Source organism: Amycolatopsis sp. NPDC023774, from assembly GCF_040639695.1.
Taxonomy (GTDB): domain Bacteria; phylum Actinomycetota; class Actinomycetes; order Mycobacteriales; family Pseudonocardiaceae; genus Amycolatopsis.
Map to the genome: position 1 here is coordinate 63,761 of NZ_JBFAAJ010000011.1, position 55,565 is coordinate 119,325.

Annotated in this window: 53 protein-coding genes and 4 pseudogenes (2 of these 57 running past the window's edge); 30 read left to right on the forward strand and 27 right to left on the reverse strand. The window is 70.4% G+C overall.

Translation table 11 applies throughout. The features are described from left to right. Positions 1–779, forward strand: partial view of an RNA polymerase subunit sigma-70 gene (locus tag AB0F91_RS23160; protein WP_360600330.1) — the 3' portion only. It extends 223 nt beyond the left edge of the window; 779 of the gene's 1,002 nt are visible here — the last part of the coding sequence; its start codon lies off the left edge, out of view; the stop codon is at positions 777–779. Here the strand turns inward: AB0F91_RS23160 and AB0F91_RS23165 are convergent. Continuing rightward, positions 728–1,507, reverse strand: a complete 780-nt coding sequence (locus tag AB0F91_RS23165) for an SDR family NAD(P)-dependent oxidoreductase (RefSeq protein ID WP_360600332.1) — start codon at positions 1,505–1,507, stop codon at positions 728–730. The two genes, AB0F91_RS23160 and AB0F91_RS23165, sit on opposite strands and share 52 nt — an antisense overlap. A 101-nt stretch (positions 1,508–1,608) precedes the next feature. On the opposite strand from AB0F91_RS23165, the gene AB0F91_RS23170 reads away from it, so the two are divergent. Then, a complete protein-coding gene (locus AB0F91_RS23170) occupies positions 1,609–2,457 on the forward strand; it encodes a helix-turn-helix transcriptional regulator (RefSeq protein WP_360600334.1) in 849 nt (282 codons plus the stop codon). A 915-nt stretch (positions 2,458–3,372) separates the two neighbouring features. On the opposite strand, the gene AB0F91_RS23175 is transcribed toward AB0F91_RS23170, so the two are convergent. Both AB0F91_RS23175 and AB0F91_RS23180 read right to left on the reverse strand, forming a co-directional pair. After that, positions 3,373–4,680 (reverse strand): LLM class flavin-dependent oxidoreductase, encoded by a 1,308-nt coding sequence (locus tag AB0F91_RS23175; protein WP_360600336.1) that lies wholly within the window; start codon positions 4,678–4,680, stop codon positions 3,373–3,375. Between the two features lie 940 nt (positions 4,681–5,620). Further along, complete coding sequence (locus AB0F91_RS23180; protein WP_360600338.1) at positions 5,621–6,541, reverse strand: ABC transporter substrate-binding protein; 921 nt, start codon at positions 6,539–6,541, stop codon at positions 5,621–5,623. Positions 6,542–7,202: 661 nt separating this feature from the next. On the opposite strand from AB0F91_RS23180, the gene AB0F91_RS23185 reads away from it, so the two are divergent. Together AB0F91_RS23185 and AB0F91_RS23190 are read left to right on the forward strand one after the other, a co-directional pair. Continuing rightward, positions 7,203–8,234: a hypothetical protein gene (locus tag AB0F91_RS23185; RefSeq protein ID WP_360600340.1), complete on the forward strand. Its 1,032-nt coding sequence runs from the start codon at positions 7,203–7,205 to the stop codon at positions 8,232–8,234. Between the two features lie 170 nt (positions 8,235–8,404). After that, positions 8,405–10,777 carry a GH92 family glycosyl hydrolase gene (locus AB0F91_RS23190; protein ID WP_360600342.1) on the forward strand — a complete coding sequence of 791 codons (2,373 nt, stop codon included), beginning with the start codon at positions 8,405–8,407 and terminating at the stop codon, positions 10,775–10,777. A 64-nt stretch (positions 10,778–10,841) separates the two neighbouring features. Here AB0F91_RS23190 and AB0F91_RS23195 read toward each other — a convergent pair whose 3' ends face one another. Continuing rightward, positions 10,842–11,018, reverse strand: coding sequence for a DUF397 domain-containing protein (locus AB0F91_RS23195; protein WP_360600344.1), 177 nt, complete (start codon positions 11,016–11,018; stop codon positions 10,842–10,844). Positions 11,019–11,031: 13 nt separating this feature from the next. Then, positions 11,032–11,862 (reverse strand): Scr1 family TA system antitoxin-like transcriptional regulator, encoded by an 831-nt coding sequence (locus AB0F91_RS23200; protein ID WP_360600346.1) that lies wholly within the window; start codon positions 11,860–11,862, stop codon positions 11,032–11,034. Between the two features lie 104 nt (positions 11,863–11,966). On the opposite strand from AB0F91_RS23200, the gene AB0F91_RS23205 reads away from it, so the two are divergent. From AB0F91_RS23205 to AB0F91_RS23215, 3 genes are read left to right on the forward strand one after another with little or no spacing between them, the layout of a single operon-like run. Then, complete coding sequence (locus tag AB0F91_RS23205; protein WP_285973809.1) at positions 11,967–12,161, forward strand: zinc finger protein; 195 nt, start codon at positions 11,967–11,969, stop codon at positions 12,159–12,161. Beyond that, entirely contained in the window at positions 12,143–12,568 is a 426-nt protein-coding gene (locus tag AB0F91_RS23210; protein ID WP_360600348.1) for a hypothetical protein, read from the forward strand. Before AB0F91_RS23205 ends, AB0F91_RS23210 begins: the two co-directional genes overlap by 19 nt. A 27-nt stretch (positions 12,569–12,595) precedes the next feature. Next, on the forward strand, positions 12,596–13,147 hold the full coding sequence (locus AB0F91_RS23215) for a DUF2127 domain-containing protein (RefSeq protein WP_360600350.1): 552 nt from the start codon (positions 12,596–12,598) through the stop codon (positions 13,145–13,147). Here AB0F91_RS23215 and AB0F91_RS23220 read toward each other — a convergent pair. Then, positions 13,121–13,843, reverse strand: coding sequence for a serine/threonine protein phosphatase (locus AB0F91_RS23220; RefSeq protein ID WP_360600352.1), 723 nt, complete (start codon positions 13,841–13,843; stop codon positions 13,121–13,123). The two genes, AB0F91_RS23215 and AB0F91_RS23220, sit on opposite strands and share 27 nt — an antisense overlap. Positions 13,844–14,018: 175 nt before the next feature. Continuing rightward, positions 14,019–14,159: a hypothetical protein gene (locus tag AB0F91_RS23225; protein ID WP_360600354.1), complete on the reverse strand. Its 141-nt coding sequence runs from the start codon at positions 14,157–14,159 to the stop codon at positions 14,019–14,021. A 54-nt stretch (positions 14,160–14,213) separates the two neighbouring features. Between AB0F91_RS23225 and AB0F91_RS23230 the strand changes: the two genes are divergently transcribed. Then, positions 14,214–14,435: a hypothetical protein gene (locus AB0F91_RS23230; protein WP_360600356.1), complete on the forward strand. Its 222-nt coding sequence runs from the start codon at positions 14,214–14,216 to the stop codon at positions 14,433–14,435. Between the two features lie 22 nt (positions 14,436–14,457). Here the strand turns inward: AB0F91_RS23230 and AB0F91_RS23235 are convergent, their stop codons facing one another. The 4 genes and pseudogenes from AB0F91_RS23235 to AB0F91_RS23250 form a co-directional block, all read right to left on the reverse strand. Continuing rightward, positions 14,458–15,126 (reverse strand): hypothetical protein, encoded by a 669-nt coding sequence (locus AB0F91_RS23235; RefSeq protein WP_360600670.1) that lies wholly within the window; start codon positions 15,124–15,126, stop codon positions 14,458–14,460. An 80-nt stretch (positions 15,127–15,206) separates the two neighbouring features. Then, positions 15,207–15,464: pseudogene (locus AB0F91_RS23240) on the reverse strand (glycosyl transferase); the annotation flags it as partial. After that, entirely contained in the window at positions 15,371–15,625 is a 255-nt protein-coding gene (locus tag AB0F91_RS23245; protein ID WP_360600672.1) for a hypothetical protein, read from the reverse strand. The gene AB0F91_RS23245 and the pseudogene AB0F91_RS23240, both read right to left, overlap by 94 nt. Before the next feature lie 166 nt (positions 15,626–15,791). Continuing rightward, a pseudogene (locus tag AB0F91_RS23250) lies at positions 15,792–17,080 on the reverse strand (bifunctional glycosyltransferase family 2/GtrA family protein); the annotation flags it as partial. Positions 17,081–17,189: 109 nt separating this feature from the next. Between AB0F91_RS23250 and AB0F91_RS23255 the strand changes: the two are divergent. Then, on the forward strand, positions 17,190–17,783 hold the full coding sequence (locus tag AB0F91_RS23255; protein WP_360600357.1) for a hypothetical protein: 594 nt from the start codon (positions 17,190–17,192) through the stop codon (positions 17,781–17,783). Here the strand turns inward: AB0F91_RS23255 and AB0F91_RS23260 are convergent. The 5 genes and pseudogenes from AB0F91_RS23260 to AB0F91_RS23280 form a co-directional block, all read right to left on the reverse strand. Continuing rightward, positions 17,758–18,121: pseudogene (locus tag AB0F91_RS23260) on the reverse strand (glycosyl transferase); the annotation flags it as partial. The gene AB0F91_RS23255 and the pseudogene AB0F91_RS23260 sit on opposite strands and share 26 nt — an antisense overlap. 9 nt (positions 18,122–18,130) lie before the next feature. Further along, positions 18,131–18,319, reverse strand: coding sequence for a hypothetical protein (locus AB0F91_RS23265; RefSeq protein ID WP_360600359.1), 189 nt, complete (start codon positions 18,317–18,319; stop codon positions 18,131–18,133). A 492-nt stretch (positions 18,320–18,811) separates the two neighbouring features. Then, the gene (locus AB0F91_RS23270; protein ID WP_360600361.1) at positions 18,812–20,302 is read right to left on the reverse strand and encodes a HAMP domain-containing sensor histidine kinase; all 1,491 of its coding nucleotides are present in this window, start codon (positions 20,300–20,302) and stop codon (positions 18,812–18,814) included. A gap of 521 nt (positions 20,303–20,823) precedes the next feature. Then, positions 20,824–21,654 carry a fructosamine kinase family protein gene (locus tag AB0F91_RS23275; RefSeq protein WP_360600363.1) on the reverse strand — a complete coding sequence of 277 codons (831 nt, stop codon included), beginning with the start codon at positions 21,652–21,654 and terminating at the stop codon, positions 20,824–20,826. Then, positions 21,651–23,717 carry a fatty acid desaturase gene (locus AB0F91_RS23280; RefSeq protein WP_360600365.1) on the reverse strand — a complete coding sequence of 689 codons (2,067 nt, stop codon included), beginning with the start codon at positions 23,715–23,717 and terminating at the stop codon, positions 21,651–21,653. Before AB0F91_RS23280 ends, AB0F91_RS23275 begins: the two co-directional genes overlap by 4 nt. A gap of 144 nt (positions 23,718–23,861) precedes the next feature. On the opposite strand from AB0F91_RS23280, the gene AB0F91_RS23285 reads away from it, so the two are divergent. The 7 genes from AB0F91_RS23285 (at position 23,862) to AB0F91_RS23315 (ending at position 29,788) form a co-directional block, all read left to right on the forward strand. Continuing rightward, entirely contained in the window at positions 23,862–24,440 is a 579-nt protein-coding gene (locus AB0F91_RS23285) for a TetR/AcrR family transcriptional regulator (protein WP_360600367.1), read from the forward strand. Positions 24,441–24,578: 138 nt separating this feature from the next. Next, positions 24,579–25,967, forward strand: a complete 1,389-nt coding sequence (tig, locus tag AB0F91_RS23290) for a trigger factor (RefSeq protein ID WP_360600369.1) — start codon at positions 24,579–24,581, stop codon at positions 25,965–25,967. Between the two features lie 94 nt (positions 25,968–26,061). Beyond that, positions 26,062–26,709: an ATP-dependent Clp protease proteolytic subunit gene (locus AB0F91_RS23295; RefSeq protein ID WP_360600371.1), complete on the forward strand. Its 648-nt coding sequence runs from the start codon at positions 26,062–26,064 to the stop codon at positions 26,707–26,709. A 25-nt stretch (positions 26,710–26,734) separates the two neighbouring features. Beyond that, a complete protein-coding gene (locus AB0F91_RS23300; RefSeq protein ID WP_285973822.1) occupies positions 26,735–27,388 on the forward strand; it encodes an ATP-dependent Clp protease proteolytic subunit in 654 nt (217 codons plus the stop codon). 234 nt (positions 27,389–27,622) lie between these two features. Next, entirely contained in the window at positions 27,623–28,918 is a 1,296-nt protein-coding gene (gene clpX, locus AB0F91_RS23305; RefSeq protein ID WP_360600373.1) for an ATP-dependent Clp protease ATP-binding subunit ClpX, read from the forward strand. A 77-nt stretch (positions 28,919–28,995) separates the two neighbouring features. Continuing rightward, positions 28,996–29,409 (forward strand): hypothetical protein, encoded by a 414-nt coding sequence (locus tag AB0F91_RS23310; RefSeq protein WP_360600375.1) that lies wholly within the window; start codon positions 28,996–28,998, stop codon positions 29,407–29,409. Positions 29,410–29,452: 43 nt separating this feature from the next. Then, positions 29,453–29,788 carry a hypothetical protein gene (locus AB0F91_RS23315; RefSeq protein ID WP_360600377.1) on the forward strand — a complete coding sequence of 112 codons (336 nt, stop codon included), beginning with the start codon at positions 29,453–29,455 and terminating at the stop codon, positions 29,786–29,788. A gap of 145 nt (positions 29,789–29,933) precedes the next feature. Here AB0F91_RS23315 and AB0F91_RS23320 read toward each other — a convergent pair whose 3' ends face one another. Then, a complete protein-coding gene (locus AB0F91_RS23320; protein ID WP_360600379.1) occupies positions 29,934–30,824 on the reverse strand; it encodes an alpha/beta hydrolase-fold protein in 891 nt (296 codons plus the stop codon). A 750-nt stretch (positions 30,825–31,574) separates the two neighbouring features. Between AB0F91_RS23320 and AB0F91_RS23325 the strand changes: the two are divergent. Next, positions 31,575–31,957: pseudogene (locus AB0F91_RS23325) on the forward strand (carotenoid oxygenase family protein). Here AB0F91_RS23325 and fdhD read toward each other — a convergent pair. Then, positions 31,939–32,763, reverse strand: a complete 825-nt coding sequence (gene fdhD, locus AB0F91_RS23330) for a formate dehydrogenase accessory sulfurtransferase FdhD (protein WP_360600381.1) — start codon at positions 32,761–32,763, stop codon at positions 31,939–31,941. The pseudogene AB0F91_RS23325 and the gene fdhD overlap by 19 nt on opposite strands. A gap of 122 nt (positions 32,764–32,885) precedes the next feature. On the opposite strand from fdhD, the gene AB0F91_RS23335 reads away from it, so the two are divergent. The 5 genes from AB0F91_RS23335 to AB0F91_RS23355 all read left to right on the forward strand — a co-directional run bounded on the left by AB0F91_RS23335 (position 32,886) and on the right by AB0F91_RS23355 (position 37,248). Then, a complete protein-coding gene (locus tag AB0F91_RS23335; protein WP_360600383.1) occupies positions 32,886–34,238 on the forward strand; it encodes an OFA family MFS transporter in 1,353 nt (450 codons plus the stop codon). Continuing rightward, positions 34,238–34,375 (forward strand): hypothetical protein, encoded by a 138-nt coding sequence (locus tag AB0F91_RS23340; RefSeq protein ID WP_360600385.1) that lies wholly within the window; start codon positions 34,238–34,240, stop codon positions 34,373–34,375. Before AB0F91_RS23335 ends, AB0F91_RS23340 begins: the two co-directional genes overlap by 1 nt. A 541-nt stretch (positions 34,376–34,916) precedes the next feature. After that, a complete protein-coding gene (locus tag AB0F91_RS23345; RefSeq protein WP_360600387.1) occupies positions 34,917–35,078 on the forward strand; it encodes a hypothetical protein in 162 nt (53 codons plus the stop codon). 195 nt (positions 35,079–35,273) lie between these two features. Continuing rightward, a complete protein-coding gene (locus AB0F91_RS23350; RefSeq protein WP_360600389.1) occupies positions 35,274–35,735 on the forward strand; it encodes a helix-turn-helix domain-containing protein in 462 nt (153 codons plus the stop codon). 256 nt (positions 35,736–35,991) lie between these two features. Continuing rightward, positions 35,992–37,248, forward strand: coding sequence for an MFS transporter (locus AB0F91_RS23355; protein WP_360600650.1), 1,257 nt, complete (start codon positions 35,992–35,994; stop codon positions 37,246–37,248). Here AB0F91_RS23355 and AB0F91_RS23360 read toward each other — a convergent pair. After that, positions 37,245–37,913 (reverse strand): GntR family transcriptional regulator, encoded by a 669-nt coding sequence (locus AB0F91_RS23360; RefSeq protein ID WP_360600391.1) that lies wholly within the window; start codon positions 37,911–37,913, stop codon positions 37,245–37,247. The two genes, AB0F91_RS23355 and AB0F91_RS23360, sit on opposite strands and share 4 nt — an antisense overlap. 69 nt (positions 37,914–37,982) lie before the next feature. Between AB0F91_RS23360 and AB0F91_RS23365 the strand changes: the two genes are divergently transcribed. Genes AB0F91_RS23365 through AB0F91_RS23380 form a run of 4 tightly spaced genes read left to right on the forward strand, consistent with a single transcriptional unit; the run spans position 37,983 to position 41,068 of the window. Continuing rightward, positions 37,983–38,399, forward strand: coding sequence for a VOC family protein (locus AB0F91_RS23365; protein WP_360600393.1), 417 nt, complete (start codon positions 37,983–37,985; stop codon positions 38,397–38,399). Beyond that, positions 38,396–39,139: an SDR family oxidoreductase gene (locus tag AB0F91_RS23370; RefSeq protein WP_360600395.1), complete on the forward strand. Its 744-nt coding sequence runs from the start codon at positions 38,396–38,398 to the stop codon at positions 39,137–39,139. Before AB0F91_RS23365 ends, AB0F91_RS23370 begins: the two co-directional genes overlap by 4 nt. Before the next feature lie 55 nt (positions 39,140–39,194). Next, a complete protein-coding gene (locus tag AB0F91_RS23375) occupies positions 39,195–40,628 on the forward strand; it encodes an LCP family protein (RefSeq protein ID WP_360600397.1) in 1,434 nt (477 codons plus the stop codon). Between the two features lie 38 nt (positions 40,629–40,666). Then, the gene (locus AB0F91_RS23380) at positions 40,667–41,068 is read left to right on the forward strand and encodes a VanZ family protein (RefSeq protein ID WP_360600399.1); all 402 of its coding nucleotides are present in this window, start codon (positions 40,667–40,669) and stop codon (positions 41,066–41,068) included. Positions 41,069–41,071: 3 nt separating this feature from the next. Here the strand turns inward: AB0F91_RS23380 and AB0F91_RS23385 are convergent, their stop codons facing one another. The 4 genes from AB0F91_RS23385 to AB0F91_RS23400 form a co-directional block, all read right to left on the reverse strand. Continuing rightward, entirely contained in the window at positions 41,072–43,384 is a 2,313-nt protein-coding gene (locus AB0F91_RS23385) for an FdhF/YdeP family oxidoreductase (protein ID WP_360600401.1), read from the reverse strand. A 164-nt stretch (positions 43,385–43,548) separates the two neighbouring features. Continuing rightward, positions 43,549–44,883, reverse strand: coding sequence for an MFS transporter (locus AB0F91_RS23390; protein ID WP_360600652.1), 1,335 nt, complete (start codon positions 44,881–44,883; stop codon positions 43,549–43,551). A gap of 116 nt (positions 44,884–44,999) precedes the next feature. Continuing rightward, positions 45,000–45,437 (reverse strand): MarR family transcriptional regulator, encoded by a 438-nt coding sequence (locus tag AB0F91_RS23395; protein ID WP_360600403.1) that lies wholly within the window; start codon positions 45,435–45,437, stop codon positions 45,000–45,002. Between the two features lie 962 nt (positions 45,438–46,399). Continuing rightward, complete coding sequence (locus AB0F91_RS23400; protein WP_360600405.1) at positions 46,400–46,732, reverse strand: hypothetical protein; 333 nt, start codon at positions 46,730–46,732, stop codon at positions 46,400–46,402. Positions 46,733–46,792: 60 nt separating this feature from the next. On the opposite strand from AB0F91_RS23400, the gene AB0F91_RS23405 reads away from it, so the two are divergent. Continuing rightward, entirely contained in the window at positions 46,793–49,426 is a 2,634-nt protein-coding gene (locus AB0F91_RS23405; protein WP_360600407.1) for a valine--tRNA ligase, read from the forward strand. Positions 49,427–49,704: 278 nt separating this feature from the next. Here the strand turns inward: AB0F91_RS23405 and AB0F91_RS23410 are convergent, their stop codons facing one another. Next, positions 49,705–50,187, reverse strand: a complete 483-nt coding sequence (locus tag AB0F91_RS23410) for a LysR family substrate-binding domain-containing protein (protein WP_360600654.1) — start codon at positions 50,185–50,187, stop codon at positions 49,705–49,707. After that, a complete protein-coding gene (locus AB0F91_RS23415) occupies positions 50,121–50,588 on the reverse strand; it encodes a LysR family transcriptional regulator (RefSeq protein WP_360600409.1) in 468 nt (155 codons plus the stop codon). The genes AB0F91_RS23410 and AB0F91_RS23415 overlap by 67 nt, the downstream gene beginning before the upstream one ends. A gap of 109 nt (positions 50,589–50,697) precedes the next feature. Here AB0F91_RS23415 and AB0F91_RS23420 point away from each other — a divergent pair, with 109 nt between their 5' ends. Continuing rightward, positions 50,698–51,483: an alpha/beta hydrolase gene (locus AB0F91_RS23420; RefSeq protein ID WP_360600410.1), complete on the forward strand. Its 786-nt coding sequence runs from the start codon at positions 50,698–50,700 to the stop codon at positions 51,481–51,483. A 109-nt stretch (positions 51,484–51,592) separates the two neighbouring features. Further along, positions 51,593–52,303 carry an alpha/beta hydrolase gene (locus tag AB0F91_RS23425; RefSeq protein WP_360600412.1) on the forward strand — a complete coding sequence of 237 codons (711 nt, stop codon included), beginning with the start codon at positions 51,593–51,595 and terminating at the stop codon, positions 52,301–52,303. 202 nt (positions 52,304–52,505) lie between these two features. On the opposite strand, the gene AB0F91_RS23430 is transcribed toward AB0F91_RS23425, so the two are convergent. Both AB0F91_RS23430 and AB0F91_RS23435 read right to left on the reverse strand, forming a co-directional pair. Further along, the gene (locus tag AB0F91_RS23430; RefSeq protein WP_360600414.1) at positions 52,506–53,390 is read right to left on the reverse strand and encodes an SGNH/GDSL hydrolase family protein; all 885 of its coding nucleotides are present in this window, start codon (positions 53,388–53,390) and stop codon (positions 52,506–52,508) included. A 132-nt stretch (positions 53,391–53,522) separates the two neighbouring features. After that, positions 53,523–53,798 (reverse strand): hypothetical protein, encoded by a 276-nt coding sequence (locus tag AB0F91_RS23435; protein WP_360600416.1) that lies wholly within the window; start codon positions 53,796–53,798, stop codon positions 53,523–53,525. Positions 53,799–54,357: 559 nt separating this feature from the next. Between AB0F91_RS23435 and AB0F91_RS23440 the strand changes: the two genes are divergently transcribed. Then, positions 54,358–55,565: the 5' portion of a folylpolyglutamate synthase/dihydrofolate synthase family protein gene (locus AB0F91_RS23440; RefSeq protein WP_360600656.1), read on the forward strand. 445 nt of this gene lie beyond the right edge of the window; only the first 1,208 of its 1,653 coding nucleotides appear in the window; the start codon lies at positions 54,358–54,360; its stop codon lies beyond the right edge, outside the window.

Genomic DNA, 55,565 nt, shown 5'->3' on the forward strand with positions numbered 1-55,565 from the left:
GGCGCAGGCCTCGCCGGGAGCACCCCGTCGACGTTACCGCGGCCGGCGACGCGAGTTCGCCGCTCGGCCTGCCAGAGCCGGCGAGGTGGGTCGGTCCCGCACCCGATCGCTGGCTCCTGCCGCCGGGTGCCGACCCGGCGGAAACCGTGGTGCGGCGAGAATCGGTGCGCCTCGCGTTCGTCACCGCCCTGCACACGCTCTCCGCACCGCAGCGCGCGACGCTGATCTTGCGTGACGTCCTGAAGTTCAGCGCGGACGAGACAGCCGGGTTCCTCGGCATCACCGTGGCCGCCGCGAACGGCCTGCTGCGCCGCGCGCGGCGGCGCCTCGCCGAGCGCCCGGCGCCGGCGGCCGGGCTCACCGACACCCAGCGCGCGCTGCTCGCCCGGTTCGTCGAGGCCTTCGAACGTTACGACGTGCCCGCCCTCACCGCTCTGCTCCACGACGACGCCACGCTCGCCATGCCGCCCTACGGCCTCTGGCTCACCGGCCGGGCCGAGATCTCGCGGTGGTTCCTGCGCGAGGACAGCCCCTGCCGTGCGTCGCGGCTCGTCCCGATCGAGGCGAACGGTTCGCCCGCCTTCGCGATCTACCACGACGAGGGCGGCTTGCGGGCCTTCGCGGTGCTGGTCGTCGAGGTCGCCGGCGACCGGGTCGCCGCGCTCGAGGCGCACCTCGAGCCGCGGCTGTTCGGCCTGTTCGGGCTCCCGGTCGAGCGCGCCGTGGCTCAGTCGCCGTGCGGGTCGGAGGCGTTGACCGCAGCGACGACCTGGTCGTAGTCGCCACGGGCTTCGCCGTAGCGGAGGAACTTGACGCGCTCGACCTGGATCTCGCGGGCGTCCGGCTGGGTCTCGATGAGGTTCATGACCTCGCTGACGAACTCGTCGAGCGGCTGGGCGTGGTCGTTGTCGGCCTGGCCGGGGAGCAGGTCCGTCCGCACGGACGGCGGTTCGAGCTCCAGGACCTGCACCGACGTGTCGGCCAGCTGCAGGCGCAGCGATTCGCTGAGCATGTGGATGGCCGCCTTCGACGCGTTGTAGCTCGGCGTCACCTTCAGCGGCGTGAAGGCGAGACCGGAGGAGACGGTCATGATCGTCGCGTCCGGACGGGTCTGCAGGTGCTCCACGAAGGCGGCGATGAGGCGGATCGGGCCGAGCACGTTGGTGGTCACGACGGATTCGGCCGAGGCGAGGAACGACTCGGGCCGGTGCCAGTCCTCCACCCGCATGATGCCGGACATGGTGACCAGCACGTTGAGGTCGGGGTGGTTCGCGAGCACCTCCTTGGCGGCGGCATCGATGCTCGCGGGGTCGGTGGTGTCGATCTGCACGGTGTCGATCTTCGCGGCGCCGTGGCCGGGGTGCCGGGCGGCGATCTCGCGCAGCAGCTCGGTGCGGCGGCCGCCGATGATCACGGTGTTGCCCCTGGCCTGCAGCTCCAGCGCGAGGGCCAGGCCGATGCCGCTGGTCGAGCCGGGGATGAAAATGGTGTTTCCGCTGATGTCCATGCCCCGACCTTCGCGCTTCGCCAGGCCGAGGTGCAGAGATCGCTCATCGGGGGATCGGCGATCCCTGGTTCGCGCCCGGCGCGGCCCGGATACTGAGTGTCATGGATCGTTCGACACTGGCGGAGTTCCTGCGCCGGCGCCGGGAGGCACTGCAACCTGAGGACGTCGGGCTGCCCGCGGGCGCGCGTCGCCGCGCTCCCGGGCTGCGGCGTGAGGAGGTCGCGTCGCTGGCCGCCATGTCCACCGACTACTACACGCGGCTCGAACAGCGGCGCGGCCCGCAGCCGAGCGAGCAAATGCTCGCGTCGCTGGCCCGAGCACTGCGCCTGGACGCCGGCGAGCGCGACTACCTGTTCCAGATCTCCGGCCGCAACGCGCCTTCGGCCGCGACCGTCGCCACCCACGTCGCGCCCGCGTTGCTGCGGGTCCTCGACCGGCTCGACGACACGCCCGCGCTGATCCTGTCGAACCTCGGCGAGGTCCTCGCGCAGAACCGCTTCGCCGACGCCCTCTACGGCGCTCACTCCCACCACACCGGCCTCGCCCGCAGCGGCATCTACCGCTGGTTCACCGACCCCGGCGAGCGCCTCATCTACCCGGCCGACGACCGCGCCCGCCAGAGCCGCGCCCAAGTCGCGGGCCTGCGCGCCGCGTATGGCTCGATGGGGCCGCGTTCCCGGGCCGGTGAGCTGGTGCGCGCGTTGCAGCAGGAGAGCGCGGAGTTCGCCGAGCTGTGGGAACGGCACGAGGTGGCACGGCGGTTCGAGGACCACAAGACGTTGATCCACCCTCAGCTGGGGGCCATCGAGGTGGACTGCCAGGCGTTGTTCACGGAGGACTGGTCGCAGTCGCTGCTGGTGCTCACGGCGGCGACGCGGACCGAGGCGGCGGAGAAGATCCAGCTGCTCGGCGTGCTGGGGCACGAGCAGTTCCCCGCTCCGGCTCGTTGATCGGTTCGCGGGTGTCCGTGGTTTTCGAGCCTGGGGGAGGAAACGAGGACGTCGCCCGCTGAGGTTTTCGCGCGGTTGAGTGATACCCGCACGCCGGTGGCGGGACCGGCGGTGAAGACCGCCGTGGTGCTGGGCGGGAGTGTCGCCGGGTTGCTCGCGGCGCGGGCGCCGGCGGACCACGCCGAGGGGGTCGTGGTGCTGGAGCGCGACGACCCCGGGCCCGGCGCGGCCGAGGGCGCCGCAGGGGTCGCAGACGCACGTGCCGCTGTCGGCCGGGCTGCGCCGGCTCGAACGGTGGTTCCCCGGCTTCACCGAGAAGGCCGTGGCGGCCGGGGGCGCGGCCCGCGCCGGCGCGGTTGCGCAGCACGTATTCCGACGGCGTGCGCAAGATCGTCGGCTCGGCCACCGACATGCTCAGCAGCAGCCGGCCGTTCCTCGAAGCTCAGATCCGGGAACGCACGCCGGCGTAGCCGAACGTCCGGTCGGTCGTCGCGCGCGTGACGGGGGCTGGAGTTCTCGCACACCGCGGTCGCGGCCGTCCAGTACGAGGGCGGGCGCGTGGCGGCCGATTTCGTCGTCGACGCCAGGGCCGCTCCAGCCGCCTCGGTGAGTGGCTGCGGACCGCCGGCTGGGAACGGCCGCCGATGACCCGCATGCGCATCGACCTGAACCACACCACCGCCGCAGGCAGAGAGCAGCACAGTGCGCAGATGCCCGGCGAAACGTGGGGTCACGAGCAGATTCTGCGGCCCGGGCCCGGCCACCCGAAGACCTCTCGACAGGAGTTCACCGGGTGGCCGCCCGGCGGGCAGCCTTCATGCTGTAGTTCGGCGCCTTCCGTTGTTCCAACGCGGTTTCTCACGATCACAGTCGCGGCGGCGGATGGGCCGGTGGCTTCCGCCGCCCATCTCCGCGTCAGCCCCGGGGCCGGGGCAGGTCGAGGTGTTCGCGCAGAGTCGAGCCGGTGTACTCCGTGCGGAAGCGGCCCTTCGCCTGAAGCAGCGGCACCACGTGGTCGACGAAGGTGGTCAGCTCGTAGGGGAGAGTGGAGCCCATGATCGTGAAGCCGTCGACCGCGCCCGCGTCCTGCCAGGTGAGGATGTGGTCGGCCAGCTGCTCCGGCGTGCCGACGAAGTGGTACTGACCGGCACCGCTTTTCATGGCCGAGGTCAGCTTTCGCAGCGTCGCGGTCGGCTCGGCGCGGGCCGCCTCGACGAGCTGCGCCGCCCGGCTCGACGCCGCCGGCGCGTCGAGCAGCTCCGCGGGCAACGGCGCGTCCGGGTCGAACGCGTCCGGATCGAGCCCGGCGGTGTAGAGCACGTTCTGCCACCGGAACTCCTCGCTGGACAGGTCTTCCAGCCGTCGGGCCTTTTCCTGTGCGGCAGCCTCGGTGGCGCCGAGCGTGATCATCAACGCCGGCAGGACCAGCACCTGCTCGGGTGCCCGTCCGACCGCCGCGGCCCGCGCGTGCAGATCGGTGCGGAACTTCACGGCCGCCGCCAACGACGGCGGCCCCGAGAACACCAGCTCCGCGAACCGCGCCGCCAACCCGATCCCCGCCGACGACTGCCCCGCCTGCACCAGCACCGGCCACCCCTGCGGCGACCGCGGGAACGGCAGGATGCCCTCGACGTCGTAGAACTCCCCGTGGAACCGCGGCGCGTGCAGCTTGGCGCGGTCCGCCCACACGCCGTCGGGCCGATCGCCCACCAGGGCGCCGTCCTCCCAGCTGTCCCACGCCCGTGTGACGACGTCGACGAACTCGTGCGCCCGCGCGTACCGGTCGGCGTGATCGGGATGCGCGGCCTCGCCGAAGTTGGCCGCTGCCAGCGACGTCACGGTGGTGACGATGTTCCACCCCGCCCGGCCCCCGCTGAGGTGATCCAGCGTCGCGAACCGCCGTGCCAGCTCCCACGGCTTGTTGTACGTGGTGGACCCCGTGCCGATCAGCCCGATGTGGCTGGTGACCGCCGCCAGCGCGGAGAGGACGGAGATCGGATCGAACTGCGTCTGCGGCAAGTGCGCCACGCGGTACTCGGGGATGGCGATGTTGTCGGCGAGGAAGATCGTGTCCAGCAGACCGCGCTCGGCCGTGCGGGCGATGTCCGCGTAGTAGGGCAGGCCGAGGACCCCGCGTACGTCGTCGTCGACCACCCGCCACGCTGATTCGTGGTAGCCGTTGGGCCAGATGAAGGCGTTGAAGTGCAGCGGTCGCGCGCTCATGAGCTGGGCTCCTCAAGCAGTGTTGTCACGGGTGTTGTGGTTCCGGCTCACCGCGGCGGGTCAAAGCTTCGGCGAGTGGCTTCCCGGTCGGCTGTGCTGCGCGGCAGCCGTGCGCAGCTCGGCCGGGAAGCCGGGGTGGGCTTGCGGGCGGGTGGGTTCGCTGCCGTCGGCTGGCCGCTTCGGTGGCCGGGCCGCGTCTCGCCGCGGCTGCGGGGGTGTCGGTCGGGTGGGATGTCGCGGTGGGGTTTGGGGTGGGCTTGCGGGTGGGTTCGCTGCCGTCGGCTGGCCGCTTCGGTGGCCGGGTCGCATCTCGCCGCGGCTGCGGGGTTGTCGGTCGGGTGGGGTTGTCGCGGTGGAATTTGGGGTGGGTGCTGGTGTGGTCGGTCGCAGCGAAGGCACCCACCCACAAGCCCAACCGCCGACCCCCACGGCGGCGAGGTGCGATCACGCCAGCACACCCCCGCCGTAGCTCGGGTGCGTGGGTTTTGTCGAGGTGGGGTTCGTGGTGCTGGCGTTGGTCGGTCGGGGGTGTGCTGCTCGTGATCGCACCTCGCCGCGGCCGTGGCGGGCGGGTGCCTTCGCTGTCGACGGTCGGCCGCGTTGGTGGCCGGGCCGTATCTCGCCGCAGCTCGGGCAGGTGGGGTTGTCGCGGTGAAGTTCGTGGTGGGTGCTGCCGTGGTCGGTCCGGGGGTGTGCTGACCTGATCGCACCTTGACGCGGCCGTGGGGGTCGTGTGGTCGGGCTCGCCGGCGCCACCGCAGTCGGCTGGGCGGCCGCGCCGGCCGTTCGGCGTGGCGCCCGGTCCTCGTGGCGGCCGTCGGGCCGTTCGGACGGGTTCGCCAGGGGCTCGCCCGGGGCGCAGCAGCGGCCGGGCCCTCCGACGCGTGGCGTCCGCGCCACAGAGAGGAGGCATCGACCGCAACCGCCCACGGACCGAACCTCAGGCCAGGCCCTGCTGCTTCAGCCAGTCCTTCGCCACGTCGGCGGCAGGCTCACCGTCGGAGTCGACGCGGCTGTTGAGGTCGCGCAGCTCGGCGGTGGTCAACTTCGCGCTGACGGCGTTGACCGCCGCCGCGAAGTCCGCGCCCCGCTCGTCGAGCACCTTCTGGCTCACCGCCGGCACGACGTTCTCCGTCGGCTCGATCGCGAGGTCGTCCTTCAGCACCACGTATTTCGAGTCGCCGGCGACCGGGCTCACCGAGTCGACCGGGATCACAGTCGCGCCGCCCGACTCGAGCTCCTGCACCCGCGGGCCGATTTCCTGCACGGTCTTGAACGTCGCGTTCGTGAGCTTGTACACGTCCTGGAAGCCCTTGAAGCACGGCAGCCGCGTCTCGCACTCCGGACCGCCCGCCATCACGACCTTGTCGAGCTTCTTCAGGTCGCCGATCGTGGCCAGCCCCTTGGACTTCGCCAGGTCGGCCTTCACGATGTAGACGTCTTTGTCCTCGGCCGGCGCGTAGTTCAGCAGGCCGATGCCCTCGGGCTTGAACAGCGCGGCCAGCTGGCTGTGCTCCCCGGCCGCGTCCTTCACCGCGTCCTTGCCGAAGCCGGTCGCGATGGCCGCGCCCTGGTACTCCGGCACGAACTGCAGCTCACCCTTCTTCAGCGACGGGTAGATCAGCTCGCGCGAACCCAGGTTCAGCTTCCGCGTGACCGGGTAGCCCTTCGCCTCCAGCGCGCCCGCGTAGATCTCCGCGAGAATCTGGCTGTCGGTGAAGTTGAACGACGCCACCACGATCGGCGCCCCGCCCTTGCTCTGCGCAGCCGGCTGGTCACTGCCGCCGCCACCGCAGGCTGTGAGGCCCAGCGCCGCCACGGCCAGCAGCGCGGCCGCTCGGATGGTCCGGGTCCAGCGCACGTGCCCACACTCCTCGGGTCGAGAACGGTCCTGGTGACCGATCACTGGGACCCTATAGACGGGCACCGACAGAAACCACATCGTGGGAATCACACACCGGTGCAGTCCACTGCGGACAGCGGGGTATTCCGGACTGATGGCCAGAAAAGTCTGTCCGAATGGTCACCGGAGGTCCCTCGGCGAACGCACCCCGGCAGGACGCGGTCGCTCGGCGGCCAGACTGCTCCTCGGAAGCCGTCCGGCCCGCACGGGACGCGGGGGACGGTGTTCCATCAGTGAGAGACCGGTCGAGGGGGTGGCCGATGTGCGCAGCCGGGTTCCTCGCCAGTGTGGTGCAGACTCGAACGGTGCTGGTGCCGGCCGCAGGGGTCGCGGCCTTGATCGTCACGCTGACCGGCGGGGAGTACGTCCGGTTCCGCTGGCCGTATTCGTGGTTTCCGGCGCCGGACTGCTGGCGAGGCTCGCCGCCGGAAGGCCACGCCAGCGGCGCTGACGAACGGCGGGTTCTCGCCGTGCCCACGCGATACCCGAGCGCCGGAGCCACGCGCGGCCCGAGCAGGCAGCCGCCCGACGACGGGCCCGGCACCACAGCCGGGCTGTCGGCCGCGAACAGGTCCGCTTCCCATGGTCGTCGCACCCGCGAGAGGGATACGTTGATCACGTGACGAGTTACGCGATCGTGGGGTCCGGCTGGCGTGCGGAGTACTTCTGGCGGCTCGCGGACGAGCTCGACTGCCTCGGCGTGGTGTCGCGCAGCCCGAAGGACCTGCCGGTGCCGGTGTTCACTTCACTCGACGACTGCCTCGCGCAGAAGCCCGACTTCGTGGTGACGTCGGTGCCGTGGCACGTGACGCCGGGCCTGATCCGGGAGCTGGTGGGCCGGGGGGTGCCGGTGCTCGCGGAGACGCCGCCCGCGCCGGACCTGGACGGCCTCCGGGCGCTGTGGCACGACGTCGGCAAGAGTGGTCTGGTCCAGGTCGCCGAGCAGTACAGCCGGATGCCCGCCCACGCGGCGCGCATCGCACTCGCCCGGTCGGGGGTCATCGGTGACATCACGCGCGTCGACGTGTCCTCCACGCACCAGTACCACGCCGTGTCGTCGATGCGGACCTTCCTCGGCGCCGGCCGCGGCCCGGTCGAGGTGCGGGCCACCCGAACCACTGCGTTGCTGGCGGACCCGCTCTCGCGCGCCGGCTGGGCGGACGTCGTCGAGACCAAGCCCGCGGTCACCACGTTCGCCACGGTGGTCTTCGCGGAGGGCCTCGGCGTCTACGACTTCACCGACAACCAGTGGCACAACCAGCTCCTGCACCGCCGCCTGCTGGTCCGCGGCACCCGCGGCGAGCTGGCCGACCAGGACGTCCTGCGGCTGACCGGCGACCGCACCATCGCCCACACCCCGATCGTCCGCCGCCAGACCGGCTACGACCTCGACCTCGACGGCTTCGACACCGACCACCTCACGTTCGGCTCCGAGGTCCTGTACCGGAACCCGTACCAGGGCCGCCGCTGGAACGACGAGGAGATCGCCATCGCCACCCTGCTGGCCGACACCGGCGCCTGGGTCCGCGGCGAAGGCCCGCCGCCGTATCCGCTGGCCGACGGGATCGAGGACCACCGGATCGCGCTGGCGATCGAGGAGGCGGCGGACCGGGACACGGTGGTGCGGACCGGGCCGGAAGCCTGGCACTGAGCTGCCGGAGGGAGCCTGACAATGGTGTCAGTGGTCTGCACCACCGGAACCGATTCAGCTACCTGGTGAATCGGTCACTGGTACAGGCGGTGGATTGACGGAAGTGCACCGAGCGGACAAAGATCGTAGACACCCCGATCTGACAACGTTGTCACGCCGAAAGGAACGCGATGAGAGCGCGGAAACGCGTGTTCGCCGCCTTGGTGCTCACCACCGCAGTGGCCACAGCGGCCACCACCACAGCGGCCACAGCCCAGGCCCAGCAAGGCCCGAAGTTCGCCGACGACCCGACGACGCTCGTCGACACCAGCATCGGCAACAACGGCGACGGGACGACGTTCCCGGGCGCCGCGGTGCCGTTCGGGATGGTGCAGCTGAGCCCCGACACCCAGCTGAACCAGTACGCCTCCTACGACTACAAGCAGGACACCATCCTCGGCTTCAGCCACACGCACCTCTCGGGCGTCGGCTGCCAGACGATGGGCAACTTCCGCTTCATGCCCACCACCGGGGCCGTCACGTCGTCGGACCCGGCTCAGTACGGCGCGAAGTTCAGTCACGCCAACGAAACCCGTGCGCCCGGCTACTACGGCGTGAAGTTCGACAACGGCATCCAGGCCGAGCTCACCGCGACGCAGCGCACCGGCCAGCACCGCTACACCTACCCCGCCGGCTCGGGACCCGAGAACGTGCTCGTCGAGGTCGGCGAGAGCAACGGCTCCACCTACGCCGGCGACGTCCACGTGGTCGGCGACGACACCGTCGAAGGCTGGCTGCAGGGCGGGAACTTCTGCGGCGAGACCGGCAAGGAGCGCTACCGGATCTTCTTCAGCGCCAAGTTCGACCGCAAGTTCCAGAGCTTCGGCACCTGGACCGACGGCACGCTCACCCCGAACCAGCGCGACGCCTCCCGTGGCACCAAGCGCGCCGGGGCCTACCTGACGTTCGACCCGAGCAAGGGTGACCAGGTCGGCGCATCGGTCGGCCTGTCCTACACCTCGATCGACGGCGCGCGGCTCAACCGCAAGACCGAGCAGCCGAAGTCTTTCGACAAGGCGCGTTCCCAGGCACACAGCACTTGGGAGGACGAGCTCAACCGCATGCGGGTGGCTGGTGGAACGACACCTGACCAGCGTACGTATTACACCGCGCTCTACCACTCGCTGCTGCACCCGTCGATCGGGTCCGATGTGGACAACCGCTACCGCGGCTTCGACGACCAGGTGCACAAGGCGGATTCGACGTACTACCAGATGTTCTCGCTCTGGGACACCTACCGCTCGCAGAACCAGCTGGTGGCCCTGCTGCACCCGGACAAGGCCGCCGACATGGCCAAATCCGTGTTGCACATCTACTCCGACGGTGGCTGGTTGCCACGCTGGGGCCTCGGCAACAGCGAGACCAACGTGATGTCCGGCGACCCCATCACCCCTTGGGTCGTGGACATCTACAACCGCGGCCTGCTCGACAACCGCACCGCCCACGGCCTGTTCGACGCGCTCTGGAAGAACGCCAACGAGGTCCCCGCCGACCAGTCGATCTTCCGTGGCCGCGACGGCAACCCCAGCTACGTCCAGAACGGCTGGGTCGCCTACCAGAACCTGCCCGGCTACAAGTTCGGCGACAGCCGCCAGGCCGGCTCCGCCACGCTGGAGTACGCGCTGGGCGACTGTTCGCTGTCCACCATGGCGGCGGGGCTCGGTTACCAGGACAAGGCGAAAACTCTCGCCGGCCGCTGTGACAACTTCACCAAACTCTGGGACCCGACGATCACCTCCCAGGGCTTCAACGGCTTCCCCGTTCCGAAGAACGCCGACGGTTCGACGGTCGGCAACCCCGACCCGACGCAGACCAACGCCTTCCACGAGGGCACGGCCTGGCAGTACCAGTGGATGGGCCAGCAGGACCCGCAGACCCTCTTCGGGCTGATGGGCGGCGCCGGGCAGGCCGAGCAGCGGCTCGACAAGTTCTTCGACATGCCCACCGTGCTCACGGACCCGGCGAAGGCCGCCGCGGACTCCTGGGTGACCGGCGCCTACGACTACCACAACAACTTCGCCTTCAACCCCAACAACGAGCCCGACTTCGCCGCCCCGTGGGTGTACACGTGGACCGGCGCGCCGTGGAAGACGTCGGCCGTGCTGCGCGCCATGCGCACGCTCTTCACCGACAACGTCTACGGCATGCCCGGCAACGACGACCTCGGCGCCACCTCGTCGCTGCTCGTCTTCGCCATGGCCGGCATCTTCGAGGCCCAGCCCGGCTCCGCGACCTATGTGATCACCGCGCCCATGTTCGACAAGGTCGAGATCCGGCCCGAGCACGGCCGCACGATCAGCATCGAGGCCCCGGGCGCCAGCGCTTCCCAGCTGCAGTACGTGTCCTCGGTCAAGACCGACGGCCCGGGCAATGGCGGCAAGCTGCGGCAGAGCTGGTTGTCGCACAAGGACCTGCTGCGCGCGGGAACGATCAAGATTCAGCTCTCGGACACCCCGACGAGCTGGGGCGTCAACGCCGGTCCGCCGGCGGTGGCGCGCGCCTGACAAGTCCGGGGTTGCGGTCCAACAGGGCCGCAACCCCGGACTTCAGTGCTGCTGCTTCACTGCTTCAGTGCTTCGCCTGCAACGCGGTGAGCACGCCCTGCCACGCTTCGCGCGAGACGGTGAGTTGTCCCGCTTCGCGATTTTTGGTGTCCCGGACACCGATCTCCTCCGAGACGGCCACCTCGACGCAGTCGGAATTCTGCTGGCTATACGACGACGTCCGCCACCGGGCAGTCTGCATGTCTGGCCTCCGTCTACCTTGCTGCCTCCGCGATCAACTCGCGGCTGGCTTCCTCGCTTAATGCCTCTTCGGCGAGGAGCTTAGCAAGCCGCTGATAAGGCCCCCAATCCTTATCGCTGCTGAGGAACGAAGTGGTGCTGTACTGCTCCAGCAAGACAATCGGATTACGGTGTCGGTATTGGTAAAGCACGAATGAGCCGCTCATTCCGGGGTGCCAGTGCTGCTGCCGCGGCAAGATCCGCAGGCTGACGTTGGCGCGGCCCGTCATGGCGAGCAGGTGATCCATCTGGTCGGACATTACCCAATCTGGAGCTATCGGCTCATCAATGGCGTGCGCGCTGACGATTGCCGAATATATCACCGGATCGGCATCGGTGAGAATTTTCTGTCGGTCAAGGCGAACTCGAATTCGTGCATCGGCTTGCTGTGGTGTGAGACCTACTTCGAAAATGGCGCGCGCGTAGTCGGGTGTTTGCAGCAACCCGGGGATGATGTTGAGCGACCAATTGGTAATGGTGCTCGCGCCCTGTTCGCATTGCAGCAGTGTGGTCAACTCTGGAGTCAGCTCGGCCTCTCCGGCAGCCATCCAGTTCGGATCGCGTAGATGCCTGGCCAGGTCCATGATCCGGCGCTTCGGCTCGCCGATCACTCGGAAGAAGCCCAGCATGGTGGAGACGTCCTCGATGGAGGGGATGCGGGTTCCGGCTTCCCAGTGCGCGACGAGGCTCGGGTTCAGATCGAGTGCCCGCGACAGTTCGCGAAGGCCGAACTTCTTCGCTTCGCGCACTTCGCGCAGCGCCGCACCCAGCGCCACGGCGCGCGGGGTGCCAGAAGGCTTGGTCATGGGCGGCATCATACGTAATCGGATGATCACCCGGGGTGCCGTTGGCGTTTACCGCTGTGCACAGAAGGCTGACTTCGGCACGTTGCTGAATAGGGGAGACCGCTGTGTTGAGATGGCAGCAGGCCGAGGGAAAACGGCACGCCCTCGAAGGGCCTTTCGCGCCGCGTCCGGAGGAATCGTTCGTCGCGTTGTGCGGGGTGGAGGTGACCGTCGCGCGGGAGGACGTTCCGCAGCTCGGCGGGAATTGGTTCGATCCGACCTGTGCGGTGTGTTCGTCGGCGTGGTTGAGCCGGACGTGAACGACACCTTGCTGGAGCGGATCCGGGATCTGCACGCTTCGCTGGGCACGGATATCGCGTTCCTGGCGCGCACGTTCGAGGAGGACCAGCCGCGCCCCGACGCGCTGCGCGACCTCGGCGAGCGCCTGCTCGACCTGGGCGGCGCCCTCGTGACCAGGTCGGACGAGCTGAACGCGGCCATCCTCGCGGTGCTGCCACCCGACGGGTGGCTGCCCGAGGCCGGCACGCGCCGGCACGTGATCGGGCTGGTGCACCAGGTGGGGCCGAGGCCGTTGCGGTGCGGGAACGTGTTCCTGGCATTGTGCGGTTCGGCCTGTTACCCGTTCTACGGCCGCGACGCCACGAACCGCGCGGCGCGCCACCAACGGTGCGAATCGTGCCGAGCCCGGGACTCGTCCCGAGCGTGACCGGGGGTTTTCGTGTTGGCTGGACCGATGGCAGAGGATGAGCAGGGGGAGAAACAGCACAAGACGAGCACCGAGCGGCTGTTCCGGATCGCGATCGCGCTCAAAGGGCTCGACGGCGCGCTGCAGCTGGTCGGGGCGCTGGTCCTGGCGTTCATCCCGTCGACGGTGGTCACCGGCTTCACCCATGCCGTGATCACGCGCGACCTGCTGGGCGACCCGTCGGGCACGCTCGCGCGGCACCTGCAGCTGGCTTCGGAGCACTTCGTGGACGGCGGGACGAAGACGTTCGCGGTCGCGTACCTGCTGGCCCACGGCGTGATCAAGCTGGCGCTGGTGTTCGCGCTCTCGCGCAAGTGGGTGCGCGCCTACCCGGTGGCGATGGTCGTGCTCGGCGCGTTCGTGGTCTACGAGGTGTACCGGGCGATCGACACGCATTCGATCGCGTTGCCGTTCTTCGCGGCGCTCGACGCGGTGATCATCGTGCTCGTCTACCGGGAATACCGGCAGCTGCGCCGGGAACGCGCTGATCAGCGTGAGTCGGGCAGCTCGGGTTCAGGCAGCGCTGGACCGGGCAGCTGAGGGAAATCGCCCGGTGACGATGGCGGCCACGTCCACCTCCGGCTGTTCGACGAAGAGGGCGGTGGCGTTGTCGGTGCCGCCGACGGCGATGGCCGTCTCGACCAGCGCTGCGGCGCCGCCCTCGGGGTCGGCCAGGATCTCGTCGATGGTGGCGGGCGGGAGGACCTTGTGCACGCCGTCGCTGGTGAGCAGCAGCCCGCCGCCGACGACCTCCGTCGTGCCGATCTCGTCCCGTTTCGTGGTGCGCACGCTCGTGGTGACCATGTGCTCCATGCGCGGCGAGTACGGCTGGTGGCGCGCACGGAAGTACTCGGCCAGGGTGTGGTCGGTGGTGAGTTTGCGGATCACGGTGCCGTCCCAGGCGTACGCGCGGGAATCGCCGACCCACGCGATGCGGTAGCCGCCGGGGAAGGGCATGGCGACCACGAGCACGGCGTCGCCGGTGCCGCCGAGCTCGCGCAGGGCGCGCTGGGCGTTGAGGATCGCGGCGACGGGCCCGCTCTGCACGGGCGTGCGTGCGGCGGCCGCGGCGGCGGTCTGGGCGGCGCGGCCGGCGCCGGGGTCGTCGCCGACGCCGTCGGCGAGCGCGAAGGTGATCCCGGGAGCGCCGGCGAGGGCGTAGGCGCTCACGGCGTCGGCGTTGCGCTCGCGTGGGCCCTGGGCGCTGGCGGTGTGCCAGCGTGGGTATCCGGCCATCGTGACCTCCCGGGTGTTCGCGGCTTCCCCCCTGCCCTTTCCAGAATGCGCCCGTTTCCTGGGAACATCCTGAGGAGTGGCTGTTTTTCCCCTGTTGGCCTACACCTCTGCCTCACACGCCGCGTCGAACACGCAGAAGGCCACCTGGCACTGGGCGAGGTGGCCTCCGATCCCCTCACTTGGTGAGGTCGTAGACGGTCGTGCCGCCGACGGTGGGGGCGAAGTTCGTCGCAACCCACTCGGTGATCTCACTGGAGCCGCCGCCGGGTCCGCCGCGGCCGCCGTCGACGTAGGAGGAGATCTCGCCGTCGGCCACGTACTGCTGGACTCGGCCGGCGTCGGGGCCGGGTCGCTGCCGGACCAGCCGCCGATGGCGATCACGGACTTCCCGCCGGCCGGCTCCAGGCTCGCGGCCGACTGCGAGCCCGTGGTGGCGGCGGCCCACTTCGTGGTGGTCTGGGCCAGCAGCCGGCTGACCGCGCTGTCGGTTTGCTCATCGCCGAATCCGCCGCGTGCGAATCCGCCGGGGGTGGCCGGGCCGGACGTGGGAATGGCGCCGGTGTGGGGCTGGGCGGCCGTTTCGACGGCGTAGGCGGCGGTGCCGAGCCCGAGCGTCAGCACGCTCGCCGCGGCCAGGACCGCCAGCGCCCTGCGGAGCTCGGGTGCGCGGGGAACCAGTCGGGCGTGCGGTCGAGGAGGAGGAAGCTCCACACGGCCGTCACGGCGATCATCGCGCCGAGTACCGCTCGTGGCGCGGTCTGGGCGCGGCCCGACCACAGCGCGTGGCCGGAAATCGCGACCAGGGCGGCGATCGCGGGGGCGAGCCGCACGGCGTAATAGGGGTGGACGGTGCCGCTCATGAAGCTGAACACCAGCCCAGTGACGAGCAGCCAGCCGCCCCACGCGACGAGCGCGGCGCGGGTGCGGTCGGTGCGCGCGGCGCGGCGGGTGAACCACAGGACGGCGACGAGACCGATGATCGCGGCGGGCAGCAGCCACGAGACTTCCGTGCCGAAGCCGGCGCCGAACATCCGGCCAAGGCCCGAGCTGCCGCCGAACATCGTGTTGCCTCCCGGGTTGCCGCTGAAGCCGCCTCCGCCGGCGTCGCCTTCGCCGCCGAAGACGCGGCCGAGACCGTTGTAGCCGAGCGCGAGTTCCAGGAGGCTGTCGCCGGTGTTGCCGCCGATGGAGGGACGTGAGGTGCTCGGCCACAACTCGACGAGAGCGACGAACCAGCCCGCGGACACGACCACGGCGGCCGCGGCGGCGAGGAGGTGGAGCAACGCTTCCCGAGCGTCGCCGGGGCGGCGATGGGGTAGGCCAGCGCGAAGGCGGGCAGGACGAGGAAGGCCTGCATCGTCTTGGTCAGGAAGCCGAAGCCGAAGCCGATGGCGGTGCCCGCCAGTGCCAGCCTGGCCCGGGCTCGCCGTTTCCAGCGCGCGCACGGTGAAGTAGGCGGCGGCGATGAGCAGGAGTACGAGCAGGGCGTCGGGGTTGTTGAAGCGAAACACAGCGCGGCCACGGGCGTCAGCGCGAGGCCGGCGCCGGCGAGGAGGCCGGGGACGGGGCCACGGCTGCGGCGGACGGCGAGGTAGAGCAGGCCGACGGACGCGACGCCCATGAGCGCCTGCGGGCGAGCGCGGTGAAGCTGGAGAAGCCGAAGATGCGGGCGAAGGTCGTGCCGACCCTGAGGGCGGCGGGCGGTTTGTCGACGGTGATCACGTTGCCGGCGTCGAGCGAGCCGAAGAGCCAGGCTTCGACGTTCTGCGTGCCCGACTGCACGGCGGCGGCGTAGAAGGAGTTGCCGAAGCCCGAGGCGGTGAGGTCTCAGAGGTAGCGGACGGCCGTGACCACGAGGAGGCCGAACACTGCCGGTCGGTGTTTTTCCCTGCGGTGCGCGGTTTCTGTCTGGCGGGGAGGGCGAGCGTGGCGGGCACGGGGTCTCCTCGGACGCGCGCCGGTGGGGGTTGAACACCCAGCCGCGCAGCAACAGGAAGCGCAGCACCGTGGCGGCGAGGTTCGCCAGCACGAGGACGGTGGTCTCGAGCACGAGCCCGGGGTGGGTCGTGTGGTTGAGCAGGGCCAGCGAGCCGCTGGTGAGCACGAGGCCGAGGCCGAACACGATGAGGCCCTCGAACTGGTGGCGCCCGGCCCCGCCGCGGCCGCGGACGCCGAACGTGACGCGCCGGTTCATCGCGGTGTTCGCGACGGCCGTGACGAACAGGGCCAGGAAATTCGCGGGCTGCGAGCCGATTCCGTTGCGCAGCAGAAGGAACAACAGCAGGTACGCCGCCGTGCTGGCGACCCCGACGGCGGCGAAGCGCACGAGCTGCTTCACCAGGCTGGGCGAGACGCCGGGCGCGGTGACGCGATGGGCTCGCGGCCGAGCTGCTCGCGCAGGCGGCGCACGGGGATCTCGCCGGTGAACGTGGCGCGCGTGATGCGCACGATGCTCTTGAGATCGGCGGTGGCGGTTCTGACGATGTGGACCGACGAGTCGGGGTCGTCGACCCAGTCGACGGGGACCTCGTGGATCCGCAGGCCCGAGCGCTGGGCGAGGACGAGCAGCTCGGTGTCGAAGAACCAGCCCGTGTCCTGCACGTGGGGGAGCAGGCGGCGCGCGACGTCGGCGCGGATGGCCTTGAAGCCGCACTGCGCGTCGGAGAACCGGGCGGCGAGCGCGCTCTTGAGGATGAGGTTGTAGCAGCGTGAAGTGAATTCACGTTTGGGGCCTCGCGCCACGCGCGCGCCTCTCGCGAGCCGGCTGCCGATGGCGAGGTCCGAGTGTCCCGAGAGCAGCGGGGCCACGAGCGGCTGCAGGGCGGCGAGGTCGGTCGAGAGGTCGACGTCCATGTAGGCCAGCACCTGGGCGTCCGAAGTGGACCACGCGGCGTTCAGCGCGCGGCCGCGGCCCTTCTCGTCGAGGTGGCGCACCTCGACCTGCGCGAACTCTCTGGCGAGCCGTTCGGCGACGTGGAGCGTCTTGTCGGTGCTCGCGTTGTCCGCGATGGTGATGCGGTAGGCGTAGCCGGCGTACTCCTTGAGGTGCGCGTGGAGCCGGCGGATGCAGGGTTCCAGGTCGGTTTCCTCGTTGTACACCGGGATCACGACGCCGAGCACCGGCTGCGGCCCACCGAGGCCGACCGGCGTCGACCCGGCCCGGGGCTGGGGCACTTCGGCCTTGGCCCCGGTTCCGGTTTCGTTTCGGGAGGGTGCGGCGGCGTTCATGGGCATCATCGTCCGGCGCCCGGCTTTGGCCGGCTTGTGGCGCTGCTGTGGGGCGCCTGTGGGTCGGCGCCCTATCGGGTGATCTTGAACGGCTCGGGGTTGCTCGTAGGATGAGCGGATGCTGTTCGAGGCACGGCTGCGGGAAGGCATCCACGCGGGGCACGTGACCGTGATGGTGCGCAGGTGGGCGCGCAACAAGGCGGTCGCCGGGCACCGGTATCGGACGGGCGTGGACCTGATCGAGGTGGAGCACGTCGACGAGGTGACCGTCGCGGATCTGACGGACGAGGACGCCGTGGCGGCCGGGTACGCGGATGTGGCGGAGCTGGTTTCGAACCTGCGCGGGGACGAGTCGGTGCCGTTGTACCGGGTGTCGTTCCACGTCGTGCGGGGCGGGGATCCGCGGGACGCGCTGGCGGCCGACGCGGCGTTGTCGGGTTCGGACGTGGAGGCGATTTCCGTGCGGTTGCGGAGGTTTGACGCAACAGGTCCGGATGGGCCGTGGACGAGGGCTGCGTTGGAGGCGATCGAGGCGAATCCGGGACTGCGGGCGGGGACGTTGGCCGAGCAGCTGGGGTGGGCGGAGCTGCTGGTGTTCAAGCGGTCCGTGCGCAAGCTGAAGGATCTGGGGCTCACGCTCTCGCTCGAGGTGGGGTACCGGATATCGCCGCGGGGCGCGGCTTATCTCAGGTTGTCACGTCGTACACGGTGACACCGTCCACTGTGGTCGCCTGGTAGTGATCGGCGACGACCCAGGTGGCGATCTGCTGGGCGTCGTCGCTGCCAGAGCTGCCTTGCCTCGGGAGGCCGTCGCCGAGGAAATAGCGTACTTGTCCATTGTGGACGTACTGCTTGAACTGGGCGAGGGTCGGGTACGGGTCGGTGCCGTTGAAGCCGCCGACGGCGAGGACCGGGAGGCCCGCTCGCGAGCTGGTAGCCGGCGGCGTTGTTGGACCCGACGGTGGCGGCGACCCAGGTGTGACCGGAACCGCCGTTTTTCAGCAGTGCGGTGAGGGTGGTGCCCGGGGTCGCGGTGCCGAGGAGGCCACCGGCCATGCCTCACGCCGAGCGGGCGCGTCGACAGGCCCAGCACCCAGAGCGCGGCGGGGGTTTGTCGACAGTGATGCCGTTGGCCGCGTCGCTGGACCCGAAGAACCACGCCTTCCAGCTCTGCGCGTCCGCCTGGGCGGCCGCGGAGTAGAACGCGTTGGCCCACCCGGAGGCGCTGCGGCCCACCAGGTACAGCACGGCCGTACCGGCCGGGCAGGACGGCCGACACCGGTCGCACCCAACGGGGCCGGCCCGCATTCGCCCGCTGCGGCCGTGCGGCGGGAATCGCGACTGCGCGGTCATGGCACTCACCCTGTCGCCCGTGCCTGGGCCGGGCTTGTGGACACCCTGTGTGCCCCCTGTGCGACGTGGTGTCACAGGAAGAGCGGACGTCTGGGGAGGAATCAGGCTTTGCTCTGGGCCACGGGTGAGTCGGTGCACGGGGCCGGTACGGCGACCCTGCGCGCTGGAGGTGCTTGTGGTTTCCGAAGGCGCCGTGGTGTGCCACTGACACCGTCGCCGCGATGCCCAGGCCGGCGGCGCTCGGGCGAGGACGTTTCGCTGCGTGGGCAAACACTGCCGGGCGACCTGTGCGACGGCCTCGCCGGAACGAGTGTCGCGACAGCGGCGGACAGGTGGACCGTTTCCCTGCCGGGACCGGTCGGGCGTCGGAGGTGGATGGCCGCGGTGTCAGGCTTCGACCTGGGCCACCGGCGAGTCGGTGCGCTGCGCCGGGACGGCCACCGGCAGCCGCACGGCGAACTCGGTGCGGCTGGGGGTGCTGTGCACTTCGATGGTGCCGTGGTGAGCCACCAGCACCGCCGCGGCGATGGCCATGCCCAGGCCCGTCGAGCCGGCGGCGCGGGAGCGGGAGGAGTCACCGCGGGCGAAGCGTTCGAAGACGGCCGGAAGGAGGTCCGGGGGGATGCCCGGGCCGTTGTCGGTGACGGTGATGACGGCGGTGCCGTCGGCTGAGCAGGCCAGCGACGTCACGACGGTGGTGCCCGGTGGGGTGTGGACGCGGGCGTTGGCGAGGAGGTTGGCGAGGACCTGGTGAAGGCGTTGGACGTCGCCCAGCACGAGCACCGGTGAGCCGGGCAGGCGAAGCTCCCAGTGGTGCGAAGGGCCGGCCACGTGGGCGTCCCCGACGGCGTCGGCGACCAGGCGGGCCAGGTCGACTTCGGCGACGTCGAGGGGGCGGCCGGCGTCGAGGCGGGCGAGGAGCAGGAGGTCTTCGACGAGGGTCGTCATGCGGTCGGCTTCGGATTCGATGCGGGTCATGGACCGGGCGACGTCCGGGGGCACGTGCATGCGGCCGCGGCCGGCGAGCTCGGCGTAGCCGCGGATGGCGGCCAAGGGCGTACGCAGCTCGTGGCTCGCGTCGGCGACGAAGCGGCGTACGCGCATTTCGCTGGCGTGCCTCGCTTCCAACGCGTCGGAGATGTGGCCGAGCATGAGGTTGAGTGCGGAGCCGACTTGGCCGACTTCCGTGCGGGGGTCGGTGTCGCCGTCGGGTACGCGGACGGACAGGTCCACGTAGCCGCGGTCCAGGGGCAGCTCCGAGACCCGGGCGGCGGTCGCGGCGACGCGGTCGAGCGGGCGGAGCGTGCGCCGGACCGCGAAGGCGCCGATGAAGGCCGCGCCCGTGACTCCGGCGGCCGCGACGCCGAAGAGGATCAGGCCGACGGTGAGCAGCGTCTGCTGCACTGGCTCGAGCGGCACGCCGGTGACGACCACGCCGTCGGGGATGGGCGTCGCGGTGAGGCGGTAGTCGCCGAGGTCGCCGACCGTGCGGGTGTAGGCGCGACCGTCGACGGGCAGGCTCTGCAGGGCGGTGAGCTGGTCGTCGGTGAGCGTGACGCGCTGGCCGTGCTGGGAGAGCGAGCCGCCGTCGATGAGCCGGCCGCCGGAGAAGTGGGCGTTGACGGTGCCGGCGCCCTGCCCGGGCGCGTCGAGCGGGTTGTGCCCGCCCAGCGGTCCGCCGTGCGTCGCGAAGTCCTGGGCGCGGCCGGCGGCGGCGTAGAGCTGCCCGTCGGTCTGGTCGAGGAGGAACGCCCGCAACGCGAACTCGCTCACCACCCCGATCACCAGGCACACCAGCGACAACAGCGCCACGATCGCCACTGTCAGCTTCGCGCGCAACGACAGCCGCCCGAAGCGGGTCCGCGCGAGCTGTGTCATGACACGAGCGTGCGGGCGCCGGGTGTGGGCCGCATGTGTGCTGCCTGTGAGCCCGCTGTGATGTCGGGTGTCCGAAAAGCCGGGGTCACCGGTGGGGTCGGCCGCGGCCACCGTCCCGGCAGGGTCCGCCTCGACCGTGGTGGCCATTCCCCGGTCGAAGGAGCACGTGCTGACTTCGACAGTCCACTCAGGACAGCGCCCGGCCCGCTCGGGGCGGCTCTCCCGGCGGCTCCCGGCGCCCGAATCCTCGGCGCAAATGGGTCGCGGGCGGGGTCGCCGCCGTGATCGCCGTTGGCGGCGACCCGCCTACGTGACGATGTTCCTCCGGACCGGCAATGTCACTGCGCTCTGCGCCACCGCCCTCACCGCCCGAAGCGACGACGGCTTCACGAAGACCTACACGAGCGACTCCACCACCGCGACGGGCATCACGAACGGCGAAGAAGTCACCGTCGTCGCCACCGCCTCCGGTGACACAGCCACCGCCCGCCTCGGTCACGGCAGCGACCGACGGCCCGCCGTCACAGGAGTTCCCGGGCGGCGGCAAGGGCTTGCGTTGCGTACAACCGTCCGAACAGGACAGTGTGCACAAGCAGCGGGAACAGCTGATGCAGCGGCACCCGCGACCGCCACCCGTCGGCCAGGGGTGCGGCGTCGTCGTAAGCCGCGACCACCTCGGCCAAGTGCGGGCAGCCGAACAGGTGGAGCATCGCGAGATCCGTCTCGCGGTGCCCACCGTGGGCCGCCGGGTCGATGAGGCAGACACCGGTCGCGGTCCACAAGACGTTGCCGTTCCACAGGTCCCCGTGTAACCGCGCGGGCGGCTCGGCAGGGCCGGCGATGGAGGGGAACCGAGAACAGGCCCGTTCGAAAACGCCGGCTTCGGCAACATCCAGCACCCCGGTGTCCACTGCCCGTCGGACGTAGGGCAAGACGCGCTGCTGCGCGTACCACCGAGGCCACTCGGCGCCGGTCACGTTCGCCATCGGGGCCAGGCCGATCCACGCCGCCTCCGGCCCACCCGGAGGTGGCGAACCGAACGCCGGCGCCCCGGCCGAGTGCAACCGAGCCAACCCAAGCCCGAACGAGCGCGCCGCGGCCACCGTCGGTCGGGCGGTCGCGACCCGGTCGAGAACCAGCCATTCGTCGTCGTGCCCACGCACACGAACAACCGGCACGGCGTCAGCCGAGGCCAGCCACCGCAATCCCGCGGCCTCGGCGATGGCGGCGCGCGGCGCGTGCTTCACCACCACCCACCCGTCGGACAGCTCGGCTTCCGTCAGCGAACCCGACGAACGCGTGCGCCGTACCTCGAGGCCCGTGAGCCGGGCGGCAACCTCAGCAGCACTCACCGGTCGTAATCGACCGCCAGCTCAGGTGTGGTCGGACGGGCCCGGCACGTCAGGATCCGGTTGTCCGCCACGTCCGCCTCCGTGAGCGCGTACTGCACGTCCATGTCCACCCGCCCCCGCACCAGCTTCGCCACACAACTCCCGCACGCGCCGCCCGTGCAGGAGTACGGCACGTCGAGCCGGGCGCGCAGCGAAGCGTCGAGCACGGTTTCGCCGGGCTGTGTCACGATGTCCGTCACGTGCCGTCCGACGGTCACCGACAGGGCCGCCGAAGCACCTTCCGGGCTGCGGGCCGGGGCACCGGCGAAAAGTTCGAACTGCACGTCCTCGTCGGGGACGTAGGCCTCGCGCAGCGTGCGGCGCGCCATGTCGAGCAGGCCGCGCGGGCCGCACAGGAACCACTGGTCGACCTTGGCCGGGTGGAGGCGGTTCTGCAGCAGCGCGCGCAACCGGGTGGCGTCGAGGCGGCCGCTGCGGTAGCGCTCGTGCGAGATCGCGAGGGCCTCGCCGACGGTGTCGAAATGCCGCACGGGGCGGTGGGCGTGCAAGTCGGGATCGCGTTCGTCGGTGCGGAAGTGGACCACGTGCAGCCGGCCGGCCCACTCGCGGGCCAGCGCGCTGATCTCGTCGGCGAACATCGTCGTCGCGCCGGAAGTGTTGACGTACAACAAAGTCGCGCGGCTGTGGGCCTCCGCGCGCAGGGCGCTGGACAGGATCGACAGCACCGGCGTGATCCCGCTGCCGGCCGCCAGCACGACGTAGTGCGCCGAACGGTCCGGGCACGGCGAGAGCGTGAACCCGCCCGAAGGGGGCAGCAGTTCGAGCACGGCGCCCGGCTTCAGCCGCGAAGTCGCGAACGGAGAGAAAGTGCCGCCCTCCCGGTGTTTCACCGCGATCTGCAGCGAACCCGACCCGGCGGGGGAGCAGACGGAGTACGTGCGCCGCACCACGGTCCCGTCCACCGTCGTGCGCACGACCACGTGCTGGCCGGGCACGTGCCGGAACGTCTCGCGCAGCTGTTCGGGAACCTCGAAGGTGATCGCGACGGCGTCCTGGGCGACCGGCGCCACGGAAAGAACCCGCAACGCGTGGAACCGCCGACGCCCGCGCCGCGACGGTTCGGGCGCGGGCTCCTTCTCGAAACACTCGGTGAGCCGCCGCCACGCGCGGTACTCGGCGGCCGTCAGCTCGCGGCCCCACGCCGTGATGATGGGGACCTCGCGCGCCAGGTACGCGTCGCGGTTGTCGTTCCACGCGCGCAGGTAACGGTAGAACGGGATCGCGGGGTGGAGGTGGTGCACCAGGTGGTAGTTCTGGTACAGCATGATCGGCGTCATCAGCCACTCCAACCCCACGCGCACCCGCGTCGCGCCGAAGCGGTTCTCCGCCAGGCCGTGGTGGGGCAGCCAGTCGAACCACCACGCCAGCAGCGCGAGCCCCAGCCGCTGTGGGATCAGGTAGACCACCAGCAGTTCCCAGCCGCGGCCGCACGCCACCACCGTCACCACCATCGCGGCGAACGCCACCAGCGCCACGAGCGTCTCCGCGCGCTCGAGACGCGGGCGGCCGTGCACGCGGCGGGAGTAGAAGCGCACGTACCAGAAATCGATCGTCAGCCAGCGGAACGGCAGCTGCCACCACGGGCCCTGCGAGGTCCAGGCGTCGGGATCGGTGCTCGCGTCGGCGTTGGTGTTGCGGTGGTGCTCGAGGTGGATGAAGCGCAGGAACGGGAACGAGCCGTAGGCCGCGACGAACAGCATCGCCAGCCGGCCGAGCACTTCGTTGAGCCACGTGAGCTTCCCGGCCGCATGGTGGGCCGACTCGTGCGCGACGGTGAACATCGTGAACGTGACGAGCGCGTGCAGCGGGATCGTCACCCACAGCGGCGCGAAGCCGCACAGCAGGAGCCACGTGGCCGTGCCCCACACCGCCAGACCACCCGCGAACAGGGCGAGCGTGGGCAGCGACGCGGGCGCGAGTGGGATCCGGGGAGTGGGCACGGCGGCGCGCTCGGGCGCCGCGGGCTGTTCCCCGGCGCCGAGCCGGCTGTCGACGACGGGCATCGAGCGGTCTCCTCGGTCGATCGCTCCTGGCCAAGCGCTGACAACTTAGACAACCGCGCCCGGTTTGTAAATCGGTTTGACACGGATTCAGGGGTGCGTCCGGGTCAGTGGCTGCGCAGGCCGTCGTCGCTGAGCTCGCTTACCGTGAAATCCGGTGTCGCCGAGGAGTCGCCGGGGCGCGTGCGCTCGCGGGAGCGGCTGCTCGCGACCGCGGCCGAGCTGACCAGCGTGGGCGGCTGGGCGACCCGCACGATGGGCCGGCGCGCGGCCGACCTCGGGGTGAGCCGCCAGACCGGCTACAACGAGGTGGGGTCCAAGGGCCCTCGTGCGGCACGAGACCGACAAGCTCGCCGGCGCCGTTCCCGCAGCTCCGCGCGAACACCGGGCGGCGCGGCCGAGGGCGTCACCGCCGCGCTCTGCCACATCGTGGCGGCCGCGCGCGTGAACCCGCTGCCCAAGACCGTGCTGGGCGGGCAGGGCGCCCGCGTGTTGCTGCCGCTCGTCACCACGCGTTCGCCGACCGTGCTGGAGCGGGCCGTGGTCGCGGTGACGCCCGTCTTCCACGCGCAGGACCCGGAGCGGGGGTTGTCGGAAGAGGAGTGGTCCGTCTTCGCCGAGACATTCGTCCGGCTCCTGCTCAGCCGCGTGGTGCACCCCGGCGCGCCGGTCGAGCGGACGGCCACGAGCGTGCGCTGGGTGCCCGGACGGATGCTCGACCGCTGATCGGGAGGGGTGTCCGGGTGCCCCCGACCAGGTCCGGTGAGGCCAAGGGCCTAGACTCGGTCGTCCCGGTCGGCAGGTGACCGGGACCGTCCTGAGGGACTGTCCAACCCCCATTGTTTACCGCTCGAGGAGAAGACCTTGAAGAGCACCGTCGAGCAGCTCAGCCCGACGCGAGTCAAGATCAATGTCGAGGTGCCGTTCGACGAGCTCAAGCCGAACTTCGACCGCGCCTACCGCAAGATCGCCCAGCAGGTGCGCATCCCGGGCTTCCGGCCCGGCAAGGCGCCCGCTCGCGTCCTGGAAAGCCGGATCGGCCGTGCGCCGGTGCTCGACGAGGTCGTCAACGAAGCCATCCCGGCCAAGTACATCGAGGCCGTCCGCGCCGGCGAGGTCCGCACGCTGGGCCAGCCGGAGTTCGAGGTGACGAAGCTCGAGGACCGCGACGTCCTGGAGTTCAGCGCCGAGGTCGACGTGCGGCCGGACATCGCGCTGCCCGACCTCGAGGGCCTCGAGGTGAGCGTCGACGACGTCGAGACCACCGACGCGGAGGTCGACGAGCAGCTCGACGAGCTGCGCGCCCGCTTCGGCACCCTGACCGGTGTCGAGCGCCCGGCCGAGAACGGCGACTTCGTGTCCATCGACCTGTCGGCCACGGTCGACGGCACCGCGGTGGAGGAGGCCTCCACCACCGGCCTGTCGTACGAGATCGGGTCCGGCCAGCTCGTGGACGGCATCGACGAGGCCATCGTCGGCGCGAGCCAGGGCGAGACGAAGACCTTCACCACCAAGCTCGTGGCCGGCGAGTTCGCCGGGCAGGACGCCGAGGTCACCGTCACCCTGCAGTCGGTCAAGCAGCGTGAGCTGCCGGAGGCCGACGACGAGTTCGCCCAGCTGGCGAGCGAGTTCGACACCATTGAAGAACTGCGCTCCGACCTTCGCGAGCGCCTCGGCCGCGTCAAGAAGATGCAGCAGGGCGTGCAGGCGCGCGACAAGGTCCTCGACATCCTCCTGGAGCGCACCGAGGTGCCGATCCCGGAGAAGGTGCTCGAGGCCGAGATCGAGAACCGCAAGCACGACGCGGTGCACCCGTTCGACCACGACGAGGCGAAGTTCGCCCAGGCACTCGAGGCCGAAGGCCGTACCCTGGACGAGTTCAACGCCGAGGTCCAGGAGGAGTCGGAGAAGGCGGTACGCACCCAGCTGCTGCTGGACACCATCGCCGACAACGAGAAGACCTCCGTCAACGACGGTGAGCTCACCGAGCGCATCATGTACCAGGCTCAGCGCTTCGGCATCAGCCCGGACGAGTACGTGCAGCGGGCCCAGCAGTCGGGCCAGCTGACCGCCATCTACGCCGACGTGCGCCGCGGCAAGGCGCTGGCCTCGGTGGTCCGGGGCACGACCGTGAAGGACGCCTCGGGCGCGGAGGTCGACCTGACCGAGCTGTTCGGCGCCGACGAGGCTGACGCCCCGGCCGGCGACGAGACGCAGGTCACCGAGGAAGCGGCCGCGACCCCTGCGGAGTGACGCTGTGAGCGAACTTGGGCGGTGTCGGGCATTCCGCACCGCCCGAGTTCGTTAGGGTCGGTTGCAAGATCTCAAGCATCTGAACACGACAGCGGTGGCCGACACGACGAAGGGCCACCGCCGGCGAAAAAGGCAGGCAGACGTGAAGCAGCACATGCCCGAGGGGCGGAGCGGCACCTCCGGACTCACCCTCACCGACTCGGTGTTCGAGCGGTTGCTCCAGGAGCGCATCGTCGTCCTCGGCTCCGAGGTCAACGACGAGATCGCCAACCGGATCACCGCGCAGCTGTTGCTGCTCGACGCGGACGACGCCGAGTCCGACATCCGGTTCTACATCAACTCTCCGGGTGGCTCGGTCACCGCCGGGTTCGCCATCTACGACACCATGCAGCTGATCCGCCCGGACGTCGCCACGTACGCCATGGGCATGGCGGCCTCGATGGGGCAGTTCCTGCTCTCGTCGGGCACGCCGGGCAAGCGGTACGCGCTCCCGCACGCCAGGATCCTGATGCACCAGCCGTCGGCGGGTGTCGGCGGTACCGCGTCCGACATCGCGATCCAGGCGGACCTGTTCAACAAGTGGAAGCAGGAGCTCGCCCGCATCACGGCCGAGCAGACCGGCCAGACCACCGAGCAGATCATCAAGGACGGCGACCGCGACCGCTGGTTCACGGCGCAGGAGGCGAAGGAATACGGCTTCGTCGACCACGTGCTGTCGGCCGGCATCACCTCGAACAACTGAGCGCGAAGCACACAGGAGACCTCTCATGAGCAATTTCCGGCTCCCGGGTGACTTCCGGGCTCCGCAGACTCCGCAGTCGCGGTACATCCTGCCGTCGTACGTCGAGCGGACCAGCTACGGCGTCAAGGAGTCCAACCCGTACAACAAGCTCTACGAGGAGCGGACGATCTTCCTCGGCGTGCAGGTGGACGACGCGTCGGCCAACGACGTGATGGCCCAGCTGCTGCACCTCGAGCACGAGGACCCGGACCGCGACATCAGCATCTACATCAACTCCCCGGGTGGGTCGTTCACGTCGCTGATGGCGATCTACGACACCATGCAGTACATCCGCCCGGACATCTCCACGGTGTGCCTCGGCCAGGCCGCTTCGGCCGCCGCGGTGCTGCTGGCGGCCGGCACGCCGGGCAAGCGCATGGCGCTGCCCAACGCGCGCGTGCTGATCCACCAGCCGGCCACCGAAGGCACCTACGGGCAGGTCTCGGACCTGGAGATCCAGGCCAACGAGATCCAGCGCGTGCGCCGCCAGATGGAGGTCATCCTGGCGAAGCACACGAACAAGGAGCCCGACCAGATCAGGGCCGACATCGAGCGGGACAAGATCCTGACCGCCGACGAGGCCAAGGCCTATGGCCTGATCGACGAGGTCCTTCCGTACCGGAAGGCCTCCGCCAACTGATCACGGGGCCGGTGCGTGTCGAATCGGCGACACGCACCGGCTCTCTGGTCTAGTGTCGACCTCTGACGTGCCTTCTCCTCACCCGGGTGTTCCCGCTCGTGGCTTCGGACGGGTACCGTCAGTGGCAGTGCGTGAAGCTCCGGCCGGTCGGTGTGAAAACAGCCGAGTCGGGACCGGAGCGGCAAGACAGTGTCAGGTGCGTACCGCGCACCGGAGGGGACGAGGTCAACGGCCATGGCACGGATCGGTGACGGCGGCGACCTGCTGAAGTGTTCTTTCTGCGGGAAGAGTCAGAAGCAGGTGAAGAAGCTCATTGCCGGCCCTGGGGTCTACATCTGCGATGAGTGCATCGACCTCTGCAACGAGATCATCGAAGAGGAGCTGGCCGAAGCCGGCGAGGTGAAGCTCGACGAGCTGCCCAAGCCCGCGGACATCCGCGAGTTCCTCGAGCAGTACATCATCGGCCAGGACGACGCGAAGAAGACGCTCGCGGTCGCGGTGTACAACCACTACAAGCGCATCCAGGCCGACGACAAGGCCGGGCCGAAGGACTCCAAGGACGAGCCCGTCGAGCTGGCGAAGTCCAACATCCTGATGCTCGGGCCGACCGGTACCGGCAAGACCTACCTGGCGCAGACGCTCGCGAAGCTGCTCAACGTGCCGTTCGCCATCGCGGACGCCACGGCGCTGACCGAGGCCGGCTACGTGGGCGAGGACGTCGAGAACATCCTCCTCAAGCTGATCCAGGCCGCCGACTACGACGTGAAGCGCGCCGAGACCGGCATCATCTACATCGACGAGGTCGACAAGATCGCCCGCAAGTCGGAGAACCCCTCGATCACGCGCGACGTGTCGGGCGAGGGCGTGCAGCAGGCGCTGCTGAAGATCCTCGAGGGCACCACGGCGTCGGTGCCGCCCCAGGGCGGGCGCAAGCACCCGCACCAGGAGTTCATCCAGATCGACACCACCAACGTGCTGTTCATCGTGGCTGGTGCGTTCGCTGGGCTCGAGAAGATCATCAACGAGCGCGTCGGCAAGCGCGGCCTCGGCTTCGGCGCGGAGATCCGCACCAAGGCCGAGATCGAGGGCAGCGACGTCTTCTCCGAGACGATGCCCGAGGACCTGATCAAGTTCGGCCTGATCCCGGAGTTCATCGGCCGCCTCCCGGTGGTCGCCACGGTGAACCACCTGGACAAGGAGTCGCTGGTCTCGATCCTCACGCAGCCGCGCAACGCCCTGGTGAAGCAGTACAAGAAGCTCTTCGAGATGGACAACGTCGAGCTCGAGTTCACCAAGACGGCGCTCGAGGCCATCGCCGACCAGGCGATGCTGCGTGGCACGGGTGCCCGCGGCCTGCGCGCGATCATGGAGGAAGTCCTCCAGCCGGTCATGTACGACATCCCGAGCCGCGACGACGTGGCGAAGGTCGTGATCACCGAGCAGACGGTGCGGGAGAACGTGAACCCCACGATCGTCGCGCGGCAGCCGTCCCGGCGGGCCCGCAGCGAGCGTGGTGAGAAGTCGGCCTGAGCCGTTCGCTGATCGGCGTGAGCCGTTTGCGGGAGTCCGCTGCCAGGCTGTTCGCGGCACGCGCGATAATGGACAGGATGACAACCGTGCCGCTGACCGCAGCCCCAGGGGACAACGCCACCACCTCGGTGCCGGACGTGGATGACGCCTCTTCGCCGCCGCCTGCGTCGACTGATGCCCCGTCGGTGGGCATCGTCGAACTGAGCGAGCGCGTCGTCGCGTCCATCCTGACGCGCTTCTCGTGGCTGTACCGCGCGGGCAACATCATGCTGGCGGTCTTGGCGGTCGTGTGTCTGGTGGCGGTGGGGACGCGGTTGTCGGCGTTGCCGCTGATCCCGTTGCCGTTGTTCGCTCTGGCTTGGTACTTCCTGCGGTTCCTGCACGCTGCGGAGACCCGTCGACTGCAACTGCGCTGGGCGCTGCTGACGGCGTTGGCGACGATGGTGGGGTTCTGGCTGATCTCGGTGGTGGCTCGGTGGGTATCTTCCTGAGGCTCGTGTCGCGCGGCTGAGTGCGGGTGGGCCGGATGGCGGGATGAGCTTCCAGCCCGAAGATCGCGAAGACGAGTTCGGCCTCGGCCCACGGCAGGCCGGGTTGTCGGGCTCCGAGGTGTTCCGGGGGAGCGCGCTCGCGGCGCCGAAGCTGTATTGGTCGCTCGCCGGTCTGGCGGGGTTGTTCGTGGTCTTCGCGCTGGCCGTGGCGGTGCGGCGCGGCAACCTGGGGGCGGTGTGGCCGGTGCTGCCGTTCGTCGTGACGCTGGGGGCGTTGTGGCGAGCGCGGGACCTGCGGGGGCTGGCGTGGTGCGGCGGGCTCGCCGCGGGTGGGCTGGGGACTGGTTTGATCGTGCTGGTGCTGGTGGCGCGGAGCTGACCTCGAGGGGTGTCCGTCGCGTTGGGAGCGTCAGCATGCCGAAGCGGATTTCCCTTGCTGCACAACCATTCTGCGGAAGCCACGGGCAAGGTCGATTCTGCCGCCGGACCCGGATTTGCGTCACGTGGAGCGCGATCGCGTGACCTCACACGGCGCGGGGCACGTGCTTCCCGACGAAACTCACCAGGCTCGGCACGACCGAGTGGAAGAACGTGTCGCTGTGGACGCCCCTCGCCGTGTAGCCCACGGCGGGGTGGGTGGCCGCGATGTAGCGCCGGACGCCGGTGATGAAGGAGTCCTCTGTGCCGCACCACAGGGCCGTCGGGATGCCGCGCAGGGCGGTGAGGTGGCGCAGCGGGTCGAGCGACGTCCAGTCGGCCTGGCCGGTGAAGATGTGGCGCTTGGCCATCTCGGGCCAGTTCGTGATGAGCGCCGGTGAGATGGCCGCGATGGCCTCCGGCGGCTGGCGACGCTCGGCGCGGCGGCGGCCGTAGACCATGGCGCCGAAGCCGCCCATCGAGACGCCGGCGCAGGCGAAGGGCAGGCCGTGCGCGCCGCCGAGGCCGCGGGCCGCGAGCCAGCGCGGGACTTCCTCCAGCAGCATCGCCATGGGGTCGTCGCCGGGGCGGACCTCGTGCCAGTAGTTGTCGCCCCCGTCGACGGCGACGTAACCGTGCGCGGGCACAGCCTTGCGCGCGACGTCCGTGGCGAGCTGCTCGAGCAGGCCGCTGGGGGCGGCGCTGCGGGCGTTGCCGTGGAGGCCGTGGAGCATGAGGGACATCGGCAGGCGGGGTGGCGGTTTCTTACTCGGCAGGAAGAAGACGAGATCGACGTCGCGTCCCCTCGCGGCCGAGTGCACGCGCTCGACGCGCAGCGAACCGACCTGGGTGACCGGTGAGTCGGTGGTGACGCCGAGGACCTGCAGCGCCTGTCCGAGGGGCGTGCGGCCCGCTGCCGTCGCGGCGGCCAGCCCGGCGACGCCCAGGCCCGCGGCCCCGGCGGCGAGCGCGGTGCGGCGGCTGACGCGGCCGTTCACGCCGCACCCCAAGCGAGGCGAGGGGCACTCAGCCGGCCGACGGCGGCGGGCACGGCGCCGCGGTTGACCCCTCTGTCCACCTCGGCCTCCGTCCCAGATCACCGCAGGAAACTCCCACCCACCTGGACGCCGCTCACCATCCGCGCAGTGCCTGACGCCACCGATCATCGTGCCGAGTCCGCGCCCACGGCGCCAGTTCTGAAAACCCGGCCCTGGCGACTTTCACAACCCGATTGTCAATTAATAACGCTGTCATTAAACGACCTCGCATGATCAACAAGTTCCGGCTTCGCCTCCGTCATCCCCAACCCGCTCGCGCGGCAAGGCCCGCGAGCTACCGCTGGTTCCTCGGCGACGGCATGGTCCACGGCGTCCGCATGCGGGACGGGCGGGCGGAGTGGTACCCCAACCGCTGGATCTGGCAGGTGGCTACATGGCCCACCCCAAGCGTGACCGTGACCTTCGACGCGAACCAGACGCCGGCCCACGTCGACGTGCCCGACCCGGTCGGCGCGCGCTCCGGCCGGGGTGTGAGCTCACCGCCGTGCCGCGGGAACCCGAGTACCCGTCTTCCACCCGCTCAACGCCTACGACGACGGCGACCGATCGTCCTGCACGTCGTGCGTAACCCCAAGGTGTTCGACCGCGGCGCGCACCGCCGGACCGAAGGCGAGCCGACGCTCGACCGCTGGACCGTCGACCTAGCTGCCGGCAAAGTCCCTGGAAGAGCGGATCGACGAGCACCGGCAGGTGTTCCCGCGCGTCGACGAGCGTCACGTCGGGCGCGCGCACCGCTACGGTTACGCGGTGGCCGTCGGCGGGCTGTCGAACCTGACCGGTGCGGTCTACAAGCACGATTTCCGCAACGGAACCGCCCAGCGGCACGGATTCGCCCCGGCCGGGTGCCCGGCGAGTTCGGGTCCATACCGTCCCGTGTGGACGCTGCCGAGGACGAGGGCGTGCTCATGGGTTTCGTCTTCGACGCCGCCACGCAGCGCAGCGACCCCACGCTGCTGGACGCCGGCACGCTCGACCCCGTCGCCGCCGTGCACCTGCCCGACCGCGTGCCCCGGCTTCCACGGCAACTGGGTGCCGATCGGCTGGCCCGGAGGGCCTACGTCAGCACCCGCTGATCGCCGGTGTAGAGGTTCATGCTGTCGCCCCGCAGGAAACCGATGAGCGTCATGCCGTTCTCCTCGGCCAGCTCAACGGCCAAAGAGGACGGAGCGGACACTGCGGCGAGCAGGCCGATCCCGGCCATCGCCGCCTTCTGCACCAGCTCGAACGAGGCACGGCCGGAGACCAACAGCCCGCAACCGGGTGCGGGGATCCGGCCGGCCTGCACGGCCCACCCGAGCACCTTGTCCACGGCGTTGTGTCGCCCGACGTCCTCGCGCACGACCTCCAGCTCACCGTCCTGAGTGAACAGTGCGGCCGCGTGCAGGCCCCCGGTGGACTTGAACACCTTCTGCTGGTCCCGCAACGTGTCCGGGAGCTTCACCAGCACGTCGGTCTTCACCTCGAACCGTGAGTCCGCGGGGGAGAAGCGGCTCTTGAGCTTCACGGCGTCGAGCGCGGCCTTGCCGCAGACGCCGCACGAGGACGTGGTGTAGAAGTTGCGCTCCACGCCGACGTCCGGAGGTGCCACTCCGGGTGCGAGTGTCACGTCGAGCACGTTGTAGGTGTTGCGCCCCTGGTCGTCGACGCCGTCGCAGTAGCGCGCGGCCGCGATGTCGTCACGGGAGCCGAGCACGCCCTCCGACAGGAGGAAACCGTGGGCCAGCTCGACATCGTGACCCGGAGTGCGCATCGTCACAGCGAGTGCTTTGCCGCCGACGCGGATCTCCAGCGGCTCTTCGGCCGCCAGCGAGTCGGGGCGGCGACGTTCACCGGTCGAGGAAATCCTCCGCACCGGCCGCCGCACAGTCACCCTGCCCATCTGTCCACCTTTCAAGGGCCTTTGAAGACGTGCGCAGACGATCTACGACACCCAGCCGATGCAACGTCGGGGAATAAGTAATACATTCCCAGCATCACCTCACAGTTCGGAGGAGTCTGACGATGGCCCTCGGCTTCCTGGCCCGCTCTCGTATCGTCGCACCGCCCGGCTGGACCCGTTGGCTGGTCCCACCCGCAGCGCTCTCGATACATCTCTCGATCGGTCAAGCGTACGCATGGAGCGTGTTCAAAACGCCGCTCGAGAAGACCATGCACCTCTCGGGCACGGAGTCCGGGCTGCCGTTCCAGCTGGGCATCGTGATGCTCGGCCTCTCGGCGGCCTTCGGCGGCACGCTCGTGGAGAAGAACGGCCCGCGCTGGGCCATGTTCGTGGCGACGATCTGCTTCGGCACCGGCTTCCTCGTTTCGGCGCTCGGCGTCGCGACCGGGCAGTTCTGGCTCGTGGTCGTCGGCTACGGCGGGATCGGCGGCATCGGCCTCGGGATCGGCTACATCTCACCCGTGTCGACCCTGATCAAGTGGTTCCCCGACCGGCCCGGTATGGCCACGGGCATCGCGATCATGGGCTTCGGGGGCGGCGCGCTCATCGCTTCGCCGTGGTCCTCGGCGATGCTCGGCTCGGCGCCGACCACGAGCGACATCGCGGTGGCGTTCCTGATCCACGGTGTCGTCTACGCGGTGTTCATGACGATGGGCGTGCTGCTCGTGCGCGTGCCGGCCGACGGGTGGAAGCCCGCCGGCTGGGAGCCGAAGGTCCTGGAGACCAAGAAGCTCATCTCCACGCACAACGTCTCGGCCGCCAACGCGCTCAAGACACCGCAGTTTTGGTGCCTGTGGATCGTGCTGTGCCTCAACGTGACCGCGGGCATCGGCATCCTGGAGAAGGCCGCGCCGATGATCACGGACTTCTTCAAGGGCACCTCGGCGCCGGTCGGCACGGCGGCCGCCGCCGGGTTCGTCGCGATGCTCTCGCTCACCAACATGCTGGGCCGGTTCGTCTGGTCGTCGGTCTCGGATGCCGTGGGGCGCAAGAACATCTACCGCTTCTACCTCGGCGTGGGCGCGGTGCTGTACCTGATCATCGCGCTGACCACGAACTCGTCGAAGCTGCTGTTCGTGCTGTGCGCCATGCTGATCCTCTCCTTCTACGGTGGCGGTTTCTCGACGCTGCCGGCGTACCTGAAGGACCTGTTCGGCAACTACCAGGTCGGCGCGATCCACGGCCGGCTGCTCACCGCGTGGTCGGTGGCCGGCGTGCTCGGGCCGCTGATCGTCGACGGCATCGCCGACAGCGAGAAGTCCGCGGGCAAGAGTGGTCCGGACCTCTATGCGACGTCGTTCTACATCATGATCGCGCTGCTCGTGGTCGGCTTCATCGCCAACGAGTTCGTGCGGCCGGTCAAGGCGAAGTACCACGAACCCGTGGCGAGCACCCAGGTGGGGAGTGAGGCGTGATGAGCACACCGGACGTGGAAGGGCGCTCGACGGGGCGCACCGTGCTGCTCGTGGTCGCGTGGCTGTGGGTGCTGGTGCCGTTCGTCTACGGCGTCTACGAGCTGATCCTCAAGGTCATCGACTTGTTCGGCGGCTGATGCCCCGCTGATCGGGAATGCTCGGGTCCGCTTCGGCAAGGAGCGCGACCACCGGTGCACGACGTGCCGGTGGTCGCGCTCTTTTCGTTTCCGCAGGCGGTTGCTCGCCGGACAGCCGTATCGAGCAACGTCTACTCAGGACCGTCCGCGAACCGTCCGCACATACTGAGGCCTGTGCGAAGACCTCGGCCCCCACGAAGCGCGCGGGGTGGGAGGCGATCACGAGGACAACGTCGCACAGCATCCACCGGCTGGTCTTCGGCAAAGTCGGGAACCGGCCGGACGCCGAGGACCTGACGTCGCAGGTGTTCGTTGCGGCGTTCCGGTCCTGTGCACGACGGCGTCTGCCGGGGAGATTCGTGCGTAGCTGCTGGCAACGGCGAAGACCGTGCTGGCGGCGAATCCTGGGCCGGGAGATCACGGTGCCCGACCTCCAGGTAGCTGACACGGAAGGGAACGCGGCGCCGGAAGAACGGGAAGCGAGCGACCGCGCCGCGCGGATCCTGGGGCGCTGCCGGAGTGCCAGCGCCGCATCCTCGAGTTGCGTTTCCTCCACGGTCACTCGCTTCGCGAAGCGGCCGCCGAGCTGGCCATCACCGTGGCCAACGCGAAAGTGCTGCATCACCGGGACCCGCGCAAAGCCGCGGAGCTCGCCCAAGGTGACCTGCCGGGAGCAGCGCATCGGATCGGGGTAGGCGAGTAGATCTGGACGGCGCCCTCGAACTCCTGCGCTGCCACGCGTGGTAACGCAGGCAGCGGGCGGCCGAGCGCAGGCGGTGCCGCGGCTTCGTCCGAAAAGGCGCTGGACAAATGGTCAAGAGTCGTTGACCATTGTTCCTCGTGACTGGGGACGACTACGTTCCGCCCGGCGAGAGCGTCGAGTGAACAACTGCGCGCCGTGAACAACCTGGTGCGCCACCGCGTGCTGGCGGTGCTGCGAGACGGGCCCGCGACGATCACGCAGATCGCCACGCGGCTGGACCTGGCGAAGGGGAGTTCGAGTTATCACGTAAGGGTGCTGGAACGGGCCGGGCTCATCCACGTGGTCCGCACTCGCAAGGTGCGCGGCGTGATCGAGCGGTACTACGGGATGGTTGCGAAGGTTGTCGTGCTGCCGGACCCCGCGCCCGGCCAGCGCGACGTCCTGCTGCAGCACGCGATCGACGACCTCGCCACCGCGCCGGAGGGGGCGCGGTACGTGCGCATGTCGCACCTGCGCCTGGGGGAGTCGCGCTACGCGGAATTCGAGCGGCGCCTGGGTGAGCTGCTGGACGAGATGCACGCGGCGCGGGAACCATCCGAGCCCGCGGCGACGATCGCGGTGGCGTTCTTCCGCCCTGGTGAAGGGGCGGCGCAATGAGCGCGATGGTTCGCGGGTTCGGGTGCAGGTCGATGGCGTGTGGGGCGGGTGCGCTGGTGCTGGCGCCGCCGGTCCGTGGGCAAGGGCGTGGGGCTGTGCGTGCGGCGAAGGTGTCGCGGGGACAAGGGGTCCGCGGGGGTGGCGCGGTGAGTGCAGTGACGGTGTTGCGCGGGTTCGCGTGTGGACCGAGAGCGCGTGGGGCGGGTGCGTTGGCGTCGGGTGATCGCCGGGTCGTGGGGGTGGCGCAGTGAGCGCGATGGTTCGCGGGTTACGCCGCTCGGATGCGGCGGCCAAGATGCCGCCCGCCTTCGCGCGGTTGTGGACGGCGGCGACGGTGTCGGCGTTGGGGGATGGGGCGTATGAGGCGGCCTTGCCGTTGTTCGCCGTGGCGCTGAGCAAAGATCCCGTGGTGATCAGCCTGGTGTCGGTGGCGATGGTGCTGCCGCACCTGGTGGTGGGGCTGGTGGCGGGCGCGCTGGTGGACCGGTGGGACCGGCGGCGCACGATGTGGCTCGCCGATCTGTGGCGGGCCGGGTTGCTGGTGCTCGCGGTCGTCGCGGGGGCGGTCGGGGAGCTGGGGATCCCGGCGTTGCTGGTGCTGGCGTTCCTGCTGGGCGTGGGACAGCTGTTCTTCGACGTGGCCTCGCAGGCCTACCTGCCGGATCTGCTCGGGCGCGATCAGACGCTGCTGCGCCGCGCCAACGGCCGCCTGCGCGGGGCGTCGACGGCGGCCGGGCAGTTCGCGGGGCCGCCGTTGGGCAGCTTCCTGTTCTCGCTCGCGCGGACGGTGCCGTTCCTGATGGACGCCGTCTCGTTCGTGGCGAGTGCGCTGCTGATCCGGACGTTGCCCTCGACGCCGGTGCCCGAGCGCGTCGAGGGCCGTGGCGTGTGGGCGGACGCGCGGGAGGGATTCCGGTACGTCGTCCGGGATCGGCTGCTGCTCGGCCTGGCTCTGCGGCCGGCGGTCGGCAACCTGGCGTTCGGCGCGGTGGGGGCGGTGCTGGTGCTGTTCGCGCAGGACACCCTGGGCCTGTCCTCGGTCGGTTACGGCTTCCTGCTCGCCGCCGACGCTGTCGGCGGGCTGCTGGGCGCCATGGTCGTGGCGGGACCGCTCGAGAAGCTGGTCGGCACGGGCACGGCGCTCACCCTGACCGCCGTGGTGGAGGGCGGGTCGATCCTCGTCTTCGGGCTCGCGGACAACCCGTGGCTCGCCGGCGCCATGTTCGTCCTCTGCGGCTGCGGCATGGCCACCACCATGGTGCTCGGCTGGTCGCTGCGCCAGGCGATCGTCCCGGGCCGGCTCATGGGCCGGGTCGCCGCGGCCTCGCGCCTGGTCGCCCTGTCGGCCGGCCCCCTCGGCGCGCTGCTGGGCGGCTGGCTCGCCTCGGTGGCGGGCCTGCGAACCCCGTACTTCGCCGCCGCAGCGGTCCTGCTGACGATGACCGTGGTGACGATGAGCATGACCAGCAACGTCAAGGTGAAAGCCGCGCTGGCGTCTGCCGTGGACGGTTAGAGCTCCGCCAGCAGCCGACGCCGGGCGGAGTCCACGTGGTCGGCGGCGACGCGGTCCAGTTCGGCCGCGTCGCCGCCGCGGATCAGGGCCGCCAGTTCGCGGTGTTCGGCGACGACGTGGGAGCGGTACTGCGAACTCCCCAGGGACACGCGCTGCAGCTTGAACAGGAACACCTGCGAGCGCACCGCCTCCCACGCCTCCGTCAGGCGACGGTTGCCCGCGGCGGCGTAGACGCGGTCGTGGAAAGCGATGTCCAGCGCCAGCAACCGCGGGCCGTCCGCGCCGGAGTCGACCGCGGAAGCCAGCGCGGCAACGAGGTCGTCCAAGGCGGCCAGATCGTCCACAGAGGACCGCACCCGGGCCGTGCCGGCGGCGAGTCGATCGAGGGCCGCGCGCACGGAGTACACCTCCTCGACGTCCACCGCGGTCACTTCGACGACCGTGGTCGGGCGGTGCCAGCCGCCGCGGACGAGGCCTTCGCGGGTGAGCAGGGCGAGGCCCTCGCGCACCGAGCCGCGGCTGACCTCAAGCGACGCGGCGAGCTCGACCTCACGCAGGGGCGCGCCGGGCGGGAAGTGGCCGGCGAAGATCGCGTCACGCACACGATCGGCGGCTTCCTCGGCCAGGCCGCGGCGCGCTGCTTTCCGCAACGGTGTGGCGTCCATCGGCCAATGTTGACATTCGGACATGGGCACTTCAAGGTGAGGGAGCCACCGCGAGCCGAAGGAGAGCCCATGCGCCCCGCGTTCCACCTCGCCATCCCGGTCGACGACCTCGCCCGCGCCCGCGCGTTCTACGGCGGGGTGCTGGGGCTGGAGGAGGGCCGTTCGGCGGACGCGTGGGTGGACTGGGACTTCCGCGGCCACCAGGTCGTCACGCACGTGGTGCCCGGCGCGCGCGCCGAGGCCGGCCGCAACCCCGTCGATGGTCACGACGTGCCCGTGCCCCACTTCGGCCTGGTCCTCGACGTCGACTCCTTCCACGAGCTCGCCGACCGCCTGCGCGAGGCGGGCACGGAGTTCGTGATCGAGCCGTATCAGCGCTTCGCCGGCGAACCGGGGGAGCAGTGGACGATGTTCCTGCACGACCCGGCCGGCAACGCCCTGGAGTTCAAGGCGTTCCGCGACGAAGCGCAGTTGTTCGCGAAGTGAACGTCCTCGTCACCGGCGGCTCCCGCGGCATCGGCCGCGCGATCGCCCACGCCTTCGCCGCCCGCGGCGACCGGGTGGCCGTCCACTATGGATCGAACGCCGCGGCGGCCGAGGAGACGCTGGCCGCGCTCCCGGGCGACGGCCACGTGCCGGTCGGGGGCGACCTCGGCGATCCCGAAGCGGCACAACGGATCGCGGACACGGCCGAGGAGCTGTTCGGCGGCGTCGACGTGCTCGTGAACAACGCGGCCGTCGGCACCACGCCCGAGACGTCCACGCCGGTAGCGACCGTCGGCTACGCACACTGGCAGGAAGTCTGGCGCCGCACCCTGGACGTCAACCTGATGGGCGCGGCCAACATCTCCTTCCACGTCGCCCGCCACCTCATCGCGCGGAAAGCGCCGGGGCGGATCGTGAACGTCGGCTCGCGCGGCGCGTTCCGCGGCGAACCCGAGCACCCCGCGTACGGCGCGAGCAAGGCCGCGCTCCACGCGCTCGGCCAGTCGCTCGCGATCGAGCTGGCGCCGCACGGGATCTCGGTGACGTCGGTGGCGCCCGGCTTCACGGCGACCGAACGCGTCGCGCACCGGATCACCGACGCCGTGCGGGAGCAGAGCCCGTTCGGCCGGGTGGCGGAGCCCGAGGAGATCGCCAACGCGGTCGTGTACCTGGCCTCGGCCGAGGCGACCTGGGCGTCGGGCGCGATCCTCGATCTGAACGGCGCGTCGTACCTGCGCTGAAATGTGAACTGGGTCACGCGTGCAGCAGAACCGGGCCGCAGGGCGTCGGTAGGGGGTGCGGATCGCAGGGAAGATCGTCGTCTCGGCGCTGGCGCTGGTGGTGTTCGCCGGCACGGCGTATGGCTATTCGACGCTGAGCTCGCTCGACGACGTCACGCGCAGCAACGTGATCGACGCCGGCAAACAGCCCGAGCCCGGTGAACAGCCGGCCGACGGATCGCTCGACATCCTGCTCGTCGGCCGGGACTCGAGGGCCGACCAGCAGGGCAACCCCTTGCCGCCCGACGTGCTGCGCGAACTGAGGGCCGGGCCCAACGGCGACGACCTCACCGACACCCTGATCGTGCTGCGGATCCCGAACGGCACGCAGACGGTGAAGGCGTTCTCGATCCCGCGCGATTCGTACGTGTCGCTGCCGGGCGGGGGCAAGGGCAAGATCAACGCCGCGTACGGCCGCGGAAAAGCCGAAGAGGCCGCGAAACTCCACGACGCGGGCGAGACCGACAAGGACAAGATCGAGCAGGAAGCCCTCACCTCCGGGCGGCGCGCCACGCGGCAGGCGGTCGAGGACCTCACCGGCGTGAGGATCGACCACTTCGCCGAGGTGAACCTGCTGAGCTTCTACGACATCAGCAAGGCCGTCGGCGGCGTCGATGTCTGCCTCAACAACGCCACGAAGGACGTCGACTCGGGCGCGAACTTCCCGGCGGGACCGCAGAAGATCTCCGGTGCCGACGCGCTCGCGTTCGTGCGCCAGCGCCACGGCGTCAAGGACAGCGACTTCGGCCGCATGCGGCGCCAGCAGGTCTTCCTCGCTTCGCTGGCGCACCAGGTCCTTTCGGCGGGCACGCTCTCCAACCCGGGCAAGGTCGGCGAGCTCATCGACGCCGTGAAGAAGTCCGTAGTCCTCGACGACTCCTGGAACCTGCTCGACTTCATCGGCCAGATGCGCGGGATTTCCGGCGGCGGCATCCAGTTCTCGACCATCCCGATCGTGAACCCGGACTACCGCTACAGCAAAAGCGACCCGCGCGCGACGGCGGTGCAGGTGGATCCCGCGCAGGTCAAGCAGTTCGCGGCGAGCCTGATCGGCGTGCCCCCGGCTTCCTCCAAACCGCAAGCACCTTCGGGCGTGGTGGTCGACGTGGCCAACGCCGGCGACGCGAGCGGCCTCGCCCAGCGCGTCTCGGACGTGTTGAAGGGCAAGGGTTTCGCACCCGGCAGCACCGGCAACGCCGCCGCGCGCCGCACCTCACTGGTCCGGTACGGCGCCGCGCTGGCCACCCAGGGCAAGGCGGTGGCGGAGCTCCTGGGGGGCCTCGCCACCGCCGAGTCCGCCGACGTGCCGCCCGGCCACATCGAGGTGACGCTCGGCCAGGTCTACGCCGGGCCCGGCACCTCGTCCGGCGGCGGTGACACGGGCGGCGGCGCCGCTGCCGGGGCGGGCGACACGCCGATCACCGGCGCGGGTGACAACTGCGTGGACTGATTTCCGAGCCCGACCGCCGGGCTGGTTGACTGGCAGGCATGCGCTCTTGGGCCCGCCGTCTGCTCGTCCTGGCCGTCCTGGCGGTGCTCGCCCTCACACTGCGACCGGGTCACCTCAGCCCGCCCGAGAACCTCAACCTCGTGCCGCTCGCGGGGATCGTCGACGAGGCTGTGAACGTCAACGGTCCGATCGGAATGCTCAACAACGTGGGCAACATCGCGTTATTCGTGCCGCTGGGATTTCTCGCCCACGTGGTCACACGAAGCAAAGCGGCAGTCGTCGCCACGTCGGCCGGGCTCTCCCTGGCGATCGAGACCGTGCAGTACTTCATCGGTCGCAGTGCCGAGGTCGACGACGTGCTGCTCAACACCCTGGGCGCGGCGCTGGGGTTGGTCCTCGCCACACGAGTCGCGGCGAAAGCCCGAGTCCCCAGCGCCTGACCGTCACGAGTGGCGGTGCGGCTCCAGCCGGACCACGACTGCCTTCGACACCGGTGTGTTGGACTTCTCCGCGACGGAGTCCAGCGGCACCAGCGCGTTGGCCTCCGGGAAGTAGGCCGCCGCGCAGCCGCGGGCCGTCGGGTAGGACACGGCGCGGAAGCGCGGCGCGCGGCGGTCGCCGTCGCGCCACTCCGAGACCAGGTCCACGATCTCGCCGTCGGAGATGCCCAGCTCGGCCAGGTCGTCCGGGTGCACGAAGACCACACGACGGCCGTCCTCGATGCCGCGGTAGCGGTCGGACAGGCCGTAGATGGTGGTGTTGTACTGGTCGTGGCTGCGCATCGTCTGCAGCAGCAGCCGGCCCGCCGGCACCTCGGGGTACTCGAACTCCGACACCGTGAACGTGCCCTTGCCCGTCTCCGTGCCCGTGAACTCGCGGGCGTCGCGCGGTGCGTTGGGGAGCACGAAACCGTCGGGCTCGCGCACGCGGCGGTTGTAGTCCTCGCAGCCCGGCACCACGGCCGCGATGCGGTCGCGGATCAGGTCGTAGTTCTTCTCGAACGAGCGCCACGGCACAGCGTGGTCCGCCCCCAGCAGCCGTTCTGCGAGCCGGCACACGATCGCGACCTCGGAGATCAGGTGCTCCGAAGCCGGCTTGACCCGGCCGCGCGAGGCGTGCACCTGCGACATCGAGTCCTCAACGGTCACGAACTGCGGGCCCGATTCCTGCACGTCACGCTCGGTTCGCCCGAGTGTGGGCAGGATCAGCGCGGTGGTGCCGTGGACCACGTGCGAGCGGTTGAGCTTCGTCGACACGTGCACGGTGAGCGAGCACGAGCTCAGCGCCTTCGCCGTGACGTCGGAGTCGGGCGTCGCGGAGGCGAAGTTGCCGCCCATGGCGAAGAAGACCTTGCCGCGGCCGTCGCGCATCGCGCGGATCGAGTCGACGGTGTCCCAGCCGTGCTCGCGCGGCACGGTGATGCCGAACTCGCGGTCGAGCGCGTCCATGAACGACTCGGGCATCTTTTCCCAGACGCCCATCGTGCGGTCGCCTTGCACGTTCGAGTGGCCGCGAACCGGGCACAGGCCCGCGCCCGGCTTGCCGATCATGCCGCGCGCCAGCGCGAGGTTCGCGATCTCGGCGATCGTGGGCACCGCGTGCTTGTGCTGCGTGAGACCCATGGCCCAGCAGTAGATCGTGCGCTGGGACGTGGCGATCATCCGCGCGACGTGCTCGATCTGCTCGCGCGGCAGGCCCGTGGCCTTCTCCGTCTCGGGCCAGTCGATCTCGAGCAGGTTCTTCGCCCAGTCCTCGTACCCGTAGGTCGAGGACTTCACGAACTCCTGGTCGATGATCGTGCCCGGCGCCTCTTCGTCCCATTGCAGCAGCAGGTGACCCACGGCCTGGAACAGCGCGAGGTCGCCACCGAGGCGGATCTGCGCGAACTCGTCGGCGAGCGGGGTGCCCTCGCCGACGACGCCGCGCACGTTCTGCGGGTTCTTGAACCGCATGAGCCCGGCCTCGGGCAGGGGGTTCACGGCCAGGATCTTGGCGCCGTTGCCCTTCGCCGTTTCCAGCGCCGAGAGCATGCGCGGGTGGTTGGTGCCCGGGTTCTGGCCGACGACCACGATCAGGTCGGCGTGGTGGAGGTCGGCCAGGGTCACCGACCCCTTGCCGATGCCGGTGCTGGCGGCCAGCGCCGCGCCCGAGGACTCGTGGCACATGTTCGAGCAGTCCGGCAGGTTGTTGGTGCCGTAGGAGCGCACCAGCAGCTGGTAGAGGAACGCGGCCTCGTTGCTGGTGCGGCCCGAGGTGTAGAAGACGGCCTCGTGCGGGCTGTCCAGCCCGTTGAGCTCGCCGGCGACGAGGTCGAACGCGGCGTCCCACGAGATCGGCTCGTAGTGCGTGGCACCCTCGCGCAGCACGAACGGCTCGGTGATCCGGCCCTGCTGGCCCAGCCAGTAGTCCGTCTTGTCCCGCAGGTCGGCGATCGAGTGGGTGGCGAAGAACTCGCGGTCCACGCGACGGCGCGTGGCTTCTTCGGCCACGGCCTTCGCGCCGTTTTCGCAGAACTCCGCGAGCTTGCGCTTCTCGCCGTCGACCTGGCGCGGCTCGGGCCACGCGCAACCCGGGCAGTCGAAGCCCGCCCGCTGGTTCAGCAGGCGCAGGGTGCGCGCGGTGCGCGTGGGGCCCATCTGCTCGATGCCGCGCTTGAGCGACACGGCGACGCCGGGGATGCCGGCCGCGTAGCTCTTCGGCTTGCCCACCTTCAGGTCGGCTTCGTCCACGTCGTGCTTCGGCGCATCACGGTGCATGTGTCCATCGTGCGCTTCGATCATGGATTCCCCGACACGGGGTCTGGTTTTTCACACTTGAAAGATGCTGCTTGACCTGGGCACCTCCCCCGGCGGCCGAAAAGATCGCCCGCCGGGGTGACGCCGGTCACGGAGAGCGCCGACGATCAAGGGCCGCGGCGAGGTCAGGCGCGCTGTGCCCGTTCGCGGCGTTCGGCGAGCCTCAGCCCCCGGTCGGCGACGGTCACGACCAGCAGCAACGCGCTGATCACCACGAGCACCATGCCCAGCCGGTGCAGCCCCGCCGAGTCGGCGTGCACGCCGTAGCACTGGGCGATCACGGTGGAGGCCACGATCGCGCCGAGGTACTGGGCCGTGCGGAACAGGCCGCTGGCGGTGCCCATGGTCTCGGCGGGCGACTCGCGGTAGAGCGTGGTCTGGTTCGCGACGCTCGTGAGCCCCTGGGCCAGGCCGAACACCGCGACCAGGGCCAGCAGCCCAACCAGCCACGTCGTGTCGCCGACGAACAGCAGCGCGACCGAACCGGCCAGCAGCGCCACGGCGACCACCACGAGCCGCGCCCGCACACCGGTCGGCCGGCCCGAGAACGCCGCCGCGCACACGGCCACGACCGACATCGGCAGCAGCAGCGCCCCGGCGATCTCGTCGCCGAAGCCGCGGCCCTCTTCGAGCCACTGCACGTAGCCGAACATGATCGCGTAGATCGCCATGAAGCTCAGGGCCTGGCGCAGGTAGGTGCGCAGGATCGGCGTGTTGGCGGCGAGCATCCGCAGATCGATGAACGGCACCCGGGTGTGCAGCTCCGCCCATACGAACGCCGCGCCGACCGCGACGGCCGCCGCGAGCAGCCACAGGTCGCCGATGCCCGGCGCCATCAGGTAGCAGAGCAGGACCAGCAGGGAGAGCGAGAACAACGCGATGCCGAGCACGTCGATCGGCTTCGGTTTCGTGGCTTCTTCGCGCACCGGCGCGTCCTTCGGGACCCAGAAGATCGCCAGCAGCAGCGACGCACCCGCGAGCGGGATGTTCACGGCGAAGATGGCCGGCCAGCCGAAGAACGTGATCAGCACGCCGCCGAGCGTCGGGCCGATGACCATGATCGTCTGGGAAGACAGCGAGAGCAGCGACAGCACACGCGCGGGCACGCCCTGGCCCAGCGCGTCCGCGCGCTTGCGCAGCACGGCCATCGCGGCGGGGAAGCCGGCACAGGTACCGATGCCGAGCACCGCGCGCACGCCGGTGAGCCACTCGACGGAGATCGGGATCATGCCGGCGACCCCGGCGACGATCACCACGGACGCGCCGCCGAGCAGCACCCGCCGGGCGCCGTAGCGGTCCACGAGCAGGCCGACCACGGGCTGGCCGACGGCGGTGGCGAGGTAGAGAGCGGAGATCAGCCAGGCCGTCTTGCCGGGCCCGGCGCCGAAGCTCTGCCCGATCGGCACGAGCGCCACGGCGATGAGGGTGGAGTTGATGGGGTTCAGCACCGCGCTCGCCACCAATGGGGTGACGAGTTTGGCACCGAAGCTCGCCGGTGCCTTTCGGGGCGTTGCGGTGGTCGTCACGGCTCCTTCGTTCCTGAGGCTTGTCGGGGGATGTCCTGGGTTTCGGATGATCAGTGCTCGGCGACGCGTTGTAGCAAAGGCAGCGCCTGGCGCACCGTCTCCAGCTCTTCGGCGGTCAGCTCGGCGGCCAGGGCGTGGGCGAGCCACTCGTCGCGGTGCTGGCGGATCCCCTGCACGGTCTTCGCGCCGAGCTCGGACACCGACAGCACGGTGCGGCGGCCGTCGGCGGGGTCGCGCGAGCGGGCGAGGTAGCCGAGCGCGTCGAGCGCCGAGAGCGTGGTGGCCATCGACTGCTGCCGCACGTGCTCGGCGGCGGCGAGCTCACCCTGCGTCGCGGGACCCTCGCGGTAGAGGCGGTTGAGCGCCGCCGACTGCGACGGCGTGAGGCTGTCGGCGTTGTCGACCTGCCGCAGCCGGCGGTGCAGCTGCGCGACGACGCCGCGCAGCCAGCCGGCGGATTCGGCGACGGGGGCGGGTACGGTGGCCATATCCACAGCCTAAGCTGTGTAGTCTGGCCTGTGCATCCCACGAGGGGGCGACCTTGGCCACACCCGGTGACGGAGGTCTCCGCGGTCCTCGGCCGGGCGCGGACCCGACGAGGCGTCCCGAGCCCGCTACCAGGAGTGGGTCTTCACGCCCCGCCGGTCGCTGCTGGACCTGCCGGAGGAGTTGCCCCGGGCTGCGCGGTGCCGTTCGGCGGCTACCTCGACCTGCTGCCCCTGTTGCGGCCGCACTACTATTGGATCTCGTCCTCGCCGCTGACTGACGCGAAGGTCGCCAGCATCACCACGGGTGTGCTGCGCGGTGGAGGCGACACCATGTTCTCGGGTGTCTGCTCCCACTACCTGGCGGGCCGCCCGACGGCAGCACGCTGTTCGTCTTCGTGCGGCGCCCGATCATCGAATTCCGACCGCCGGACATACCCGCACACCCCGATGATCATGGTCGGGGCCGGGACCGGGCCCGCACTGGTTCGCGGGTTCCTGCGGAGCGGGCGGCGATGCGCGCGCAGGGCGTGCCGGTCGCCGAGTCGCTGCTGGTCTTCGGCTGCCGCAACGCGGAGCAGGACTTCCTGTACTGCCGCCAAGCTGCACGTCGTGCTTTCCCGCGCCCCGGTCGACGGACGCAAGTACGTGCGGCACGAGATCGCGGCAGCGGGCGACGAGGTGTGGCGGTGGTTGCCGCAGGAGGGCGCGGCGGTGTTCGTGCGCGGCAACGCGGCCACGATGGCGCCCGGCGTCCGAGCGGCCTTCACCATCCTGTTCGCCGAGAAGACGGGCGCCGGTGAGGCCGATGCGCAGGCCTGGCTCGCCGGTCTTCGCGCGGCCAACCGGTGCGTCGAAGACATCTGGGCTGCGGCTGAGCGCCGGCCGGTCCGGGCCACACCGGCGACCGTTCACCGCTGGTGCAGCCCTCGCGCGGGGGCAGTGCGACTTCGGGGTCCGCCCGGTCAGGCCGGTGGTGTACCCGTGAGCGCGGAGGTACCGAGGCTTGCCGCGAACCAGAACTCGTTGACGCCGTGGTCCTGGAGCTGGTGCACCACGATCGCGCCGGCGATGAGCAGCACGAGGATCGTGAGGGCCAGCACGCCGGGCCAGCGGCTCGGGGCGGAGGCGTAGCCGTAACCCGCGGTGACGCCGGAGCGGCGTTCGCGCTTGCGGCGCTTCTTCATCTCCTTCTTGGCACCCAGCCAAGCGTCGAGTTCGGCGTGCTTGCGCCAGTTCGGATCGACGAGGTCCGGGTGCGTCTCGATCCGGTCGTCCGGATCTTCCGGTCGTGTCATCCGTGCACCGCCTTTCCCCCTGATAAAACCCGCCGCGGCGGGTTCGTAGACTTCTCCATTGTGACCGAGAACGCTCCGCAGCAGAAAACCGACCTTCCGGGTGCCTGGGACCCGGCCGCCGAAGAAGCACCCATGTACGACCGCTGGGTAGCGGCCGGGTACTTCACGGCCGACGCTTCGTCGGAGAAGCCGCCGTTCTCGATCGTACTGCCGCCGCCGAACGTCACCGGCAGCCTGCACATGGGCCACGCGCTCAACCACACCCTGATGGACGCGATGAGCCGCCGCCGTCGCATGCAGGGCTACGAGGTCCTGTGGCTGCCGGGCATGGACCACGCGGGCATCGCGACGCAGAACGTGGTCGAGCGCCAGCTCGCCGGCGAGGGCCTTTCGCGCCACGACCTGGGCCGCGAGAAGTTCGTGGAGCGCGTCTGGGAGTGGAAGGCCGAGTACGGCGGCAAGATCCTCGGCCAGATGAAGCGCCTCGGCGACGGGGTCGACTGGTCGCGCGAGCGCTTCACCATGGACGAGAACCTGTCGCGGGCCGTGCAGACGGTGTTCAAGAACTTCTTCGACGCCGGGCTCATCTACCGCGCCGAGCGCATCATCAACTGGTGCCCGCGGTGCCAGACGGCCCTGTCGGACATCGAGGTGGACCACAGCGACGACGACGGCGAGCTCGTGTCGATCCGCTACGGCGAAGGCGACAACGCCATCGTGGTGGCCACGACCCGCGCCGAGACGATGCTGGGCGACACCGCCGTGGCCGTGCACCCCGACGACGAGCGCTACGCGCACCTGGTGGGCACCGAGGTCGAGCTGCCGCTGACCGGGCGCAAGATCCCGATCGTCGCCGACAAGCACGTGGACCCGGAGTTCGGGACCGGTGCCGTGAAGGTGACCCCCGCGCACGACCCGAACGACTTCGAGATCGGCCGCCGGCACGACCTGCCGATGCTCACGATCATGAACGAGCGCGCCGAGATCACCGCGCCGGGCCCGTTCGAGGGGCTCGACCGGTTCGAGGCGCGGCCCGCGATCGTGGCGGCGCTGCGGGAGCAGGGCCGGATCGTGGCGGAGAAGCGGCCGTACGTGCACGCCGTCGGCCACTGCTCGCGCTGCGACACCGTGGTGGAGCCGCGGCTTTCGCTGCAGTGGTGGGTGAAGGTCGAGGAGCTGGCGCGCGCCGCCGGTGACGCGGTGCGCGACGGCCGCACGAAGATCCACCCGGCGGAGCTGGAGAAGCGGTACTTCGACTGGGTCGACAACATGCACGACTGGACGATCTCGCGCCAGCTGTGGTGGGGGCACCGGATCCCGGTCTGGTACGGCCCCGACGACCAGGTCGTGTGCGTGGGCCCGGACGAGCAGCCGCCGTCGGGTGAGGGCTGGACGCAGGACCCGGACGTGCTGGACACGTGGTTCTCGTCGGGCCTGTGGCCGATGTCGACCATGGGCTGGCCGTCCGCGACGGCGGATCTGGCGAAGTTCTATCCGACCAGCGTGCTGTCGACCGGTTACGACATCCTGTTCTTCTGGGTCGTGCGCATGATGATGTTCGGGGTGCAGGAAATGGACGGCGTGCAGCCGTTCGACCACGTGTACCTGCACGGGCTCATCCGCGACGCCAACGGCAAGAAGATGTCGAAGTCACGCGGCAACGTCATCGACCCGCTCGAGTGGATGGACGCCTACGGCGCCGATGCCACCCGCTTCACCCTCGCGCGCGGAGCGAACCCCGGCGCGGACATGGCGCTGGCCGACGAGTGGGCCGCGGGGTCGCGCAACTTCTGCACGAAGCTTTGGAACGCCAGCAAGTTCGCGATGATGAACGGGGCTTCGGTCGCGGCCCCGCTGCCCGCCGCGTCCGAACTGACCGAGGCCGACCGCTGGATCCTCGGCCGCCTCGGCTCGCTGGTGTCCGAAGTGGACGGACTGTTCGAGGACTTCCAGTTCGCCAAGGTCGCGGGTGCGCTGTACCAGTTCACGTGGAACGAGCTGTGCGACTGGTACCTGGAACTCGCGAAGGTCCAGCTGTACCAAGGGGATTCCACGCGGGTGGCGGCGACGCGCTCGGTGCTCGGGCACGTGCTGGACACGGTGCTGCGCCTGCTGCACCCGTTCATCCCGTTCATCACGGAGAAGCTGTGGACCGCGCTGACCGGCGGTGAGTCGCTGGTGATCGCCTCCTGGCCCACCGCGCCGGCGGGCTACGCCGACACCGTGGCGGACGCCCGGATCGCCGACGTGCAGAAGCTCGTCACCGAGATCCGCCGCTTCCGCGCCGACCAGGGCCTCAAGCCGGGCCAGAAGGTCGCCGCCCGCCTCTCCGGCGCGGGCTTCGACGTGGTCTCGGGTCACGACGACGCGATCCGTTCGCTGGTACGCCTGACGCCGGCCGAGCCGGACTTCGCCGCGAGCGCCTCCCTGGAGGTCGCCCTCGCCGGCGGCGTGGCCGTGGTGGAGCTCGACCTGTCCGGCACCATCGACGTCGCCGCGGAGCGCAAGCGCCTGCAGAAGGACCTGGGCGTGGCGCAGAAGGAGCTCGCGCAGACCGAGGCCAAGCTGGGCAACGAGTCCTTCATCGCCAAGGCGCCCGAGCAGGTCATCGAGAAGATCAAGACCCGCCGGGCCACGGCCGCGGCGGACATCGAGCGCATCGAGTCTCGGTTGGCGGCGTTGCCGGCTTCGTGAGGCATGGCTTGACGGTGGCGTCCGGTGCTTCTCGCGCCGGGCGCCACTTTTCGTTTCAGCCAAGCTCTCGGCTCGCCTCGGTCAGCGCCAGGACTTCCGGCCGCAGCCGGCGCTCGGCGGAGGTGGCGACGGGCCGCGCGGCGAGCTCAGGTGGGTGGGTGTCCTGTTTCGGTGGTGTTGGGTGAGGTTCGGCGGCCGGCAAGGAGTCCGTGGAAGTTCGACGCGGTACCGGGCCGGGCAGCTTCGCATCGAAAGCCAGGTGGCGAAGCGCCCCGAGTTCAGCCGAGCCCTCGCCCCGCCTCGATCAGCGCCAGGACTTCCGGCCGCAGCCGGCGCTCGGCGGAGGTGGCGAGGTAGGTGGGCATCACCGGAGCCGGGTTGCGCAGCGGGCGGAAGGTCACGCCCGGCACGGGCAGCAGGTTGGCGTGGGCGCGGTAGAAGACCGTCCACTGGGGACGGCTCAGGCCGAGCGTGCCGAGGGTGTCCTGCGCGTTGGTGAACTCCTTGCCCAGCACCGGTTCGAAGCCGGCCTCGCGGCAGCACGCCAGCACCAGGTCGTGCAGCGGGCGGTTGCGCTCGGGGGAGCTCAAGCGCAGCGGCAACGGTGCGAGGTCGGCGAAGTCGACGACGTCTCGCGCAGCCAGCGGGTGGGTGGCGGGGAGCGCCACGAGCACCTCGTCCGTCCACAGAGGAGTCATGTCGAGCCCGTCGGCGGGCCAGTCGCCGCGGAGGAAGGCGGCGTCGAGGGCGCCGTCGCGGATCTGCCGGAGGCGGGCGGTGGTGGGGCGTGCACGAGTTCCAGCTGGGCGTCCGGGGCGAGGCGGGTGAACGCGGCGAGGAAGCCGTCGAGCCGGTCGCCGAGGCCGTCGCTGGTGCCCAGCCGCACGAGCCGGGCGCGTTCGGCGCGGAAGTCGGCCACGGCGTCGGCCGCGCGTTCGGCGGCGGCGAGCACGGCGCGCGCGTGCGGCAGGAACCGCTTGCCCGCTTCGGTCAACGACACGGTGCGAGTGGTCCGTGCGAACAGCTCCGTGCCGAGTGAGCGCTCCAGCCGGCGCACCTGCTGGCTCACAGCCGGCTGCACGATGTGCAGGCGCTCGGCCGCGCGCCCGAAGTGCAGCTCCTCGGCGACGACCACGAAGTACCTCAGCTGACGCAGCTCCATCCCCGGCCCCATTCATCAGCGTTCGTGATGAGTCTACGAGCGGTTTGGTCGTTGGTCTTCGCACGTCGTCGCGGTTGGCTCGAAGGCGAACGGAAGAGAGGAAGATCCGATGGCATTCGTCGAGGTCCGGGGCACGCGGCTGTACTACGAGGACGAGGGCGACGGCCCGGGCGTACTTCTGCTGCACGGCTGGGGCACGAGCGGCCGCGTCTGGCAGGCCCAGCTGCCCGACCTGATCCGCGACCACCGCGTGGTCACACTCGACTGGCGCGGGTGCGGGCGCTCCGACCGCCCGGCGGCCGGCAACACGATCGCCGGCAACGTGGCTGACCTCGTCGAGGTGATCACCGGGCTCGGGCTGGACAAACCCGCCGTGGTGGGTTCGTCGATGGGCGCGGTGTTCGGCACCGAGCTCGCGCTGGCTCGGCCGGACCTCGTCGGCGGCGTCGTCGCGGTGGACGGCCCGGGCTACTGGCCGTCGGAGGGCATGCGCGACAAGGTCCGCGAGGTCGGCGCGGCGCTGCTGGCCGACCGGCCCGGCCTCGTCGCGAGCTGGGTGCCGAATTGGTACGCGCGCGCCGCGAGCGCGGCGCTGGTCGACTGGACGATCCGCCAGATCGTCGACTCCGCCGGCTACATCGACCCGCTCATCGGCGAGTCGGCGACGTGGGACCCGCGCCCGCGGCTGCCGGGGCTGAGCGTGCCGATCGCGTACGTCCACGGCGAGCTCGACGTCCAGGTCCCGGTGGAAGTGGCGCGCACCTGCGCCGCACTCACGCCCGGCGCGAGCCTGCACGTGGTCGCCGGCTGCGGGCACTTGCCGCACCAGGAGGACCCCGTCGCGTTCACGGCCGTGCTGCGCAACGTGCTCGCGGACCTGCGCGTGGCGGCGTGACCGTGGTTCCCGTGACCCTGGCCGGCGAAACTGCCGAGGTCCACTACGCCGTGGCCGGCTCCGGTCCCGGGCTCCTGCTGCTGCACGGCACCGCGGCGTCGCACGAACAGTGGGCGCCGGTGGCCGACCTCACGGGAAGTCGTTCACGGTCGTCGCGCCCGATTTCTCCGGGTCCGGCGGCACTGTCGACCACGGTGGCCCGGTGTCCGTCGCCGATCTCGCGGCCGAAGCACTGGCCGCGGCGGACGACGCCGGCCTCACCACGTTCCACGTCGCCGGCCATTCGCTCGGCGCTGTGGTGGCGGCGCACGTGGCGGGCGCGCACCCGGCGCGCGTGCGTTCCGCCGTGCTCCACGCCGCCTGGCCGAAGACCGGCACACGACAGGACGCCGAGTTTCGCTACTGGCTCGAGCTGCTCCATCACGGCGCCGACGTGTTCGCGCGGATGCTGCCGCTGATGGCCTTCGGACCCGGCTACTGGGCCACGACCACCCCGGAGGCCAACGAGGAACTGCTGGCGCAGCTGGTGATCCGGCCCAGGACGGCGCGACAGATCGAGGCCGACCGCGGCGTGGACCTCCGGCCGGTGCTGGGTCCGATCACGGCACCGACGCTGGTGCTCTCCAGCGTGTACGACCGGTTGATCGAGGCGGCACAGCAACAGGAACTGCTGGCGGCGATCCCGCACGCGAACCACGTCGAGCTGCCGGCCGGGCACGGTGCGCCGGGTGAGCTGCCGGGGGAGTTCGCGAAGGTGCTCCTGGACTTCGTGCTTCAAGTCGAGGAGGTCCGGGGCCAGGCGGGCCGGGCCGGCACTTGACTGGGGGTGGGTGCCGGCCCGGTCCTGTCTGGCCGGTCTCACCTGCTGGTTTTCATATCAGTTGCTGTCATTCGGCAAGTGAACAACCTGAGCTGAGATTCCGGCGTGACGGCTGCGAGACTCGTCGGTGCCGAGGGAGGGGCGTCCACGAGCGACGGGGGCGGCGGGTGACCGCGCCCCCCGTTCGTTCGCGGTCAGGGGGTCAGCCGGCGAGCTGCCGGTGGATGATCCCGGCGAGGCCCGCCATGCCTTCGGGCAGCGGGTGGTAGGCGGCGGCGGCGAAGAGCAGGGTGTCCTGGCCGTTGATCCACGCCGCGCCGTCGGGCGCGCAGCCGTCGTGGCCGGCCGACGGCGTGAACGTGTCCACATAGGATGCGTTGCCGTCGGCCTCGACGGCGTTCTCGATCGCGGTGTTGAGGGCTTCCTCCACGCTGGACAGCCAGGCGTAGTCGCCGTCGGCGAAGGGCAGCACGCTCGGGCAGTAGCCCGAAGCGGGCGCGATGCGCGGGTACCCGATGGCGAGCACCCGCGCCTGCGGCGAACGCGCGTGGATGCCGGCCAGCACCGTCTGGACGTTCTGTTGCGTGTTCTTCAACGCGGCCTTGATGGAATCCACGCCGCCGGCCGTGAAGTGGCGCTCGCACGGGTTGCCGTTCGGGTCGGTCGGACGCAGCGCCGGGCAGGTGCCGACAAGCGTGCCGAAGACGCCGGAGTCGTTGCCGCCGATGCCGAGCGTCACGAGGTCGGTGTCCAGGCGCAGCGCGGAAAACTGCGGCGCGTTCACGCCCAGCGGCACGCTCTGGGCGGCCGTCATGTTCGACGTGTCCGCGCCCGAGCAGCTGACGTCCGTGTAGCTGCCCACGCGCAGCGCCGACGCGAGGATCGACGGGTAGTTCGACGAACTTCTCGCACAGCCCAGCGGATCCAGTCGCTGCGTGGGAATCAACGGCCCCGCGGTGTACGAGTCGCCCAGCGCGACGTAATTCCGGAAGTGCTCCTGCCGCGGCGCGGCGTCCGCGGTGGCGGTGACTGTCGTGACGGCTGTTGCGGTCGCCAGCGCGGCGAACACGAGCCGGGTGGTACGCATGGGCGGGCCCCGTTTCTCCGAACCGAACTCTCGGACTCTTCTCACGTCTAGCCAGCTCTTCGCGGGTTGCCTGCCGCCGTTCGGGTGGACGCTCCGGGGATTCACCCGCCGGTGGTGTGACACGGCGTCGGGTCAGGCCAACGGTTTCCGTTGGGTCAGGAGGTGGCGCCAGAACGGGCGCCGCCGGATCGTGCTGCCGGGGAGGTGTTGCCGGGCCTCATGCCTGAGCTGGTTCATCGTCGGGAACGTCAGGTCCACGGGTGCGTTCGGCGTCGGGTCCGGGCCGCCGTTGAGCCATTCTCCCGCCGCGACGACGATCAGCGCGGCCACGTTGACCGCCGCGGAGGCGAGCTCGACGGCGTAGTCCGCCGAGGCGACGCCACAGCATGCCGGCGATCGCCTGATCATCCACGAGGCTCGCCATCACGCCCCGTCAAAGAGTGCAGCGAAGGGTTCCTTGGGCCTACCAAATAGACGATTCACCCGATCCGCCAGCGGCTCGCGGGATTTGCCGCCGTGGGCCACGAGCCGTTTGGAGCTCCAAGGGTCGTAGGGAATCTGGACGTCCAGGTGCGGGCGCGAGAACTCCGCCAGGTCCGCCGCCGAGTTACGGGCCTCGTCGGCAGCGTTCTCCAGGTAGGACTTTGGCGGCGAGACGCCGGGGCCGGCGTTGGCCTTCTCGCACCTGGAGGCGGCGGCGAATCACTGCCGGCACACTCGCTGCCGTGGAGTTGCTGCCGTTCGACGAGTACGCGCGCTCGCTCAACTGCAAATGGGTCGCAGCCGCCGGCCGGCCCGTCGCGAGCTGACCCCACCGACGGCCGAACCCGCAGGTCACCGCTACCGACACGGGCCCGACACCCCGCAACGCGCCGCACGTAGACTCGTCTGGTCAGGTGAAGCCCGTTGTCGAGGGAGCGTGTGCGTGCCGCGTGGTGAGGCGGACGGCCAGGGGCCGTTCGAGGAGATCGACGAGGCCGGTCAGCGGCGGCCCGATCTCGCGGACCCCGACAGTTTCGCCGGGGTCGACGAGCTGGGGTCGCGTGCGCACGACGAGTCGGACGACGCCGACCCAGACCTGGACGCGCCGGACGCCGCGTACACCGTCGGCGGTGGCGCGCGCGGGGGTATCGGCGGGATCGGGCAGCTGGGGGACAACCTGGCGACCGGGCCGGTGCCGGACCTGCTCGGAGCCGAAGACGCGGAGCTGCACGAGCTCGACGACCAGGGTGTCGACGAGCCCGTCCAAGACCCCAACGGAGCCCAGGCTCGCCGGGAGCTCATGGCCGTCGAGGCCGAGCTGAACCAGCGCTGGCCCGAGACGAAGATCGAGCCGAGCCTCGCGCGGATCCAGGCACTGGTCACGTTGCTGGGCGAGCCGAACCGCGGCTACCCCGTGCTGCACATCGCCGGCACGAACGGCAAGGGCTCGGTCAGCCGCATGATCGACGCGCTGCTCACCCGCATGGGGCTGCGCGTCGGGCGGTACACGAGCCCGCACCTGCAGCTCGTCACGGAACGCATCGCGCTCGACGGGCACCCGATCTCGGCGGCGCGCTACGTGGATCTGTTCCGCGACGTCGCGCCGTACGTGAACATGGTCGACGCCGCGAGCGAGGACGGCGTGGCGATGAGCAAGTTCGAGGTGCTCACCGGCATGGCGTTCGCGGCGTTCTCCGACGCGCCGGTGGAGGCCGCCGTGATCGAGGCGGGCATGGGCGGGGCGTGGGACGCCACGAACGTCGCCGACGCCGACGTCGCCGTGATCACCCCCATCGGCCTCGACCACACCGAGTACCTCGGCCCGACGGCCGTCGACGCGGCGCGCGAGAAGGCCGGGATCATCAAGCCCGGCTCCGTCGCCGTGATCGCCGAGCAGGACCCCGATGTGCTCAACGTGCTGCTCAAGCGCGCGGTCGACGTCGACGCCGCGGTGGCGCGCGCCGGCAGCGAGTTCGGCGTGCTGGAGCGCGAGATCGCCGTGGGCGGGCAGCTGCTGAAGCTGCAGGGCCTCGGCGGCGTGTACGACGAGATCTTCCTGCCCCTGCACGGCGCCCACCAGGCGGCCAACGCGGCGCTCGCGCTCGCGTCCGTCGAGGCATTCTTCGGCGCGGGCAAGGAGCGCCAGCTGGTGCTCGAAGCCGTGCGCGAGGCGTTCGCCGAGGTCGAGAACCC

What these genes read in the sequence shown, in the direction of transcription:
- AB0F91_RS23380 (WP_360600399.1), top strand. Translation starts at nt 40,667, where the DNA reads ATGCGCTCTTGGGCCCGCCGTCTGCTCGTCCTGGCCGTCCTGGCGGTG.
- fdhD (WP_360600381.1), bottom strand. Translation starts at nt 32,763, where the DNA reads ATGGGCAGGGTGACTGTGCGGCGGCCGGTGCGGAGGATTTCCTCGACC.
- AB0F91_RS23340 (WP_360600385.1), top strand. Translation starts at nt 34,238, where the DNA reads ATGAGCACACCGGACGTGGAAGGGCGCTCGACGGGGCGCACCGTGCTG.
- AB0F91_RS23170 (WP_360600334.1), top strand. Translation starts at nt 1,609, where the DNA reads ATGGATCGTTCGACACTGGCGGAGTTCCTGCGCCGGCGCCGGGAGGCA.
- AB0F91_RS23195 (WP_360600344.1), bottom strand. Translation starts at nt 11,018, where the DNA reads ATGCAGACTGCCCGGTGGCGGACGTCGTCGTATAGCCAGCAGAATTCC.
- AB0F91_RS23385 (WP_360600401.1), bottom strand. Translation starts at nt 43,384, where the DNA reads ATGCACCGTGATGCGCCGAAGCACGACGTGGACGAAGCCGACCTGAAG.
- AB0F91_RS23310 (WP_360600375.1), top strand. Translation starts at nt 28,996, where the DNA reads ATGACAACCGTGCCGCTGACCGCAGCCCCAGGGGACAACGCCACCACC.
- AB0F91_RS23255 (WP_360600357.1), top strand. Translation starts at nt 17,190, where the DNA reads ATGCTGTTCGAGGCACGGCTGCGGGAAGGCATCCACGCGGGGCACGTG.
- AB0F91_RS23335 (WP_360600383.1), top strand. Translation starts at nt 32,886, where the DNA reads ATGGCCCTCGGCTTCCTGGCCCGCTCTCGTATCGTCGCACCGCCCGGC.
- AB0F91_RS23360 (WP_360600391.1), bottom strand. Translation starts at nt 37,913, where the DNA reads ATGGACGCCACACCGTTGCGGAAAGCAGCGCGCCGCGGCCTGGCCGAG.
- AB0F91_RS23400 (WP_360600405.1), bottom strand. Translation starts at nt 46,732, where the DNA reads ATGACACGACCGGAAGATCCGGACGACCGGATCGAGACGCACCCGGAC.
- AB0F91_RS23220 (WP_360600352.1), bottom strand. Translation starts at nt 13,843, where the DNA reads ATGGCCGGATACCCACGCTGGCACACCGCCAGCGCCCAGGGCCCACGC.
- AB0F91_RS23215 (WP_360600350.1), top strand. Translation starts at nt 12,596, where the DNA reads ATGGCAGAGGATGAGCAGGGGGAGAAACAGCACAAGACGAGCACCGAG.
- AB0F91_RS23280 (WP_360600365.1), bottom strand. Translation starts at nt 23,717, where the DNA reads ATGCCCGTCGTCGACAGCCGGCTCGGCGCCGGGGAACAGCCCGCGGCG.
- AB0F91_RS23355 (WP_360600650.1), top strand. Translation starts at nt 35,992, where the DNA reads ATGGTTCGCGGGTTACGCCGCTCGGATGCGGCGGCCAAGATGCCGCCC.
- AB0F91_RS23395 (WP_360600403.1), bottom strand. Translation starts at nt 45,437, where the DNA reads ATGGCCACCGTACCCGCCCCCGTCGCCGAATCCGCCGGCTGGCTGCGC.
- AB0F91_RS23420 (WP_360600410.1), top strand. Translation starts at nt 50,698, where the DNA reads ATGGCATTCGTCGAGGTCCGGGGCACGCGGCTGTACTACGAGGACGAG.
- AB0F91_RS23415 (WP_360600409.1), bottom strand. Translation starts at nt 50,588, where the DNA reads ATGGAGCTGCGTCAGCTGAGGTACTTCGTGGTCGTCGCCGAGGAGCTG.
- AB0F91_RS23230 (WP_360600356.1), top strand. Translation starts at nt 14,214, where the DNA reads ATGGCGATCACGGACTTCCCGCCGGCCGGCTCCAGGCTCGCGGCCGAC.
- AB0F91_RS23315 (WP_360600377.1), top strand. Translation starts at nt 29,453, where the DNA reads ATGAGCTTCCAGCCCGAAGATCGCGAAGACGAGTTCGGCCTCGGCCCA.
- AB0F91_RS23200 (WP_360600346.1), bottom strand. Translation starts at nt 11,862, where the DNA reads ATGACCAAGCCTTCTGGCACCCCGCGCGCCGTGGCGCTGGGTGCGGCG.
- AB0F91_RS23435 (WP_360600416.1), bottom strand. Translation starts at nt 53,798, where the DNA reads ATGATCAGGCGATCGCCGGCATGCTGTGGCGTCGCCTCGGCGGACTAC.
- AB0F91_RS23430 (WP_360600414.1), bottom strand. Translation starts at nt 53,390, where the DNA reads ATGCGTACCACCCGGCTCGTGTTCGCCGCGCTGGCGACCGCAACAGCC.
- clpX (WP_360600373.1), top strand. Translation starts at nt 27,623, where the DNA reads ATGGCACGGATCGGTGACGGCGGCGACCTGCTGAAGTGTTCTTTCTGC.
- AB0F91_RS23300 (WP_285973822.1), top strand. Translation starts at nt 26,735, where the DNA reads ATGAGCAATTTCCGGCTCCCGGGTGACTTCCGGGCTCCGCAGACTCCG.
- AB0F91_RS23175 (WP_360600336.1), bottom strand. Translation starts at nt 4,680, where the DNA reads ATGAGCGCGCGACCGCTGCACTTCAACGCCTTCATCTGGCCCAACGGC.
- AB0F91_RS23365 (WP_360600393.1), top strand. Translation starts at nt 37,983, where the DNA reads ATGCGCCCCGCGTTCCACCTCGCCATCCCGGTCGACGACCTCGCCCGC.
- AB0F91_RS23190 (WP_360600342.1), top strand. Translation starts at nt 8,405, where the DNA reads ATGAGAGCGCGGAAACGCGTGTTCGCCGCCTTGGTGCTCACCACCGCA.
- AB0F91_RS23270 (WP_360600361.1), bottom strand. Translation starts at nt 20,302, where the DNA reads ATGACACAGCTCGCGCGGACCCGCTTCGGGCGGCTGTCGTTGCGCGCG.
- AB0F91_RS23165 (WP_360600332.1), bottom strand. Translation starts at nt 1,507, where the DNA reads ATGGACATCAGCGGAAACACCATTTTCATCCCCGGCTCGACCAGCGGC.